Source organism: Alphaproteobacteria bacterium, assembly GCA_016722515.1.
GTDB lineage: Bacteria > Pseudomonadota > Alphaproteobacteria > Rickettsiales > JADKJE01 > JADKJE01.
In genome coordinates, this window is the sequence record JADKJE010000001.1 from 980,414 (window position 1) to 1,038,084 (window position 57,671).

Consider the following 57,671-nt stretch of genomic DNA (forward strand, 5'->3'; position numbering starts at 1 on the left):
TCCCGGCCAACCCTTATGAGGAACTTGATGCACGTTCATCATCTGCGCCCCCTCCTCCCAAAGATGCAGTCCGCGCTGTTTTTTCTTCGCAACACCATATCCCACTCCCTGTTTTAAAGAATGCGGTAACAGAATCAGCCTCTAACCATTCATCATCAAGCGGACATTTTATACCCATACCTGCCTTAAAACCTGTAGCACCGTTACGAGTAGGAAGGGCACGCGCCCCTTATAAACCAGTTATTGTGATCGATCCTGGGCATGGAGGCAAAGATCCTGGCGCACAGGGACGGAGTAAATCCTGGGAAAAGAATTTAACACTTACTTATGGTTTAAGCCTAAAAAAGGCACTGGAAAAAACCGGAAAATATCGCGTGGTGATGACCCGAAGTACTGACGTGTTTGTCACACTTGGCGATAGGGTTGCTATTGCGCATAAGGAACATGGCGATCTTTTCATAGCCCTTCATGCCGATTCTCATAATGATCCCCTTACTCATGGGCTTTCCGTTTACACCCTTTCGGAAAATGCTTCCGACCAGGAAGCCGCACGTCTTGCAAACAAGGCAAATAAGGATGATGCGATTTCTGGACTGGATCTTCCCGACCAAAATGAAGATGCAACCGACATATTGATCGATTTAATTCAACGTGACACCCAGAATAATTCTATCCATTTTGCCGAATTGATTACATCAGAGCTGAGCAAGCATATCAGCTTATTACGTAATGCCAATCGATCGGCCGGCTTCAGAGTCCTCAAAGCTCCTGATATTCCTTCGGTTCTCATTGAAATGGGTTATCTCTCAAACCGAAATGAGGAAATGTTATTAAAAACAGCAAAATACCGCTCGTTATTCATCGATTCGTTAACCACAGCCATTAATAAATATTTTGCAGAAGAACGTGAAAAACAGTAGTGTATCAAATAAGATCAACAGAGGGGTGTTATAATGCTGCGGTGGATTAAGTTTTTTATCCTGAGTATCTTTCTAGCCATTGTCGCTGGGGGGATCAGCATTGTTGGCGTCTTATTTTATTACACAAAAGACCTTCCAGATTATAATCAGCTCTCCAACTATCAACCTGCCATTGTCAGTCGGCTTTATGCAGCCGATGGAAAATTGATGGAAGAATATGCCAAAGAAAATAGACTCTATGTCTCCATCCATGCAATCCCACAGCAATTGATCCATGCGTTTCTTGCCGCTGAAGATAAAAACTTCTTTCAGCATAGCGGCATTGATATGTACAGTATCTTTCGCGCTGGCGTTACCAATATCATGAATTACGGGCGCGAAGGTCAAATGGTGGGAGGATCGACTATTACCCAGCAAGTCGTAAAGAATTTCCTCCTAAGCAATGAGCGAACACTGGAACGAAAAGTCAAAGAAGCTGTGCTGGCCGTCCGTATTACCCGCAGTTTCAGTAAAGAACAAATCCTTGAGCTCTATCTCAATCAAATTTACCTAGGAAACCGCTCTTATGGTGTTGCCGCAGCGGCACTTAATTATTTTAATAAATCCATCAATGAACTTACGCCCGAAGAAATGGCTTTGCTGGCATCGATGCCAAAAGCACCTTCAGAATTTAACCCCTATCGCAATTACAAGCGCGCTAAAGAAAGGCGAGACTGGGTTTTGTCGCGTATGCTTGATGAAAAATATATCACCAAAGAAGCCTATCAGGTTGCAATAGAAGCACCTATACGGTTACGCTCACGTGAACAACATGAAATCGTAAAAGCTGATTTTTATGCCGAAGAAGTCAGAAGACGCCTGTTAGAAAAATACGGTGAAAAAATTCTGTATGAAGGTGGGCTGTCGGTACATACCAATCTTGACCCCACTCTCCAGGAACAGGCAACCCAAGCGCTTATTAAAGGGATCATTTCTTTTGATCATCGCAAGGGGTGGCGTGGCCCACTTAAGCATATTCCTCTTAGTTCATCATGGGCACAGGAATTACAGCGTTATAATTACTCCATTAACAACGATTGGCAAATAGCGATTGTCCTGAGTGTTTCGCAAGCAGATGCAACCATTGGTTTTAAGGATAAGAAAACCGGGATCATTCCGCTTTCACAAATGACATGGGCAAGCCATGAAGCAAATCCTTCTGCGGCCTCCATTCTTCATCCAGGTGATATTATTGCGGTCTCCGCAGTCTTGCCTCACGCTACATCACCATCTACCCTTGCCTTAACTCCTCCGGTCTATACGCTACAACAAATTCCAGAAGTAAATGGAGCTGTGGTTGTGATGGATCCCCATACTGGTCAGGTAAAAGCGCTTGTCGGCGGGTTTAGTTCAAAAGACACGCAGTTTAATCGCGCTACACAGGCTATGCGACAACCTGGATCTGCTTTCAAACCATTTGTATATCTGGCAGCGATGGAAAAAGGATTTACTCCAGCAACGATTGTCGTTGATAGTCCGGTAGAATTAGATCAAGGTCCTGGCCTTCCGATGTGGCGCCCTAAAAATTATTCCGGTGAGTTTTTTGGCCCAACACCACTGCGTCGAGGGTTAGAGGCTTCCCGTAATGCCATGACTGTGCAATTGGCACAAATGTTAGGCGTGGACAGCATTGTTGAAATCAGCAAACGATTCGGCGTACTCGATAACCCAGCGGCTAATTATTCTATGGTATTAGGCGCTGCCGAAACAACCTTGCTTCGTATAACCAGCGGCTATGCGATGATCATCAATGGTGGCAAACGCGTTTCACCTATACTTGTTGAACGTATCCAGGATCGCAAAGGAGCGACTATTTTTCGCCGGGATAATCGCCTGTGCGATGAATGCTCCATTAAAGAAGTAAACCAATTAACAGGGGTATTCCCCCCTGTGCTTGCCGATGACCGCCAGCAAATTACCGATCCTCAATCTGCCTATCAGGTTATCTCCATGATGGAAGGTGTCGTAAAACGTGGCACAGCCATGGCAGCGTTGCGATTAGGTAAAACGGTGGGTGGGAAAACCGGTACAACAAATAATAGTTATGATACTTGGTTTATTGGTTTCACCCCTGATATTGTGGTTGGCACCTATATTGGCTATGATATTCCCAAAACGCTTGGAAAAAAGGAAACAGGCGCATCTGTATCCCTTCCTGTGTTCATTGATTTCATGGAACATTACCTTAAAGACAAATCAGATATTCCCTTTCGTATTCCAGAGGGAATCAGCCTGGTCCGCATTGACCGTTTAACAGGCCAAGTGCCAGGACCTGATACACCAGAGAGCAATATTATGTATGAAGCGTTCAAGTCCAAGAATAATCCTTTAGGAGAAAGCACCACACCGGTGAATGTAACTGGTCATGATAGTGACTCACCCGTTCCTTCTGATAATTCATTGCCGCACGATACAGAGGGAATTTATTAGCAGCATCAGGTCTTACTTCACAGGATTCTTGACGTGTTCTCCCCCAATTGGCCCACCAAAAGGTGGGTCTGTTAACGTATAAATGATAATCCTAGAAAGTGAAGAACCAGCAAACTCAATTGTTATTGATTGAGAAAATTTGATTTGGGTGTCCTGCGGAGATTGGGTATATTCCTGTCATATCTTACGATCCAAGAAGAACAAGAACGGTAGGGAGTGTTTAAACATCCATCGTAATGGTCATGGCCGGCTACCATCATCGAGGGTAGTAAGGTTTCCTGGTAGCTTGATCCTGTCTTTGGTTTGTTGGTAACTCACCCCAAAACTCATGCCAGAAAGTCCGCCAGTGAAACTGCTGTCCTTTTTATACACGTAGCTGGATTTATAACCGCGGTCGGCTTCTACGGCAATACCGATATTATCTTGGGCCTTGATGTTAATATCATTGCCAGCCGTTAGCGTAGAGCCACGCAAACTTTCCTGATCTTGCTTGAATCCTCAATCACACACTCCACCAGTTCAATTGGTTTCATGGTGGGTTCGTGATTTATAGGCAAAACAAACAGGCTTTGCATGTCCTAGCCATGTTATTGAATGGTATCAGGTAATTTTTTCTGCAGCGCGAGATCAATTGTCAGATCTTTTGCACGCTGCGGCGACATTTTAGCCAATATCGGCGCTGCTTTCGCTTCTTTCATTTTATCAACGACCTGCAATAAAATAGGCATATCCATTTGATCAAATATTTTAGCAGCATCTTTGGGTTTCATATTTTCATAAATTTTGACTAGGCTGCGAATCTTAGCATCCTCTTTTTCATTATATTGTTTTAATAGATCGTCAACCTGAGTTTTCAGTTGTTCCAACGTTTTAATACGTTGGTCAACCCTTTCTTCGGTACTGGCCAGCAATGTTTCTTTGAGTAATAAATTTTTCTCACGGTCTTCTAATTGCTTGCGCCGATCTGCCAGGCTTTGCAGCAGCTTGACATCAATGGTTGGTTGCTCTTGAGGAGCTTGCTGGCTTAAGGGCGAATTTATAGATGACGCACCATTGGATACCGCATTGGTTGATACCAACTGTGGTGACTTTTCCCCCCCCTCATTCAGGTTAGCATCCGTGGCTGAAGCAGCTGGTGTGGCTGCAGCGTCAGTCGGGGCTGCTTTTTTGATATCTTGTGTTGGCGCAGAATCTTCCGATACTTTTGCATGGAGCTCTGAAACCAGAAACTCCTGAGTAAAGAAGCCTGATCCCAACGAAACGTCGACGATCTTGGCAACCAACAACATGGCCGAAAATCCAATGACCAGCGGTAATAATCGTATGTTCTGAGGAATATGGCGGTTTTTCATTAAGCATCCTCTGATTGTGCTTGCTCGGTAATCGATCGTGACGATTGTCGTGCTTTGGCAATCTGCTGTAATAACGATTCGATAGCCACATGGCGTTGTTTTTGATGGTCATCTTCAACTGTTTTAATTTCAGAGATGGGAAGTATTGCCGATAAACCATTGCGTACAGGCGGAGTAACCGTGGCAGGCTTGGCTTGTTGTTGCGGTTGAACGATGGAACGCTCCAAACGGTCGGCCACACGCACAGCACTGGTAGTGACGATAGACAACTCATCAATAAGATGCTGGGCTTTATCAATAGACCTACGCAGTTCACTGGTATCGCGATCAATCGATTTTAGATCACGCAAAATCCGATCAGCCTCACCGATGACCCGATCAAAATTGCCCACAAATCCTTCCAGGGCTTTTTTACTGCCACGAATTGAAGCAATTTTTTTGTTGAGTTGCCAACAAAAAATAATGGTCCACACTAACAAGACCGAAATGATGAGATCTAGAATTAACATCCAATTGATTCCCTGAGTTTTTTGTCGATAATTTTATCAATCTGCACCGCCACATGATCATCCATGCGACCTAACTTACCATAAAAAACATTCACACCTTTACAGCGTATGGCAATATCGTCATCAACAGCATGATCCAGTACCAGTGTACTACCAACTTTGATATTAGCAACATCGGAAAGATTCACCATTTTACTGTGAAGTACAGCCTCCAGTTGCATTTTGGAGTGGCCTATTTCACGCTCCACATGCGCTTCCCATACCGTATCATTACCATATTTTTCGCCGATAAAGACCTGGGTCAATAAATCACGGATTGGTTCAAGCGTCACATGAGGAAATAATATTTCGATATTACCGCCACGCTCTTCCATATCCACCCGCAACTGTAATAATATCACAGCATCAGCCGGTCTTGCAATGGTTGCAAAGCGTGGATTGGTTTCTAACCGTTCAAATTTAAAAGTAGCCGGAGTTAGCGGGTCAAAGGCCGCACCAATATCAATAAGCAGCAATTCCGAAACATAACGCATGATCGATTGTTCAATCGTCGTATAAGGCCTGCCTTCAATTTTGATCGGTTGCGTTGATTTTCTGCCGCCAAACAAGACTTCCACCATCGAATAAACAAGCGCTGTATCAATGGTCATCAACCCCATATTATTCCACTCGATGGCCCTAAACATCGTCAGCAATGATGGCATCGGAATAGAATTAATATAATCACCAAAACGCATGGAGGTAATAGAAGCAATTTCAATCTCGACATTATCTGCCGTAAAATTTCTCATACTGGTCGACGCCATGCGAACAAAACGATCAAAGACCACCTCAAGCATTGGCAAGCGCTCATAGGTTAAAAGGGCTTTATCAAGCATTGCTTGAATGCCAACAACCTGTCCTTCCGTTTGACCTCCGGCATCAAGGCCTAATAAATGGTCAATCTCATCTTGACGCATTGCCCGAGTAGGCTGTGCATCCCCATCCATCATCCTCTCGATCGGAGCGATACCTTCTGATGTTGCTTGCTTGATCTGTTCTTCTCCCATCCCCCACCTCTCTTATTGAACAAAAAATTCTCGGAAAAGAATATCATTCACTTTAGCAGGATACACGATTTTATTTAATCTAAGCAAGAGCTCTTGACGTAAATGGTACATGCCAGCGGAACCTCTTAAATCTTCCTGACGTAATTCACGAAGATAAATTTGAAAAATATCACGAATCCTAAGCATATTGTCTTCGATAGCCGCAACTTGAGCATCATCAGGTAATTCAAGTGCAATTTTCATTTTCAAAAACGATTGTTGCTTATGGGCTGTATTCAAATTGACAATGAATTCATCCATATCGTAATAGAAAACATTTCCCGGACCAGCTTGAAGGCGGTCTGATGTTTTATCATTTTTACCCTTTTTATCACCATGATTCTCCGTAGCCGCTTTTTCATGTTTGGCCGAAGAAGAGTCTTCCTTTTTACTGCTAGAAAGCACACCGGAAAACAACACGCCCCCCACAGCACCACCTAACACAACCACAGCTGCAATCACTATTATAATAAGCTTTTTCTTACTCGAACCCGCCTGAGAATGCCCCTCTTTATCGCCAGCATTGCTTTCATCTAATTCTTTTTTATCTTCATGATCTGCCATTGCGTCCTCTTCTCACTTTATAACTAATTTTATATCACTACATATCTGCACCCGATTTATCTATCATAAAAAGAAATTCAAATTTTTCCTATCAAATTTTTAATGAACAACAATCAATCCGGTTTTTGCACTTTCTCACAGCGCATTATTTATCCAGACGCTTCCCATCTTGGCATGATTCTTGCTTGTTATCCTGTGATTGAAACAAATGTTAGATTGATATGGATAATACAAATTATATTGCTCTTTCTCGTGAATTAAGCCTGGCACGCAAGCAGGAGACCATTGCGAATAATATTGCTAACAGCAACACACTCGGTTACCGCGGTGAAAAAATGCTTTTTGATACCTATCTGATAAAGCAATCCAAGGGGGAAAAAATTGCCTTCAGTCATGATGTGGCTACCGTTATAGATCCTTCCATTGGCAGCTTTAAAACAACCGATCGTGACTTGGATGTTGCTATCAATGGTCCTGGATATTTTAAAGTAAGCACACCACAAGGCGTTCGATATACCCGTGTAGGAAGCTTCCAAATTGACCAAACCGGTGCCTTAGTCACGGGACAAGGTTATCGTGTTCTTGACCCCAATAATCAACCCATTACGTTCCAAGATGAAGATTCCCAATTCAAAATTTGTGAAGATGGCTTGATCAAAGTAGGAGAAGAAGAGCGAGGCCAAATTGGCATTGTTCATTTTAATGATGAACATTTAATGGAAAAAGCAGGCCATACACTTTATCGAACAGCCCAACCGGAATTACCCCAAGACGAAAACGTGCGTTTAACTCAGGGAGTACTTGAAGAATCCAATGTCATTCCGGTCAAGGAAATGACCAACATGCTCGAAACCACCCGCAGCGTTACAACACTCAGCAATTTAATTCGTTCTGCTGATGAAATGGAACGCGGTGCAGTTCAAAAATTATCACAATCACAATAGAAGAGGAAACACACGATGGCCATGAGATCACTTAGTATAGCAGCAACAGGACTACAAGCCCAGCAGCTCCATGTGGAGGTAATATCGAACAATATCGCCAACATTAACACGAACGGCTTTAAGCGGCAGGAAGTTGAATTCCAGGACTTGCTGTATCAAAATGTTCAGCGTGCGGGAACCAATACATCTGATTCTGGCACTGTTATTCCTGCAGGCATTCAATTGGGGCTTGGTGTAAATGCCGGATCAGTCTATCGTATTTTTCAGCAAGGGACCATGAACCTAACTGGTGGAAAATATGACGTCGCCATTCAAGGTCGCGGTTTCTTTAAAATTGAACTACCTACTGGCGATTTTGCCTATACACGTGCCGGATCGTTCCAACCCAATACCGATGGCGACCTCGTCACACCGGAAGGTTACAAACTATCGCCAGGCATTAACATACCTGGCGATACGGTCGATGTCACCATCAGCCCACAGGGTGAAGTATCTGTTTTACAGATGGGACAAAACGCCGCAACCAGTGCCGGTAAAATTGATTTTCAATCCTTCATCAACGAAGCAGGATTGGAAGGCATTGGTGACAACCTCTTCCGCGAAACAGCGGCATCTGGTCCTCCCATTGATATTACGGCTGGCGATGCAGGAGCAGGAACATTTTTGCAAGGCTATCTTGAAGCCTCTAACGTTGACCCGGTCACAGAGCTGACTAATCTTATTACCGCACAGCGAGGATACGAGTTTAATTCAAAAGTTATTTCGGCTTCCGATGATATGATGAAAACGATCAACGAAATTCGTAACTAAGTTGAATAAATTTGCTATACTGGCATATGGGGGATCTATGATTAAGGTATGTATTGTGGGATTATGGGGGATGATGCTTATGCTTTCCGAAGCCGCTTTGGCTGAAGGAAGCGAGCATCAGTCTCAGCTTGAAGAACAAATCTCAACGGCTATTGCCGATGAGATAGGTGCCGACCGCATTAGCATTCATCTTGATCATACCCCCGCCACTTTGTCTCAATCACTGGATCAACCAGTGCTTGCTGTGAATCATGTGGATCGTTCAAAACATACATTTGATATCACAATAACCTATCCTGCTGCCAGTGAATCCTCCTCCTTGCCGGCAGATCATTTGAAAGGTAGCTATGATACGTGGAAACAGGTGCCCTTGGTAAAAATACCGATTGAAAAAGGTCAAGTCATTCATGAAGAATCCCTCACCACTCAATGGGTAAAAACGTCAACGGTTCCTCACGACACTGCCACCCAAATGTCGCAGATAACCAATAGCGTTGCCAAACGCTCGCTTGCAGAAGGAAAATGGGTCCGCACCCGAGACATCGAACAACCAGTATTAGTCAAACGCAATGACCTGGTAACGATTCTCTATAAAACACAGAATCTCACTCTTCAATCACAGGCTATTGCACTTGAAGATGGATCAAAAGGCGATCGCATCCGTTTGAAAAACGCAGAAAGCAAAAAAGAATTCATGGGTATTGTTGATGACCAGCATACCGTCCTTATTCCAACATCAGGTTAAACCATGCAACGTTACCCCATTTTTTATTCCGTTCTATCATGTATGTCACTGATCTTTACCCTATCTGGCTGTCAAACTGCGCTGGACAGGCTTAACCATGTAGGCGATACCCCACAGATGCACCCCATCGAAAATGCATTTGCCGAAGGCGTTGATAAAAAGATCGAATGGCCAGAGGAAGATTTGCAGACTCCTCAACCCCGTATGGCCAATTCGCTATGGCAACATAATTCTCGCTATTTTTTCCAGGATCAGAAGGCCAGGCGGATTGGCGATATTTTAAAGGTGAAGGTAAAATTTAAAGATAAAGCTGAATTAAACAACCAAAGCACACGTAACCGCACCACCAAAGAAACCTTAGGAGCCCCCAATATTTTAGGGCTTGATAAAGGTCTTACCAAATTAATGCCCGGCAAACAGGATCTTACTTCCTTACTTGATATCAGTGGTTCTAATAATAATTTGGGCAATGGTGCCGTTAAACGCGGAGAAAATCTTGAGACCGAAATTGCCGCACTGGTAACCCAGATTTTGCCTAATGGCAATCTGGTAATTCGTGGCAAACAGGAAGTACGTATCAATTTTGAAGTTCGCGAAATCACCATTGATGGCATCGTCAGGCCTGATGATATCAGTTCTGAAAATTCAGTTGGTGCCGATCAAATTGCAGAAGCCCGTATTTCATACGGCGGACGCGGACAAATCACAGATGTCCAACAACCGCGATATGGTACGCAGCTGTTAGATATTATTGCACCTTTCTAAAAACTCTAGCACAATAAGAAGAATGATCGAGAGGGAGAACATTCATGCATCGTCGTTACGTAGAGCATCGAGAAAATTTTAAGACAGATTTCAAACGTCGTTTTTACGGAGTTGAGACTTATAAAATAACCATGTTATTTCTTGGAATTTTTGGGCTACTGACCGCACTTTATTTTTGGTTTGATCAAGGCAATCCGTTTCTCTTTTACACTAGTCTTTCAATTTTTGCAGGCCTTTACGTCGTGATTCTTTACTGGCAAATGCACATGAATGATATCATCATGGCAACCGAGTTCCAGTCGGCTTTATTTGCTAGTGCTTCACGCCTTAATGCCAATTTCAGCCTGATTGTACGCCAGGATGGAACTATCGTGTATGCCGATGAGGATTATTTTCAGTATTTTAATCAAGATCTGCATGACGGCCATACGGGTATTTCTGCACTAGTGGATAATCCAGCCGTTGAACAACCAACCAGAGAATTGATTATTAATGCTATCAATTCCGGTAAAGTCTCAGCACTTGAATGCCGATTAAGTATTGCTCTTACGCCACAAAAACCAAAAGAAATCACCGTTGAACCATTCACGCTTTTTGTCAAACCGATCACACGCCCTTCAGGATATTGTTTTATTGCTGGCCACCATCTTCCTAATCGCGTTGATAATACCACTGAAATTCTCGATGTGCTCGACACAGCCTGCCTGATACTGGATGCCGAGGGAGTCATTACCTACCATAATTCCTACTTACATATTTTATTGGGTTACCCCAACAACCATTCATTTTCAAAAACGCACCTGTTGGATTTTGCCAGTGATCCAGCCAGTATCAAGGATATTTTGTCTGCACCAGCATGGCATGGAACCTTGTCATTCCATAAAAAAAATGGTGAATTAGTCGAACGAAGTGTGCACAGCGTCAGACAAACAATAGACGATCATAAGGTTCGTATTTGTCTGGTGCTTTCTCCTGTTTATTTTTTACCTCCTAAAGCAGAAATACTTGCTCCGGCAACGACCGCAACGGTCGCGTCTCCTTCCTATACTGCGGATACTTCAACGATTGAAGAATGTGTAAAATCTTTTCCCATTGCCAGTATTATCATCGATGAAGATGGCTCCCTTATCTGTTCAAACAAAAGCTTCCGTGATTTATTAAAATTGGATGAATCACAAACGACCCCCATAAAAATTCAGGATATTGCACATCTCAATACACGCCACCTGGTGGATTCGTTGTTGGCAGGCCATGCCCAACCTTTCCCTTTAGAATTACATTTTATGTCAGGAGGCATTATTCCTACTTTTGCTTACGCAAATCAGATCAGTGGCCATTCGCAAGAACATCGTTCACGTAAATATATTCTTTTCTTTATTGATATTTCCGATCGTAAAGAGCTGGAACAACGCATGAATCAAACCCAGAAAATGCAGGCTATTGGCCAGCTTGCCGGAGGCATTGCCCACGATTTTAACAATTTGCTGACAGCTATGCTTGGTTTTTGTGATTTGTTACTGCAAAAGCATCCTGCTGGTGACCCATCGTTTGTTGAAATCATGCAAATCAAACAAAACTCTACGCGCGCCGCTAACCTCGTGCAGCAGCTTTTGGCATTTTCACGCAGGCAGACACTTCGTCCAACGGTCATGGATATCACGGATGTTCTAGGTGAACTTACGAATTTGCTACGCCGTTTAATTGGTGAAAACATAGAATTAAAAATGCACCATGAACGAAATATTTGGTTAGCAAAAGTAGATCAAAGCCAGCTTGAACAAGTCATTATTAACCTGGCAGTTAATGCCAGGGATGCGATGAATGATGGTGGAAAACTTGAGATCACTACACAAAATGTGACCATCGGCAAAGAATTTTTGATTACTCCAGACATGGTGATGCCTACGGCAGATGACAAAGCTATCGCAGGTGAATTTGTGCTGGTGCAAATCAAAGATACCGGTCATGGTATCCCATCAGATATTATCACTAAAATTTTTGAACCCTTCTTCTCTACCAAAGAAGTTGGATCAGGAACCGGACTAGGACTGGCTACTGTTTACGGCATTATCAAGCAAACTGACGGACATATTATTGTCCAAAGTTCACCTGGCAATGGCACTATTTTTAGCCTTTTGTTCAAAAGACATATAGCCGAAGCAGGAGACGAGCAAGGTGATAAACAGGAAACCTCAGGAGCTACCAATCTAGGTACCAGCACATTAAATAATGACCTCACCGGTGAAGGCATTATTTTACTGGTGGAAGATGAAGCTGCAGTACGCGCATTTGCAGCACGTGCTTTATCCAATAAAGGCTACACAGTTTTAGAAGCTGGAACGGGGGAAGCTGCGCTTTCCATCGTTGAAAAACGTGGCAAAGATATCCAGATTATTATTTCCGATGTCGTCATGCCGGGTCTCAATGGCCCTGCCATGGTTGAGCGAGCCAAACGGATATTCCCGCATCTCAAGATTATTTTCATCTCCGGTTATGCTGAGGAAGGATTGGTAGGATCGTTCCAAATCCGCAAAAAATATCACTTCCTGCCCAAGCCATTCACGCTTAAACAATTAGCATCTAAAGTAAAAGAAGTATCCTTGGAGAAGGAAGACACATCCGAAGCGTAAGATGCATGATTTATCGAGTCCCTTTCCACCCCAGATTCATGCTAAAGAATCAAGCTACTCCCCGTGGACAGAGATGAGATTTTGCTATCCAAGAAGATTCTAGTCGTGGCTTTCCATTATAACAAATGATGCGCCAGCAAATAATGTTTAATCATCAACAAATCCTGCCATGCCTCACGTTTTTGGGATGGCTGTCTTAATAAATAAGAGGGATGGAAGAGTATGGCGGTTTTGATGGGTTTTTCCAGGTAAGGATTAGAGTATTCATAAAATTTCCCCCGCAATTTAGTAATGCCCTGCGGCGTATTAAGTAACGTTTTGGTTGCAACACTTCCCGATAAAATAAGCAATGACGGCTTAACCAGGGCAATGTGTTTTTGCACAAATGGCTCACATATCGACAATTCATCAGCCGATGGATTGCGATTGCCAGGAGGTCGCCAAAAAAGAGTGTTACTGATATAAATATTGGTTTTACGGCTCAGTCCAATTGATTCAAGCATTTTATCAAGCAACTTACCACTGACACCACAAAAAGGAATGCCTTGCTGATCCTCATCGGCACCAGGCGCTTCGCCCACGAGCATAATTTTAGCGCTTGGCACTCCATCTGAAAAGACTGTGTTAGTCGCTGTTTTTTTGAGGCTGCATCCGTCAAATGCAAGAAGGGAGGCTTTTAACTCATCAATGCTTGAGGCTTTTTCTACCAGGTCAGTGGCCAGCTTGCGCGACGCAGACGGGCCATCCGTAAAGGGCGATACGGCTGCTGCAGACGGGTATATCAATGGCGCTGGAGTAGGTGCTGGCTGACGTTCCTTGGTAGTATCAGCTTGCGAATCAAGAACATGTGTAAGGGCGGCCGCAAGCGTCTGCACGACAGGAGCCTGCACCACCGGTGGTATAAACACAGGTTTTGGATTAAATAAAGGCACAGGGATGTCAGCGATGACTTCATCCACCCCCATTGCCTGATACCATGAAACTAATCGTGCGCTGTCCATCGCTGTAGTATGCGTGAATCTGGGCAGGAATGCAATCGCGAAAAGAAATCCCTCTGCACGGAGTGAAGAGGATTAAACCTCACGACCCTTGACTATTCCCGATGAACTGGCGCGATCTTCTTGGAGTTGCTGACTATGAGGTCCCACCCCTATTTTCTGGGCAATAAGATAGTTCCTGGTCGCGTTCCCATCTCGAGGAACATAGGAAAGTGCAGCGTTTATATAGTCATTGATGATCAATTGCCCCTTTAACCAGCCTTTAATTTCACCAAGCGCGCTGTCTATTCCCGCCTGATCCCGGCGTGATGCCGCATTATTTAAACGCTCTGCGTGTTCTTCTATTTCTGAAATTGTGCGTAAAACCATAACATATCTCCTTTAAAACAACCAAGGGACTGTATGGTATAGCTGAAAAATAATCAATAACTCTATGGCTTGGAATGCTCTTTCTTGCCTTCAATCTTATCCAACCTCAGCTTGATGAAATAATTCATAAAATTAACTTCACCTTGATCAAGGTTTTTCTCATTATCCAAAAGACGCTTGATAACCACCAGAGCTTCTTGGTCTTCATTCAGTTCTGCATGGATAAAGGCCGGAAATTGTTTAACCCAAATTGGAACACCAGGGGCATCGGTTTTGGCAAGTTTATAGGCCAGTTTGAGCGCCAGCTCTTTATCACCAAGTGTATGGTTGGCCAAATAGCAGGCTTGATACATCCACCACCATTTATGGTTGATATCGTGATCTGCATGTTTTTCAAGGTAATTGACAATATAACGTACATCATCTTTCTGCTGGGTGGCTGAAAAATAATAGCTGGCAAGTGAAGGAATCAGGTTTGAACGGCTATCGAGCGTATCCAACAGCAAAAACCACCGGTAGAGTTTAGAAAAATCATATTGATTAAACGCACTGAACCGGCCAAAGGTATCTCCCGCATTCTGGATCATAAACGCCAATTCATAAAAATAAAATTGCTCATCGCCAAAGGCCAGTGCTTTTGCTGCACGCTCCCCAGGAGGATTGGGAACAATTTCCATCTCCGGCTTTATTCCCTTGGTGTTATACCAAAACGTAATCTGGCTGGCGAGGCACAGGATCAAAAGGAAATCACTGAAATAGAAGCACCTGTGTTTCATTAAAATTGCTTCCGTTTAAAATCAAAAATTGCGACCCCCAGCAAGAATGGGATATAGACCGCGGCTTGAATAATAAACAATATCAAATCATGCGTAGCATGCGCACTGATACCGTAAATGAGCCATTCACTTTTGCCAAAAAAATCAAGCCTGGGTAAAAACATCGATGTAGCCATCACCACATATTCGGATAAATGATCAACGATAATGCTTGGCTGATAATAATGAGGTATTTTGGTAGTGGCCATGAAATAGCCCATCATGCGGCTGACCACATAAAAACCAAGTGATAACAAGACAGGGCTGACTGCACTTTGCAGGATTAAGCTGGTGACCAAGGCAAATGCCACCATTAACGTACCTTCCACCACAATACTGAGCCCCCACAACATAAGGCTTTGCACATTGGCTGGAGCAATAAAGGCCATAACGGCAATCACCGGAATAGTTACCAACAACGTGAGCACCACAAAACCCAACCAGTATTCGATCACAAATTGGAATCGCGAAATAGGTCGGGATAATTGCACTTCGATTTCTTTATTTTCAAAGGCGCGCCGAACATGAAAACAAACGAATACGATTAAGCCAGTCACCAGGATAAAGCGTGAACTAAAAGCGGCATAGGAAACCACCATGGCACGCGTTTCAATCATAGAGGTATTTCCAAGAAAATAAGAAATACCAATAGCGACGAGGATAACGATAAACAATCCGATGAATAATAAATCACGGGTGGCAGTAATAAGAGTATATTTCATGAGTGGGCGCATACACAATTCCTATGATGCTTTAGATGTAAGAAGCCGCCCCAAGGGGCGGCTTCTTTATTACATATTAGAATACAAGCGGACGAGGATCGTGGGTAAAGGTATTATAAAGATGTTCATCGGCTTTATTGATTTTTGTTACACCAGGCACGACAGTGGCTTTAATGAAAATCACCGTTTCAACCATGTTGGTTCCTCTCAAGCTGGTTTTGAAGAAATTGCCAACATAGGGTATTGAAGAAAGAACCGGCACACCTCTGTCATTATTATCGCCGCGTTCTTCCATCAAACCACCGATAACCATAATTTCGCCACTTTGGATTTTAAGGATCGAATCCATCTCCCTTACGTCAATGATAGGAATCTCACTTGAAACATCATTCAACCCATTAAGTTCCGCTTGGTATTTGACACCAGGATCGGAAATCGTACCGATAATTCTTGTCAATGTAGGACGGATATTCATATAGATTTCGTTTGACTCAAGATTGATTGAAGGTAAAAGATTCAAGATAACTCCCACCGGAACCGTATTGAGTGTGCTTTTAACAGTACCGTTATTGCTCACCAAAGTAGACGTTGTTCCCGTTGCAGCCGTCGTCGTGTTATTGCTTATTTCAACCGTAAAATAGGGCTGATTTTGGGCAAAGGTTAATACGGCCTGTTGGTTATTGATAGCATGAAGGCGCGGACTAGAAAGCGTACGCGTTGCCCCAAATTCATCAACCAGGCTTACCAGTGCATCGAGTGAATAATTACCCGATTTAAGCACTTTATGGATACTGAATGCATCAGTGCCGCTACCAAGGTTCGACGAAAACGCAGCATTAGCCAGCGTTTTACTCGACGATGCAAGCGTCCAGTCAATACCCGTACGATATTCATCTTTCAATGACACTTCCACGATCTTAGCTTCAATGAGCACTTGAGCTGAAACCGTCTGCATCAGCTTATTCAAATAATTTTGAACATTCTTATGCTGTTTAGCGGTTGCAACCACACTGATAATACCGGCCTGTTGATTCATAGAAAACGAAGTAGCAACATTCTCTTGCTGACCATTGCCGCCTTGCTGGTTTCTTCCACCTTGGGCTTGCTGAGCTCCATTGGGTTGTTTTTTCTGTTTTTCTTCTTCTTCAGGATCACGCAGGCTTGATTCTGTTTTATCCCTGAGGATAACCGTTATCGTGTTATTGATATCTTTCCATAAATCACCTTTATAATTAGCCGTGATTGAGCTGGATGAACCAGACGTAACGCCTCCGCCACCACCGCTGCTTGATCCACCGCCGCCGCTTGCACCACCACTTGAACCGCCACCACCGCCGGATCCACCACCACCTGAAGAGCCGCCACCACCCGAAGAGCCGCCGCCACTGCTACTGCCGCCACTTCCACCACTACCAAGCACGGAAGTATTTACGTTAATGTTGGAATCGTTTGAACGAATGAGATTAAGAAAATCCACATGGTAATTCACAAGATAAGGAAGATCGCGGACGATACGCAAAATACCATCTTTATATTCGTATCTTAAATTAGCCAGGTAGGCAATACGCTCAAGGATTTCATGGACAGGCTTATTGTTAAAACGCAACAGTAAGCCACCCTTAATATTGGGGTCGATTTCCATATCAACATCCGCTAAGCGCGATATTTCAAGTAGCACATCTTTTAAAGAGGTATCTTCCGTTACCGAAAGCGAAATACGCTTATCTGCCACTTCGTCAGGCAATGTCGGAGGAATAATAATAGAAGAAAAATCAGGCGAAGAAGCATCGCCTTTCTCACCTTTTTCTATTTCTGCTCCAAAACCGCTTTTAGGTGGAATCAATTTATTATAATATTCCGTACGGGTATAATCCAACGCCTTATCAATATCGGAAGTTGAGCCTTTATCTGCGGTTGAACGGATATCTTCGCCTGGAGCAAGACCGGCTTCACGCGTGCGGTTATACTGATAATTAGCACTATGCTCTTTAATATAAGCACACGACCCTGTCAGAAACAAGACACCCACGGTGAAGGTTGTGACCGATACTACATGGAGTACGTTTGCGACCAGTGGTATGAGGCGATTGGTTAAAGGCATGGAAATATCCCCGTCAAAGAAATTATTTACCTAACCATAAGCACGAACGGTAAATATTCGGTTAATCAGATGGGGGAAAGACGATGAACGCTGCACCTAAGGTAAAAACAAGCGCTTAAAGCGGTGCCAAATCGGTTGCTGTGGCGTTATAAGAGGCATTTCCTTTAGGAGGCGGTGGCATCGAAGAAGAATTACTCGTCCACAATAAATCTGTAATCATCACGGGTTGCTTCAGGCGGTAATGATAAACCGGTAGATTTTCCATCACCCGCTGGACATAATTTCGTGTTTCTTTAAAGGGGATCAATTCTACCCAATCAATGACATCATAGATAGATAATGCTTTTCGTGGATCACCATAAATATTAATCCATTGATCCACATTACCAGGACCAGCATTATAAGACGCAATAGCTAATACATAGGATTGTTTATAACGGCTCATCAGGTCTTTAACAAAAGCGTGGCCGAGTGTTAAATTATAATGGTAATCGTGATAAAGTCGATACGGGTCGTAAGCAACATTCAGTTTTTTGGCCAGGTGTTTGGCGGTATCTGGCATAATCTGCATCATACCGGTTGCACCCGCAGTGCTACGGCTGTTTTGCTCAAACATACTCTCCTGGCGAATAATACTGTGAATCAAAGCATTACCGGCGGGAGGCAATTTTAAATCGGTGATAATAGGATAGGTATAATCGGGAATAAGCACGCCAAGATTAAGTGCTTCTTTACCGGTAAATAAAGAAAGGTTAGCCCTGTTAAAATCCATTCCAGCTTTGCTGATCAACACCATTTCACCTGGTGTTTTAGCCTGAACAATCGCCGCTTGCAAGAACGTGCGGCTTAATTCCACTTCACCGATACTGGTTAAAATATTAGCGGCTTTTGCCAGCTCATTACGCTGATAAAGGGAGATATCGCTTTTTTCAACTTTTGGTTTTTCTGGCAGTAAAAATCCTTCATTCGTACCAAGCTCAGATAACGCCAACTGACCATAAAAACTGGTGATATAGGCAGATGCGGTTTTAAACCACTGTACCGAAATATCGTTATTGCCATTTTCCTTGGCTGCCCGTCCAGACCAATAGGCCCCCCGTGCCAAACTGCTCGTGGTCTCCACGCCGTGATAAAGCTTAAAGAAATGACGATACGCAAGGGCTGGATTATGCAGGAATCGTAAGGCAATCCATCCGGCAAGCCATTCCCGTTCGGCAAATACCGTACCTTCAACAAGATCATGATTTTGAGCAATATCATAGGCTTCCTGGAATTTCTGGTATTTGATCATGGTACGAATATGATCACTGGCAATATTCCACCATTTTTCAGGGTGAGGCAAGTTTTTGGGAGCCGATCTTAACAGTGAAATAACACCTTGGGGATTATTACGTTTATCACGCCACTGTATACGGTCAAACAGCAGGCCTGGATCATTACGTAAGCGGGTGGGAACGCTATTGATTAACGAATCACCGCCATGGCGTTTTGTTAATAATTCAATCCGCACCCGAAATAATTTTTGATAATCATACGGCACCTTAGGAATCATGCGCTTTGCTTGAGTAACCTTTTGTGCCCATAATAAATTATCGGCCCGCTTAACATGTTCTTTTGCGGTGAAAAGATTGCCATAATTATTGAGGAATGTGTCTTCTTCTATTGGGCCGAAATCGCCTTCCATCCAGGCATCTTTCAACAAATCAATGGCACGTTGTTTTAAAGCGGGATCTTGATTTTTTTGATTATAGAGTTTTTCGCCATAACGTCGTTTACCAATAGCGGTAATAGGTGGATATTTTTCAAACCATTCTAAAATTTCTGCCTCACTTAATTGATTGCCCATGGCTTCTTCGGCATGTCGTAGCAAAATATTTTTGCGGGGAAAATTAGGGTTATTTTCAATGAATGATTTAATTTCCTGAAAAATAACAGGTACGTTGGTTGTCGTAAAATAGCGCCAGCTGACAATTTTGCGAATCGTGATGTCCTGACACTGGGCTGCATACGATCTGGCTGATGTCCATTGGCCATTATCCCCAGCATCCAGTGCTAATTTTGCACAATCCATATCTTTGCGCGAAATATTCCACGACGCATGCGCAGATGAACAAACCCCAAAAGAGATGATAAGGAGAACAACAACTAGGAAATATGGAGTACGATACATGGATGAAGGCGTTTGTTTATAGCTTATGAATCTTGATCGTACATGAAAATAGGTGTTTTTAGAACTTTATTTTGATGGTAAATGCCATTTCGCTAAACGGCTCTATCGTATACGGTTGCTTCCAACATTAGTGGAACCATCCGCTCGGAGGGAAAAAGCCAATAATTGGTCTATAGCTATAGTTTTCCATTTTCCTTAAGCACATCCCCCACCAAAAACAACGACCCGCAAATCAAAATACGTGATGGTTCTTTTATCTTATCAACCAAATAATGAATCGCCTCATCCAGGGACTCGCGGCTTTGCGCTTCTAGTCCAACACTTCCAGCCGCCTGTGTAATCATATCAGCAGGCTGGGAATTAGGTTCGGATTTAACGCAGAACCCGCACACTCCGGTTACTTTACCTACCATCGGCGCAAAAAAACCGCTGCTATCCTTACCCTTCGTCATGCCGGTAATGAGGCATGTGGGTTTATCGTTATTATCACTGATCCAGCGCGCCAATACCTCTGCGCCACCGGGATTATGCCCACCATCCATCCATAATTCCCAATCCTGCGGCAATGACGCCACTAAACGACCAGACGTAATACGCTGTAAACGCCCCGGCCAATGAGCCGTTTGCAATCCCTGAACACGCTGCTGGTCATTGATATCAAAACGTATTGCCCGCCGGCTTGCTGCAATCGCACATCCTGCATTGAGATATTGATGGACGCCCGCCAGTGATAGCTGAGGAAACAACAACTCATATCCAGCTTCCACATATCGCAGACCATCAGGTGCCTGGGTAACCATCCAGTGTTTGCCATATTCCCATAATGGAGCACCACATTCATTGGCTCGCTGTCGGATCACCTCCATCACTTCAGGGAGCTGCTGACTGACGATGCACGGTGCTCCAGGTTTAATAATACCGGCTTTTTCAAAGGCAATTTCCTCGATGGTATTTCCTAAATAATCCATATGATCCATTGAAATGGGAGTAATGATCGTGCAATCAGGTTGAGGGAATAAATTGGTAGCATCCATCCTGCCGCCCAATCCCGTTTCAAGAATACACACATGCGCATCATGTCTGGAAAACGCCACAAAAGCAGCTGCCGTCGTTCCTTCAAATACAGTCGGATGAATCTCTGCTTCTTCACAGGCAAGCCGGCACAATTCAATCACCTCAAATAACTCGGCATCGCTAATGGTACGATCGCCAAAATCTATCCTTTCATTAAACTCAACTAGATGAGGCGAGGTATAGGTCTGCACTTTTAAACCAGCTGCCTTAAGAATCGCTTTCAAAAAGGCAACCGTTGAACCTTTACCGTTGGTCCCAGCCACATGGATAATAGGAGCCATGCCCAGATGTGGATTGCCAAGCACCTCCATCAGGGCTTTGATACGAATCAAGTCCAGGTCAATAGGACGTTTACCGAGCACTTGCGGCCAATGAGGCATATAAACCATATCGCTTCCTTTTTAGTAGAAACTCCGGGGGAAACCATGTATAATTCCACAAAGTTCTTAATAGAGATTATTCAGAATTAACGCCAGCTTTCAAGTGAATTTAAAGAGAAATGAGTAAATCAGCCACGCCTAGCAAACCAAAACCTAAACCGAAAAAGCAACCTTCGCGTAACAAAAAGGTGCTTATGTTCCTTCTTAAATGGGGCTTTGTGGTTGGTGTTTGGGGTGTTATTGTGCTGTTAGCCATGGGTGCCTGGTTTGCAACCGACCTCCCTGATGTACGTAAGTTGACCGAAGATTTTAAAACCCCAACCATTACCGTCTTGGCCGAAGATAACAGCGTGATTGCGCGTTTGGGTAACGTATACGGTAAATATCTCACCATTAAAGACATGCCTAAAAACCTGGTGAATGCCGTTGTGGCAACTGAGGATCGCCGCTTCTTCCATCATTTTGGAATCGATTTATGGGGATTGCTGAGGGCGAGCGTCGTCAATTTCAAAGAACATCGCATTGTTCAAGGTGGCAGTACGATCACCCAGCAATTGGCCAAAATCACCTTTTTATCGCCAGAACGTACCTTCCGCCGAAAAATGCAGGAAATGATGCTGGCATTATGGCTTGAATATAATTTCTCAAAAGACGAAATCTTTACCATCTATATGAACCGTGTCTATCTGGGCGGCGGAACCTATGGGGTTGATGCCGCTTCAGAATTTTATTTCCATAAGCCTGCACGTAAAATGAACCTCTACGAATGCGCGATGATTGCTGGCTTATTAAAGCCCCTTCACGTTATGCTCCCCATATTAATCCAGACCTTGCCGAAAGCCGTACCCACCAGGTTTTGTTAAATATGATGGATGCTGATTTCATTAACCAAAAAGAACTGGCTAAAGCTGAAACTAAAGCACAAACCACCATCAGCACCAGCAACAGCATTCTGCAAACGCCTTATTTTGCCGACTGGATCAACGAACAATTGCCTAATTATATTGGCCATGTCGAAAATAACATTACCATCTATACCACCCTTGATCCTAAGCTGCAAAAATATGCCGAAGCCTCCATGTCTAATTTGATGGATAAAGATGCGCAGCGTATGAAAGCGTCGCAAGGTGCCATGATCGTCATGACCCCCGATGGACAGATAAAAGCCATGATCGGTGGCCGCGATTATCAAAAAAGCCAGTATAACCGTGCAACCAAAGCACTGCGCCAACCAGGCTCTCTCTTTAAAGTCTTTGTGTATCTTTCGGCGGTAGAAAATGGTCTCAATCCAAACGATATCTTTATAGATGAACCCATTACCATTGGCAAATGGACACCAGAAAATTTTGAACGTGACTATATCGGCGAAGTCACTGCTAAACAGGCCTTTGCCAAATCAATCAACACCGTAGCCGTACGTCTTGGTGCTCAAGTAGGCTGGCAGCATATTGTGAATACAGCCAAAAATTTAGGCATTACCTCCCCACTACAGCTCAATCCCAGTATTGCCTTAGGCAGTAATGAGGTGACCATTTTGGAAATGGTTCAGGCCTTCGCCCACTTCCCTAATGGCGGACGTCAGGTTGAAGCCTATGGCATCAAAAAAATTGTCAACCATAAGAAAAAAGTTATCTATAAACACCCTGAACCACAACGGCCTTATCTTATTGAGCAAAATGCACTTTATAAAATGAACGAGCTCATGGAGGCTGTTGTTCAACAAGGCACGGGAACCAATGCTAATATCGGCCGTCCGGCTGCTGGCAAAACGGGTACGAGTACCGACTTCCGCGATGCCTGGTTTATCGGCTTTACACCACAATTGGTTGCAGGTGTATGGGTAGGCAATGACAATAACTCACCCATGGCTAAAACCACCGGTGGTTCACTACCTGCACGGATATGGCGCTCATTCATGCAGCAGGCGATGGCCGGTAAGCCAGCCCTGGATATCCCGACCTCCTACAGCGAAACCCATACCGAAACAGATGGAACACAAGGATCAGCTGAGGGCAAAGAGAACAATAACCCTAATTTTGTGAATGATATTTTCAACGCATTGGGCATTCATTAAAGCGGGGAATTCATCGTTTTGTCTTTGGCATGGCGGCAGCTTGCTGGGTCTCAGCAACTCACATAAGAGATGGGTTAACCTTTTTTTAAGCGCACATCCCTAGAATGGGCGCATCTGTGCTGCACATCATTTGCTTGATCCATGAAAGATTTTGTTAAACAAATCGCCTCAAAGGCCGCATTATTTTACCTGCCGCCACTGTTGGTGTTTGTGGTTGGGATGTATCTTACCTGGTGTTCTATCTATTATATTAATGCTTATCATCGTTTTGAAAAAGGCACCTTATTTGCCAACGATGCCTCACTGCGCGTTGACAAAGTGAAGGAAGCCGTTTTAAATCATGTGGCCGTTATCAGCCAGTTTCGTAATTATTTCATTTCGGCAAACTCAATCGACCACCAGGAGTTTTCGAGTTTTGCTGCGCCTATTTTAGAAAAATACCCAGGCATTAAACGTATTGAATGGATCCCCAGGGTCTTAGACCATGAACGCCCCATTTATGAAGCCGAATCTCCATTTACTGAACGCGATACCAGTGGAAAATTATCCCACGCCAATTCACGCAAAGAATATTTTCCTATCTATTATGTTGAGCCTATGGAATGGGAACAAGAAGTGGCCGGGTATGATTTAGGCTCGGATGCCAATTTACGCAAAGCTTTATTTCTAATCGCCAAAACCGGAAAGAATTTTGCGGTTCCGGTTGTACCCATGCAAACCTCTAAAGAATTAAAACTAAAAACACCTGCCAATACGCTTTCTTCTGAACTTCATATATTTGCACCGATTTATCTTAATCAAGATGAAGAGCGGGAAAGCCAATTTATCGAAACCAACGAAGGACCTGCCATTATCCTGGTTCAAGGATTTGTACGCGTGGTGCTTGACGTTAAACAAATCGTCAATTCTACCCTCTTTCCACTTTATCCAAGGCATATTGATATTTCGATCGAAGATCTTGCCGCAAACAAGCCCAGCAGCTTAGTCTATTATTACAGCAGACAATCGTCTACACCTGTACCTGATATCGCTCAATTATATCAAGACAGCAAACAGATGCTCTATGCTGATATCATTCATGTACTCGGAAGGACCTGGCAAATTACCTGTATCTCTTATGACCCAGTCTATTCCCCCCATACCAGACGTCACGACTGGTTTGTTTTAAGTGTTGGCGTGGGATTAACACTTTCGGTTTGCGCTTATTTATGTCTTTTGACTCACGCTTATCGGAAAAAATTAACCCGCCCTTAATCTTTCACACTTAGGATACCAGGAGTTAATCTGTATTAACCCATTAGTATCGTGTTATGCCATCACTATTACCCGAACTCGAATTACCGTTCAAAGATTCCCCTCCTCATAAAAACTATAAGGGCACGGTATTAACCGTTGATGACGAAGACCTCAACTTAGATATTCTCTCGACCATCCTGGAACATCATCAATATCGTGTTTTACAAGCACGAGATGCGAAATCGGCATGGGCACTGCTGCAGCAATATCAAGATGAGATTGATGTTATCGTGCTTGACCGCTTGATGCCGGATGTGACGGGTCTTGAATTTATTGACTGGATGAAAAAGACTTCAAAATTTAATCATATCCCCGTCATCATGCAAACAGCCTTGTCCAGCGAGAAAGAGATTCTCGAAGGCATTAGCGCCGGTGTCTATTATTACCTGGTAAAACCTTTTACTCGCGAAATGTTGTTGTCACTGGTCCAGTCTGCGCAAAAGGACCGAAAACATTATGATAAATTACGCACGCAAATTTCGCAGCATGTCAATGCCCTGCATTTAATGCAGGAGTGCCATTTCCAAGCACAGACACTGGCCGAAACAGAAGCCTTGTCATCATTGATCGCCCCTATTTTCCGCAATGCTGAAGATGCCGTTTTGGGCTTGTCAGAATTAATGATCAATGCCATTGAACATGGCAATTTAGGAATTGGCTATCACGAAAAAACCATTCTTAATCAGCAATCACGCTGGGAAGATGAAGTTCACAAACGCCTAGAACTCCCCCAACATAAACATAAAAAAATAAAGGTGTCTGCCTATCAGTTACAGGATATGGTCGAGGTTCATATCCGTGATGAGGGCGAAGGCTTTGATTGGCAGGCCTACCTTGAAATCAGCCCCGAACGCATCACCGACAACCACGGCCGCGGCATCCCTATCGCCCGTAACATCTGTTTTGACCAAGTGGAATATTTGGGAAAAGGGAACCATGTGGTCTGCAGATCGGCGAAGCTGGGGATTAAATAACGGCCTTACCTATTTAATATCTCGATAATAACCTATTTATCCAAACCTCCTGGCACTGTCATAACCCAACCCAATCCCCACGCTCGAAAGTTTATTTTCTTCCGACATCGTAGCCAGCGGAAAGGTTTGGTTTATCACGTCTTTCAACAGGGGAACCTCGGTGGTACCTCCGGTTAAAATCACCATTTGAATCTGCTTGGCATCGGTTTGTGCCAGTTTTAAACATTCGGCAATCGACACTGAAATTTTATCCAGATGTTTTATAATCGCACCATTAAATTCGTCGCGGGTAATATCCAGCCCCAGCGCATCCTCAATAAAGTTCAAATTGATATTTTCGGTCATGCGCAGGGTCAATTGCACTTTCGCCTCTTCCACACACGATAATAAGCGATGCCCAAGCTCTTGTTCAATCATGGTCAGAAATCGGCCAAACTTGTCTTTGTCATGCGACGTCTTGTGGATTTCTCGAACCTGCGAACGCACCCGTGGCACATAGAGAAAATTAACTTTCGACCATTCAGACATGTCGTGAAATGGCCCCACCGGCACGCTTAAATTTTTATCGCCATACGTACTTTGATATCCCATCAGTGGCATAAAGGACGTAAGGCACAGATCTTTATCGAGGTCATTTCCGCCTACGCGAACACCGGTATTCGCCAGGATATCCTGGGTACGATCTATTTTATGAAGTGAATCGGGTGATAAACTGATCACCGTAAAATCCGACGTTCCCCCACCAATATCCACCACCAGAGCCAATTGTTCTTTGGTAAGCGTGCGTTCATGCGCAAAGGCAGCGGCAATGGGTTCATATTGAAATTCAACATGTTTAAAACCCACGGCTTTGGCAATAGCCTCTAACTCACCCTGTGCTTTAAAATTGGCATCTGGATTATGGTCGATAAAATTTACCGGCCTGCCCATAACCACATGGTCTAAGGATGCCTGGCAATGTGCTTCGGTGTTGGTCTTAAGATGACGGATAAAATCGCCAATAATGGCATCAAATGTCAAAAATCGTCCATTGACATGCGTGCCATTGCCCATCAACGACGTACCCAAAATCCGCTTAAGTCCCCGCATAAACCGCCCATCATCGCCATCGGCATAGGCTTTGATAGCCTGCCGGCCAAACAGAGGAATATTCTTTTCGGCCTTAAAAAAAATGGCACTGGGCAAGGTGGTGCTTTGGCCTTCTACTGGAGCCAGCGTGACGGAACCACTCGTCGCTACTGCGATAGCAGAATTTGAAGTTCCAAAATCAATACCGCAATACATAGAAATCCCTCATGTTCACTACACAATATATAAATGGAAGCTGGAGAGTATAACAGATTTGTGCGTTAAATACAGGAGTACATGAGGCCTTCCTAAAAAAATGTCAGGGTGTTGTACTTCACACTTGAATGGGGTGTTGGTGTAGAGGTGAATGCGTTACATCATAATACAGCAATGTTTAGGTGAGCGCGGCATTCCTTCATCCGAATCTGACCTCTCCTTTTTTCTCTGATCGCGCCGATCCTTTTCTTTGTTAGCATATGTATCTCCAAGATCGACCTTAAACTTATCAGCAAAGGAAGTCGTATGAGGTGAAAATTTGCGGGGGGAGTTGTTATCCGTGGAAGAGACTCCATTTGTGAACGTTTCTTCTTGAATCACTTTTTTATCTAATGCTATTGAAGCGGTAAAGGGGGGATGTTTTTTATCGAGTTGACCCTCTATACAAGGCACTATTAACCGGTTATCACGCTTTTTCATCGCATCAAAGAGACTGATGATCTGAGGATGATTGGCCAATAATAAGTCCATTTTTGATGTGGCCAATCCATCATTAACTAAAATATCAATTTCAATAAAATTGCCATAATTAAATTCGATCATTTGATCAATGATGGTAGAGGCCTGTACTTCATTCATGCCAGCCAAAAGAATTAATAAAACATTTAAACTAATGGGAATTTGTTTTGGGATAAAAAAATTAACAAGGTCTAAATGATGAATTAAAGCATAATGTAACATCGAAGACTCTGTTCCATTATTATGTTTATATTTTTGAGAAAGATTAATGCCTCGTGCCTCAAGCATTTCCAGTAATTTAATTTTTTGTGCAGTGGAAATCTTGCTATTGGAAACTATCGTACTGACAAAAAGACAGGGTGATACTTGTTCTTGCAGGAATGGAAGTCCATAATTGTTACTTTCTTCTGCTGCCAGCCTGTCTAATAAAATTAAAACATCTGGAATGTTAGGTAGTATTTGAGATAATATTTCAATACCATGTGGGGTTTTGCAAAGCTGAATAAGAAAGTCTTTTTGGTTATCATGAGATAAAGAAAGGAACCTTCCCTCCAAATCTTCTAATGGGTAGGCTGATGGAACCAATCTTACGAAGTTATTTTGAATAGGTAACAGATTTTGATACATATCAGCGCTTAGTTGTGGGCTTAACCGTTCAGCTAGCGGTGTTGGTGGCGTTGGCTGACTGATATCAAAAATCTCTATTCCTTGTTCTTCAGTTACGGTAATAATACTATCCGCAAGTTCCCGCATATTGGCATAATCCGTTTCCATTAAACCCCAATCCCGGATTAATTGATGTGCCATTAAATGTTTAACCAACAGTGTTTCTTGCTTAACGATGTCTTGAAATATGTCCCATAGAGGTGGGATGGATTGGAGATGTTGATCGGTTCTTTGTTGCGTCACTGCCTCGTGAATGCGCACAAATAATTCTTTTTTCATGTCAATTTCATCATCATATCTTGTTCCCAAACTAAAATCTTTACCAAATGAAGATTTTCCAATAACACAATCAATAACACTTTCTATGATTTCTTTTTGTTGATCAGTTATAGCATTTTGATTAGTCTCAAGCCATTCGGTAACAGCGTTTTTAGTGGCATGAAAATCAAGCTCTACATGCTGATTACCACAATATTGTGCATAAAAACAATCAAGCAAATGGCCGCCTTCATGTACCATCCCACTGATAATCTTTTTATTTGAGACATAGAATTCGCTTTCAAATGAAATAGTTAGGTTCATATTATAAGAAACACCCCCTAGTTTAATCCACTGAGGAGCTCTTCTCGTTGGATAAACCCCATACGCATTTCCCAGTATCGGTGATAGGGTGGACACATTCGAGCCATGACAAATCAATGCTTGTGCAAAATTGAGTTCCCCTAACAAGGTTAGGGCATGTAAGCGCGGACGCAGTTTTTCTATCTCAGAATAAAGTATTGAAATGTCAGACGCAATCGTTAGCTTATCGTCCTGATTGCTTGCAAAGATCATCGGGAGACGCCCTGATTTGATAGAGCCGTCAAAACCTAATTCAGCGATGCCGTTCTCTTCTGTCTTGAGCTGTTGAACGATGTTATGATGCATGGCATTGAAATATTCATCTACTTTCTTGCCAGCGAATTCTAATACATCTTTTCGATTAAAATTCACAGCATTAATGATGGCCTTACGATCGACTAATGCTTTTAGAATAGAGATTTTATCAGCCTTAGCTGCCAAATGAATGGCCTGGTTTCCTTCTTTATCCAGAGCGATACGCAGTGCTTGATCGGAAAATGTAGCCAGGAAATCGACATCTTCATTGTTAATGGCTGAAATGAGCTCTTGAGGATTCGGTAATATCTGTTGATACTGATTTTTGATATAAGTGATAAAGGCTGGTTTTTTTAAAAGATGCGCTTTCAGTAACACGCTTTCATTCCAAGAATCACATAATGATAAATCAGCGCCAGCTTCGACAAGAGCTTTTAATTTATTTAAATCCTCGCCTATAACCGCAACATGGATGGGCCGCAATCCATGTTCGTTCAGATAATTTAAGTCTAGTTTTAGGTTTTTTGCTACAAGCAGTGTTTTTAAGATATCGATAGATGGAGAAAGGAGCGCAATTTCAACTAATTGATTGATACATTGATTCGTATGCGTAAAACCTTTCTGGATTAAACATTCAACCACAGGCAAAGCCGATAGGTTAACAGCCCATTCCAAGTAAGAATAGGTGCCTGTTTGGCTCGTCTGACAAAGTGTAGGATTTACTTTACCTGAATCCAGGATATCCTCCAGGATAGCTATACAATAACGCCCATATACTTTATTTGTGCATTCCATCATTAAACTAAATGCTATAGTTTCAAAGCTTATTCCTTCATGGGAATAGGATTGGTTAATATCATCACATTGATTTATAAGCGCCTTGATAACAGAACGCATAATTTCAAAATTAGGGGAGGTAATTGGGTGCGATTTAATTTTAGAAAGTATATCATCAAAGAGAATAGGAAATTGTTCGGGTGCAATAGCCCCCCCCTGCCTCAGCAAAATTTCGACTGCGCCCCACCTTAATTCAGTTGAGGCAAAAGGCAAATAGCTATTCGGCGCATTGTTTGATCTATGAATGATCATGGATGAAAGTTCATTGGCTACATCTAAATTCTGCCGTATAAGGAAGGTAATTGAACTCTGGATTAAGAGTTTATCTGGATTTTCTAAAGTCTTTTCTAATAAATGCTTGTCCGAATCGCTAACACTTCCGTTTTCAATAATCCCGGTTAGAATATCCCGTAAGGATTTTACGAATGGCTGCTGTTCCTGAGTGACAGGAGTAGCGATTGAAGTAGGGGACACTCCAAGCTTGCCCCCAGGATTTCTTGCCCCTGCAGGGACAGCAACCATGGGAGCTGAATTGAAAGAAGCAATTAATGCTTTGACACTAGAAAGTGAAGAAGATGCGTCCTTTGACATGACATTCCATTTCTTGGATTAACAAATAATTATTATAATAAACAACGATTTATTTGGATCAACATAAAAGGTGATATTATTCAGATAAAGATACAAAGTATCCCAAGATAGTGGAGCGCAAAGGCGAATCCCCTGAACCATATCCTGAATGGGAAGAAGCTTCCTAAATCACCGTTCCATCGTTCTTGCAATAGTCATCATGTTTTGCGCCCCGGTGTTACTATCAAGGGGTGATAAAAAGATAAAACTTCTCCCAACGCCTCATACTGTTCTTTATACTTCTTCAGGTTATCTGTTTTAAGTTTCTGAATGTTTTTCAATTTCCATTGGATAGCAGGGAATTGTTCAAAACCAGCAAAACCATATCGTTCCCATTCAGGTTCTTTAAATTTGAAACTTAAGAAAAATGAACGATCATTATCGGAAAGGGCCTAAATTTTATGGAAGAGATTTTGTTTATAAACGAGGACTCTAAAATTCTTGCATAGCGGTTCCTATTCAAGATTCTTGAGTCCACGTTTAGGGAAAAAATGTCAAACATAAAATCTTATATCTTCATGTATGAGGAGCCCCCCCTAAAAAACCAAGTATGGGGGTCATGGTATCAACTTAATGCCATTGCCACTTGCGCTGGGGTGAAAACTTTTCCTTTCTACAAAATTACCTCTGTATCTTTGATACATTTGGATCATTCTTACTCTGAAAAGCTTCATTTATAATACTAACGAATTTTCCTACCTTATTATATAAATAGCATTTTGATTCTATCGTGAGAGGTTTATTTATACTTGACTTGTTTACTGGCTCAAAAACAATGTTCCTTGAGTGCTTTAACAAATGGGTATTTAGGTTTTTTCCTTCTTTTCCATTAAATGACTGATCACATGAGACATACTGTGGTAAATCTGCTTGGGCAGTTTTTAAAAATTCAGGAGGTAGATTTGTGACATTGCCTTCATCATCACTTATAATACGGTCGTGTACAACACCATGACTAAGCGCATTTTTAAGAAATAGAATCGCATCTAGACTACAGGAAACAAAATCATCTTGCCTGATTATGTTGCCTTTTACAAACTGAATTTTATTAAATAATTCATAGACCTCAGGAGCCGTATCCTTCATTTCATAAACAATTCCCATAATTTTTTCATGGTAATGATTATCATTTCCAGCGGAATTCGAAAAAAGCAATTTTATACTACCTTCTTTTACACTTAGTATACATGATACCGGATGCGCATTTGCAATATTTGTTACTGGAAAAGTAAGACCAACCTGCAACGACTTATCAGTTTTAGAAAATTTATATATTTTGTTTATAAAATCTTCGCTACTCAAGCAGTGGCAAATATTTATATTATACTTTTTATTATAATATTCTACTAATATGAGCAAAGATGCATCATTCATAATTAAAGAATGAACATTTTTAGACTCGAAACATTCAGCGTATAGCCCTGATACTTCGAAATAAGGGAGCTGGATGCTCACTTTTTGAATGATAGGGTCATTTGATTCTATGTCACATATTACAAATAACTTTCTAATTTGAAAAATTAGATCATCAATATTGCTATTATAGATAATTGATAGGGGAATATCGATGGCTTGAAAAAAAGTCTTTTCATAATAAGTAGATAAAACATTTTTTAATTGCATTGCTTGAAGAGAATTTCCTCCAAGCTGTAAAAATGTACGGTTAAATATTTCGGGATTAGCATCACCAAACATATTCTTCCAACTTTTTTCAATTAAATCACCTATAGTTTCGAGAGAATTATAATGATCATCATTTTTAACTAGGCCACTTGGTGTTTTTGATAAATATTTCTGAGGAATAGCTTCTTTTAATGCGTTTCGGTTCACTTTTCCATTTGCCAAACAAGGTATATCAGATATGGGTATTACATCTGATACCATCATTCCGGATAATTCTCCAAGCAAATAATCATTCGTTATTTCAATATTCTCTTTATTGTGATACAGAGCAATGAGCTTTTTATCAATCCCCGTTCCTACGGCAATGACAAAGCATCGTGTTTTTAATTTTTCAGTTAATAAATCTTCAATTCCTTTAATATTTACACGTTTACCCCTAATTTTTTCATGCCAGGTAGCGCGCCCTATAAACTGTAAGTCTTCTGCTGATTTACTCTTTTCAACAATGTCGCCAGTTTTATAATAGGTTTTTCCTTCTTTTATAGTAAACGATTTTTTATTCTCTTTATCATTATTATGATAACCCGGAGATACTCCTGGTCCTGAAATAAGTAACTCGCCTCCTTCAGGATAGTTGCCTGATCCGTCAATAAGATAGTCGAGCCCTTCAGTAATTGCCCCCAAAGGAAAAGAGGTGAATCGATGGAGATCCGTTTCTGTGGTAATGGTATAGGAAGAAACCCAGGAACACTCAGTGGCACCATATCCATTAATGAGCTCACAATGAGGGCTAGCTATTTTTTGAAATAATTTAGCATGCTCTAATGTCGTTTCTTCTCCGCCGATAGTAATAACTCTAAGATATGGAGGAAAACTTCCAGATGCATCCTCAAATATTAATGAAAACATTGAAGGGATAGAACTAAAAATAGTTACTTTATTATCATTAATACTACTAAGAATAGCGTTCCTGTCTAGTAAAGATTCATGCAGCACAAGTGTAGCACCATTTAATAAAGCTCCATATATATCAACGATAGCTTGATCATGAGCAAAAGTGGCTAATTGAAATAAACTATCTGTAGCGCCTATTTTTAGGTCTCGGGTATAACGCTCTATTTGATGAACAATATTTTCTTGTGTCTGAATAACCCCCTTAGGGTTGTTACCTGTTGAGCCTGATGTATATAATAGGTAAGCAGGGCTCGGAGCTGTGGTAGTATAGTTTATGTTATTATTGCTGTAGTGGGATAAATCAATTTCTGGTATCTTTATCTGCTCTAAATCTTTTAAAGATTGGGAGGTCTTCTCAGAATCACAGTATAAAACCATTGAAATATTAGAGTCCTTAATGATAAAATTAGTTCTTTTTTCTGGATCTTTATCATTAAGAACAACGAATGTGCTATTAATTTTAAGAATAGCTAATTGACCGATTAACATATTAAACTTATCTGTGCCGCTAATACCTATGACATGATTACTTTGATTCTTATCATTAAGCAGCCGTGCTAGTTTATTTGCACGTTCGTTTAGCTCTTTATAGCTTATTGGGGTATGATTGTGTATTACAGCTGTTTTTTCAGAAAACGATTCTGCTGTATCCTCAAATTTTCTGACCAAGGCAAGATTGGTCTTATCTGCTTTAAGTTTCATAATATAATAATTATTTATTTAATTTAAATTATATTATAGCAAAAACCACATATCGTCAATATACACATAACCCAAGACAATAAATCAGCACTATACTACGTGCGGCACTTCGCCTTTCTTGAAAAAACTTATGATGATTTCAGGTGTATTCTACGTTTCTCGTAGATACGATCTAATATTGCTTTTGCACTCTCGACTTTGGAACTTTTTTCGCCCCTACCCCTCCTCCCCCTTACACACGGCCTTCAGTGCCTTTGTGGAGCAAACATTTCCCATTAGCAAACATGGCCTTAGTCCCATTCAAAACCGTGGAATGGGGGATGAAACAAGCGGACTGCCATCTCCCTCTTGAGCAATTGCATGAACTTTTGGAACGGATCACGACTGTTAAAATCATGAGCCGCAGAGAAACATATGCCATGAATACTGATATGCCTAAGGAGATACCACCGATCTATCGCTGTCTCGAACTAACGGTACCAGAGCGATTTCGCCATTCATAAATAATAAACGCAGAGCCTCAAGCTCGTTGGGCGGTCTTGATTTTATTGGCTTTTTATCAATAAAGCTTCACAATCACGAAAAACAACATGCTGATTCTTTCCCATAACCAATCTCCCTCCTTATAAACCAAACCCAACTCACATTGGTTAACGGACGGTAACTATCAAACCTCATGGTTAAAAGGCGGTTACAGCGCATTTGTCTGCAACACTTCGTAAAAGTGCATAGTTATTTTCGGCTGTTTAATGGGGAAAAATTGGGGGAAACCGCTTCACCACCTCCGGGACCACTTTCTTTAACTCATTGAATTACAATGAAAAAAAAAGTGGTGACCCCTACGGGAATCGAACCCGTGTTACCACCGTGAAAGGGCTGTAAAGTTGACTTGTGTGGACTTCACGATACAGCCACAATCAATTGATCTATATGGATAATATCTATTATTGTTTTCTGTTGTGCACCAAAATTTTTCCATGTATAGTACCGAAATATTACCGAAACAAAAAGGTATCATATGGCACGCACGGTACGGGATACGAAACTGGAAAGCAGGGCTGCTCGATTGAAGCTTGAGGTAAACCTTGAGCCCTACTGGAAGGGGATCGACCAGGGATTGCATATCGGATATTATAAAGGCTCAACCGGCTCAACATGGATTGCGCGATACCGAAAAGAAAACAAAAAATATGTTAAGACAACCCTTGGTGTCACTGACGATGTGATTGACGCTGATGGCTTGAAAATACTTTCTTTCTCTCAAGCCCAAGAAAAATCCAGGGAATGGTTTAATAAGCAATCACGCATTGATGCTGGGATCGATAACTCCTATGGAAAGAAATACACCGTTGCTAACGCCCTTGATGACTATCTTGCTTGGTTTAAACATGAACGAAAATCCTATAGCTATACTGCCGGTACAATTGAAACTCAGATCAAGCCAGAATTAGGGAATATTGAGCTAACCAAAATAACCCCTAAGGCCATAACAACCTGGAGGAACAAACTTGCCATTACCCCTCCCCGATTGCGTAGCCGTAAAGGGGAAGTCGTCAACTATGATAAAATGGGTGATGATCCTGATTCTCTCAGACGCAGAAAATCAACCGTCAACCGCATCCTAACCATCTTAAAGGCCGCCCTCAATCATGCTTTCCGTGAAGGTTATGTAGCGAGTGATGAAGCATGGCGTAAGGTTAAGCCTTTCCATAATGTTGACAGTCCAACCATACGTTATCTGAACAAAGATGAATGCATTCGCTTAATTAACGCCTGTGACCCTGATTTTAGAAGCATGGTGACCGCTGCCCTGTTCACCGGTTGTCGTTATGGTGAATTAACCCGACTTACCAGCAATGATTTCCACAGTGATAGCGGTACACTATTGGTACGGGAAAGCAAAAGCGGTAAACCCCGTAGAGTGGTGCTAACGCAGGAAGGCCAGCGTTTCTTTCAACAGCACACCAATGGAAAGAAAGGTGAAGACTTTATTTTCCTGAGAGAGAACGACCAAGAACCATGGGGCAAATCCCATCAGGCAAGACGCTTAAACGAAGCGTGTAAACATGCCCATATTAAACCAGCTATTTCATTCCATATCTTACGTCATTCTCACGCAAGCCAATTAGCCATGCAGGGTGTATCAATGGCAATTATAGCTACCCAGTTAGGCCATTCTGATACTCGCGTGTGTGAACGCCATTACGCCCATCTTTGCCCTGATTACGTGGCCGATACTATACGGGCTAAGTTGCCTGAACTGGGGATTGTACACCAAAACAATGTCGTTAACTTGAAACGAGGTATCAAATGAGTACTGATCTGGCTAGCTCAGACAATCGAGGAGTAAATAGCTATCTTGCAGATGCTTTGAATCTGATTGCTTCTGGCTCTTTAAATTTAGAAGAATTTACCACATTCCTAATTAAAGATAATAATAAGCTGCTATATGAAATATACAGCCACCGTTGGCCTGGTTCTGAATATACGCTTGATAGCTCCAGCGAGTTTCGAGAGGATGCGCGAAATGTAATTTTGGCTGGGTACCGAACGATATATCACATGTTACCAGGTATTGCCCCCACCATGATAGTAGATGAGATGATTGATCGAGGAAACCTGGAAGAAAAAATATATGCACCTCTGTATCCTAGAGACCAGTTAGAGAAAAAACTATCTGACCATCTTTTAAGCAACCTATGCGACAACCTTCCGATTAGCCAAGAAGAAAAAATGCTCTGGAAAAACAAAAGAAAGCATCATCTCCGGAATTTGATTAGAGGAGCTCACAAAGCAGCCCCTCAAAAAGTAAAGGAACCTAATATCCGTGATAAGCTACTTTCATTAAAGCGAGCAATATTTCAATTATCTAAGACATTAGAAAACACCTTGCTTCCACTTGACAGTGACATTAATTTCTTTTTTTCTCACAAAGCAGATGAACAACTTGCTTGTGCCCAACTGCTTTCCACCTGTGCTGAAGAAATAGCTACTAAAGACGGTGGATACCCATGGATATATTCACCTACCAACATTAAAGTCGATGATAATGAGAATTATAAATATTTTGGAGGTATAATCCGACTAAAAAATATGCCTGATCTTAAATGGTTAGATTCGTGCGTGGATATGGCTTTAGTTAAGAATGACCAAAAAATTAAAAAACCAAAAGATGGACATAGTAGAGTAGGAAAAGGTGTAGACAAAACAGCAGAACATTTTGTTGTTAACTTATGTAACCTTTACTACACAATAACTGGAAAAGAACCAAAAGTGAGCCGTTCGGGAAGCGACAATGTTTATAAGGGCGAAGTGCTACGTTTTATCCCACCTATCCTAGAAGGATTTAAAATAGATCGGGCTGAAAGTTGGATATTTAATATTATCAATTCTTGGATTGAAGGTAAAAAACCAACTTTACCTGCTCCCCTGTGGATAGAAAATCCTATAAATACGAACCCTGCAGGTTTATGACTTCTCTTCAGACTCATAAAACTGTCCTCTAAGCATTCGCTTGTTCACGAACGCGCTGGTAAGCTCCTACTTGTATCTCAACCAATGTAGGAGTTTTAACATGAATACAGCTAAACTAACCCTAACCATCCCCGAATTTTGCCAACAGGCAAATATCAGTCGCTCCCTTTTTTATAAATCAATATCAGAAGGATGGGCACCAACTACCATTAAGGCCGGACGAAGAACACTTATACCAACTCAGTCTGCTCATGATTGGATAGAAAAGCTCATCGAACGCTCTGCTAAAGGAGGCATGTAATGAGGCCTCCAATTAATACAAAAAACCCCCGTGTTGCCTGCCAGCAAAACCACGGGGATAGAATAGTTCGTATATCAAGTCTTAATCTGGATAACAGAAGAAGTCAACAGCCGCTTGAACCGGATGGCTGGCAACCTTTACATAAACTCATTCATCAAGTTCTTCGCAACATACCAGTAAATGGAGGCACTCATGGACAATAGCCAATTGTTTAAAGAAGCCATGTTGCGAAATGGGGTTATTTGTCATGATCCCATTATTGCTGATGGAAAATTTCATAAATTCTTTCATTCAGGGATACGTAAAAAATCAAGAAGTGCCTGGTATATATTTCATGGCAATTATGGGTCTTATGGAGATTTTTCCCAAGCTATAGAAAAGGGATGGAGCATCGATAATGGTGAGGTAGTAACTCAATCTGAGCGCAAAATACGGAAAGAACAAGACGCGTTAAGGGCTGAGGGAATTCTTAAGACATATGAAGAAACCTCAAAGAAAACTGCTAAAATATGGTTTAAGTTGTCGGAGACAGGAGGATCATCTTATCTTCAAAGAAAGAAGGTTGATGCCTTTGGAATTCGATTCTCAAGAAATCAAATCATTATTCCAGTCAGGGATATTGATGGAAAAATATGGAGCTTTCAGCGCATTTTTAATAATGGTGATAAGCGATTTTTTGCAGGCGGAAAGAAGCAATGTTGCTTCCATGTGATTGGTACACTTGAAGATGGCAAGCCATTCTTTTGTGTAGAAGGTTACGCAACCGGTGCATCGGTATATATGGCAACAGGCATAACAACCGTCATTGCCTTTGATGCTGGAAACTTGGAGCCTGTTATTAAAGCCATTAAGAATAAATATTCTCAATCCCCTATCACTATTGCCGCGGATAATGACCAATGGAAAGAGCGTAATACCGGAAAAGAAAAAGCAGAAGAAGCGGCTGCCAAACATGGATGTATGATTGTCCTCCCGCAATTTCCGGACACCGTAAAAAGGGATAAGCCTACAGACTTTAACGACCTGCATTGTCTGGTTGGATCGGATGAAGTAAGAAAGCAACTTACTCATACACCTCCTCCACCACCTACCAAAGAGCCAGCTACAGCCATGCCCCGTGGCTTCTTCATGCGCAAAGACGGACTATACTATCAACAGAATGAAGATACATCCTATTGGATATGCTCTCCTTTGTATGTCAAAGCACATGTCAGAGAAGAAACTGGTGAGAACTGGGGCAAGTTGCTTGAATGGAAAGACCCTGACGGCACCACTCACAAATGGACAATGCCACTTAGCATGTTGGCGGGTGAAAGCGTTGATTTACGCGCTCAACTTATGCATCTTGGATTAAACGTCTCTACCAGCACCTCTAACCGTAACCGCCTGAATGAATACATCCAAACGGCCAACCCAACTATGCGGGCAAAATGCACTTCCCGTATTGGTTGGCATGGAGCTTCTCGGTTTGTGTTGCCGGATAGAGTGTTTCCCGATACTGAACCCTTATATCTGCAAAGCGATAGTCACAATTTTCGTACCTTCAAAACAAAGGGCACACTTGAATCATGGCAGCAAGCAGTGGCTATTCCATCAAGAGGCAATAGCCGGTTGGTATTTGGTCTATCATGCGCTTTCGCAGCACCGCTGCTTCATATCACAGGTTCAGAAAGCGGCGGTTTTAACCTGAAAGGTAAAAGTTCTTCAGGTAAGAGCACTTCACTGGTAGTGGCTGGAAGTGTGTGGGGCGGTGGTAGCAATAATGGGTTTATTCAAAGCTGGCGTTCTACCAGCAATGCCCTTGAAGCCGTGGCAGAAGCTCATAATGATTGCCTGTTATGCCTGGATGAATTAGGCCAAATTGATGGAAGGGAAGCAGGGGAAGTATCCTACATGCTGACCAACGGTACCGGTAAGAACCGCTCAAAATCTAGGGGTGGGCTACGCAAAGCCCATGAGTGGCGTTTGTTGTTCTTATCTACGGGTGAGATATCCTTATCCGATAAGATCAATGAGGGTGGCAAACGTGTTCAAGCCGGTATGCAAGTGCGGTTGGTAGACATACCCGCCGATATCGCCAGTGAGCATGGAATCTTTGACACGCTGAATGGTTTTGCCTCTGGTGATGCGTTATCCTCCCATTTAAAGGAAGCTGCTACTCACCACTATGGCACCGCAATTAGGGAATTTCTAACGCATATTGTTGCCCATAAAGATAAACTTGTTGAACAACTAAATGGAGCAAGGAAAGCTTTCCAAATAGCGTTTGTTCCTGACAATGCAGACGGTCAAGTCAGCCGTGTTGCTGGCCGCTTTGCCTTGGTTGCTACAGCAGGTGAGCTTGCCATCCAAATTGGTGTGTTACCTTATAATCAAGGTGAAGTCATACAAGCGGTAGGAACTTGCTTTAAAGCATGGCTGGATGATAGGGGGTCTGTTGCGTCCTTAGAATCAGAACAAGGTATTGCCCATATTCGTGCATTCTTTGAAAGCAATGCCGCCAGTCGCTTTGCGACGATGGAAGATATTTTTAACAAGGAAAACCGCATTATCAACCAGGCAGGATTCAAACGTAAGAACCACGAAGGACATTACGAATTCTTCGTCTACCCCCAAGTGTTCCAAAAGGAAATCTGTAAGGGCATGGATCATAAAGCAATGTGTCATGAGCTGGTTAAATTGAAGATGCTTGTTCCAGGTGATGGGAATCGATTTGTGAAGAATCAGCGGCTTCCAGAAGTCGGGGTAAAGAAAATGTACTGTTTCACTTCCAGCATGATGGCTGATGCCGATATGGAGGTCACCGCATGATCGATAATTTTGCAGATATTTTCCTATCGCACTTACCTGCTTCCCCCAATTCACGGGTAACAGGGGTAACGCGGGTAACAGAACCCGTTAAACCTAATCATTTCAATCGTTGCAGTGATTCGGAATCGTTACCCATTCCCCAAAGTCAATGTGGAACACGAGTAACAAACCCCACCTATTCTGTTACCCATGTTACTCATGATGAAAACGATATGGGTAACGGCAGCACACTCATAGAACCCTTTAAAAACAAGGCTTCAAAAGATGTGTTACCCATGTTACACACGTTACCCATCAAGAAGAAGGAACAGGTAAAAGAGCTTAGCTACTTATCGATAGACATAGAGGAAAGAGCGGCTTTTATCGAATATGAGGCCAACATACCAAGAGAATGGGCAGAAGCCTTCGCCCGCTTAGAGTATATGGAAGCGCCCCCTTCTATTCCGCGTCAACGCTGGCAAAAGATTACCAATAACACGGGCATCTTACTTGATAAACATGTACATGACCTTACCAAACATCGATGGACGGTTATTGATATCTTTGGTGTGCATCGCACTTGCACCGATAAGCGCTGTGAGCAAATGGGCTTACTCTATCTGTTGGGAGATGAAGCGTTCTATGAAATCAAAGATTCGTCTATTACCATTCGCACCTTTACTGGAGCACTTCAGATATTTCAAAAGCAGTCTCTATTTGAAAACGAGCAAACATTAATCTGGAATATTCATGAACACGGAGGAAATGACCATGACTAAAAAGACATCTTTTATGGCAAATTCAACCTTGCCAAACACCTTGTCATCTACCTTAGCATCTATCCCTAAAAACTTACCAAAACTTACCCCAAAGCAACTTTGTTTTTGTCATGAGTATATGGTTGATTTAAACGGCACAAAGGCCGCAATGCGGGCAGGTTACAGCCGAAAGACGGCCAATGAGCAGGCCGCACGGTTGTTAGCAAATGTTAGCATTGTGGGAATTATCGATATTTTGATCATTGAGCGCATCGAACGGATTCAAATTACCTCAGATGATGTAATGCGCCGACTTGATGATTTATACCACCGCGCACATGAGGCTAAAAAATTTAACGTAGCTATCGCTGCCCTGACAGCCATTGGAAAACATATCGGATACTTCCCGCCCGAAAAATAAGGTTCACACAATTCAGAAATCACCGTCTCATTAACAATAACTCATAAAGGAATAACAAATGGCAAAACATAAAAGACTTGGGGCACGCCCTAAATACCTACACCCTGATTATCCGTTAACGATAGAACAGATATGCAATACCATCATGGATGAAATGAAAACTGGCAGCACAAGAAATCAGGTTGCTACCAAATTAGGAATTGCACGCTCCACATTTGAAGAATGGGCAAAACGTCCAGAATTCGAATCGACTATTCAAAAAGCAGAAACCGCCTCGGTGGCTTATTGGGATGCTGTTTCCAAACAGGCTGCCTTAGGTGAGATAAATGCCAATCCTGCAGTCTTGATTTTTAACCTCAAAAATCGAGCAGGATATGTTGATAAGCAGGAAATTAAACATGAAAACAATCCAGGATTGGCTGCACTCCTACAAGATGCTGTCAATCGTGTACGTGATAATTAACCAAAATGATAATAGGAGAAAATTTTATGACCTCAAACAATCTCGTTTCCATTAAGAAGCCTAACGGTAGGCCACTCGCTTATGTGGCTCCCATTGCAGATAAAATCATTCAACGGATGATTAACGGGGAATGCCTCCTGAAAATCTGTCAGGATCATAACATGCCTTCCAGGACTACTGTTTATAAATGGATTAAAGAAAACATAGAAGGGTTTTCAGACAGGTACGCATACGCGCGCGAGCTGATGGCAGATTTCTATGCAGAAGAAATCCTTGAAATTGCGGATGGAGACCCCAATAACGACAGTCCTGAAAAGATAATGCGCGACAAATTAAGGATAGATGCATTAAAAAGGTATGTCGCAAAAATCGCACCAAGAAAATATGGGGAACGCCAGACGATAGAGCATGAAGGTGAGGTATTGATTGCTCATAGAATCTTAGAGGCAAGGAAGCGGTTTGCTGAGCCAATTCAGCCACTGTGTATTTCAGAAGAGTGAAATCATTTTTGATACAAAGATTATGAAACTAGGTGGACAAAACGATATGAAGGATATGATGGGTTGGGTATCATTATGGAACTATGCTTATTTTAAACTTTTTAGGTTTTGTCCATCCTCGGATATAGAGCTTTATTGACACTTCTTTGTATCCACCTTCTATACCAGAAGGTATCTCAAATTGGCAGGGCAATTCACTCTCAGAATTTGTAATATTCTTTTCTATGCCTTTCTTATCTAGTTGTACATCTTCTTTGTTGAATATTTCATAACGATCAAGATATTTATCCTTACCTGTATTTATAATATAGAATTGCCCCCTTTGAAATTTCTTGTTACGTACATCTTCTGGAGTTTTTGCCGCTACCAGAGCATTGAAATATCGAGTCTTAGGAGGCTCAAGGCGTTGATGCTTGATCTGTATTGAGCAATACCTTTCTCTAACACGTGTGGTCGCCCATATAATAGCAGTTACCACAGTTGGTATTCCAATTCCCAATGCAGTGAAAATCCCCAAATACTCTGAAAAAATCTTCAACATAAAAATCCCCCCCTTTATTCATAAATGAAAACAATTAACCTCCAATTAACTCATGGTTAAATACATTGATTCTTAACCAATCTTAGCATACCCTAAACTTAGAGCTGAACACTCTTGCATAAGCGGTTGCCGCACCCGAAAGTCAATGCGGTTTTTTTGTGCCCTGCACATTTTGTGTCGGGAGAGGGCGAAATATAATACCCGCAAGGGAAATACGCCCGCAGCACTTATGCGCTGTGTTCAACTCCCGATACCAGTAATTCTGCTGTTATCGCTCATGCATTGAACAAAAGCATAAGGAGGCCATATGGCTAATAATACACAATCTCAAAACCAAACCATCCCCCCTACTCACCTATTCAAATTTAGAGGCATTCATCTTACCTTCTATGAAATTGATAACAAACCTTGGATTACCGCAAGGCAATTAAGCAAAGCACTGGGTTGCTTCAATCACAATAGAACAGAAAAACTGTACCATCAATTTAAGTCCTTTTTCGATGCATCTATGACTAAAATGGTCAAGGCACAAGCAATTGGATTAGAGGGTAAAGAGGCGCTTCTATTCTCAGAACAGGGAGCTATTAACATTGCTATGATAGCACGTACAGATGCTTCTAACTTCTTTCTGCACTGGATATCCCAAACATTACGAAGTTTTAAAGATAAACAAGGTTATGAATTCCAACCACTCAATCCTAAATACCAAGTCAGTGCTTCCTTGTTTAAAGCTATTCATGAAGTGCTAGAAATGATCATCGTCCGACTGGATACAGTTACCGGAATTGAACTAAACCACCAACACTCCAGGTGGTTACGCGATAAACTGGTGGATGAAGCAAAACGGGAAATACGCGTCCTTTCGCATGGGTTATATGCAAAGCAGTATCCAGGAGTTTATGAGACACCATACACTCAGGACGCCGATGTCTCTGCAAAAAAGTTTCAGAAAATTGAAGACCAAATCATATTGGTTTAAGAAGCAGAACACCTAAGAAAAGTAGCCACCGAATCACTGCTTGGCGGTTACTTTTCTTATTAATTCACTCCTTAACATGTTCAATAGGCATTGATTCTAAGGCGTTGCAAGGCAAGGATACTTAATAATGAGGAGTGCCTCGCTAGTGAGACGGGAGTGTTTAAATAACTGTGTCACTTGATAGCAAGTTAAGCAGAAAGCTGTTATGCATCGTGTAGTGAGCGTAGCGAACGTAACGATGCATAACAGCGACTGAACCTAACTTTTATTAAAGGACACCTCTATGTCAAAAAGAAAACCAATACCATCATTATCTGCATCAGAACAAGAGATACTTGCTTTACTTCAATCAGGCAAAGGTCTCCAAGAAGCCTTGGCCCCTATGGTCAAACGCGTCATGGAAGCTGCTCTTGAAGGGGAGTTAGCTGCCCACCTTGAATCCGAAGAGAATAGCCCAGGTAACAGACGCAATGGCCATACAAAGAAACGTATCAAAAGCAGTTCTGGGGCTTTTGATCTCATTACTCCCAGAGACCGTGACGGCTCGTTTGAGCCCCAGCTTGTGAAGAAACGACAGACGGTTCTTACTGATGACCTCGATCAGAAAATACTCAACCTCTATGCTAATGGCATGAGTTATTCTGATATACGCTCTAATCTTGAGGAAATCTACCAGGTGGAAATATCGTCCGCTGCTATCACTCAAATTACTGACCGGTTGCTCCCAGAATTGGACGAATGGCGCCATCGCCCACTCGAATCCGTCTACCCTCTGCTATACCTTGATGCTGTCCATTTTAAGGTTCGAGAAGAGGGAAAAGTTGTCCCTAAGGCGATCTATTCTCTACTAGGGGTAACTTCAGAAGGAAAAAAGGATATCCTGGGATTATACATCAATGACACCGAAGGTGCCCACTTCTGGGCTGGTGTACTTGCTAGCCTTAAAGAGAGGGGTGTCAAAGATATCTTAATTGCATGCGTCGATGGTTTAACCGGCTTCCAAGAAGCCATCCACTCCCTATTCCCCAAAACAGAAGTGCAGCTCTGTATTATCCATCAAATCCGCAACTCTATGCGCTATATTGCAACCAAGGATCAGAAGGTATTTATGAGCGACCTTAAGCGCATCTACCAGGCGACATCTAAAGAGCAAGCTGAATACGCACTCAGCGAACTCGATGAAAAATGGGGTAAAAAATATCCCGTTGTCCTGCGCTCTTGGCAAAATAATTGGGACGCATTATCCAACTTCTTCAAATATGATAACCATATCCGAAAAATCATCTACACCACAAATGCTGTAGAGGGATTACATCGGATGATACGCAAATATACCAAAACTAAAGCTGCTTTTACTTCTGAAAATGCATTGCTCAAATTGGTCTATTGTGCCTATCAGAAGATTCTGCTAAAGTGGACCATGCCAGTCGCTAATTGGGCTATTATCGTTTCTCAGCTCAATTGCCACTTTAATGGCAGAATCAAGCTTAACATTGCTTGACACAGTTTAATGAACAGTCTCAGTGAGACTAATTTAGAACTGGGCATTCCAGATGTTTTTACAAATTTACGTAATATCTTTCGAAGTGATCAAAATGTCAGTAACATTCTCTTCATTATTGGTCATGATACCTGATTCTCTATACTTCTCATTTGCGATCCTATGAAGCTGTTCTTTGTTAAGCCTAAAGGCTTCCTCATAACCACTACCATCAAAGCTAACTGTCAATGGCGAACCCCTTAGCTTATTCAATTCTCTCAATGCCTCCTCAGATACTTGAAAAAGCACATGTCTATCTCCATCATCGGCATGGAAACATACTGATCGAGAACTAGGAATATATCTGCCATCATCATGTGTTTCCAAGAAGCTAAGTGTCATATGAATTTCTCCTCTGCATTCTTTCATGCTCATAACTTTAGCATGACACATTTTTCTTAATATATGGTAAATTGGTTCCCTCAATTGGGATCAAGCTAACCGATTAGGTAAGCTTTCTGTGCACTAAAGTGTATGAAAGTTCTCCCACGGATAATACCGAAATATTACCGAAACCGCTCCTACCCCCAGGGGGATAAGGCACCAACTCATTGAATTGTAAGGAGAAAGATGGTGACCCCTACGGGAATCGAACCCGTGTTACCACCGTGAAAGGGTGATGTCCTAACCGCTAGACGAAGGGGTCACATAAAAAGGCGATAGGGAGATAGACTTTTACAGCAAATCTTCTCACTAATCAAGAGGCTTTTTATTCCTTTTTCGTCTCAGGACCACTCTTTTTGTCGAAGGATGCTCTAAAAACTGCTTCAGCATCGCCTCCACCTGGTGCGCGGTGTTGGCTTTAGTCGAGGCTGTATCGATAACATAGGTGGCCCGTTTTATCTTTTCGGATTCCGATAATTGTTGGGTACGGATCGATTTAAATTTCTCTGGTGTCATGCCCTTGCGGCGCATGGCCCGTTCTTCCTGAATAGCGGTTGGACAGGTTACGACCACAATCTGGTCATAGGCCCCGGGGGTGTTTTTTTCAAGCAATAAGGGAATATCGAGAACCACGAGAGACTGATGGGTACGACGTGCCCATTGCAGGAACCGTTTTTTTTCAAGTTGCACCAAGGGGTGCACAATCCGCTCAATTTTGCGCAATAAGGTAGGATCTTTAAGGATCGCCTGGCTAACAATAGCACGGTCAATCGCCCCATCGCACAATGATGTCGGTACTAAGGCCGCCACAAACGCTACCGCCTTTCCTCCTTTAGCATAGAGCTGGTGCACGGTTTTATCGGCATCAAACACCGGGATATGCTTGTGCTGCAGCAACTCCACTACCGTGCTTTTACCAACCGCTATGGAACCCGTTAATCCAATGATCTGCATGTGTGTTCCCACGTATCATCCCACTTGCCTTGATGAACCCATTCTAGCGTGATTAGCAAACTAACTTCCAGAAAAATCTCACGCCACTACCGGCAATTTAAGTTCCTGGCCAATGGAAAGTTTATGGGGATTGACTTTTAAAGCGCCGTTTGCATCCAGGAGCGCTTGCTGTGTAAGCCGCAAATGTGCCGCAATAGAACCCAGCGTATCACCGGGTCTGACTGAATAAAAACCGTGCCGGTCAAAGGATCCGTAAGCAATTAAATTAGCCGCCAGCTTGCTGCGCGAAGCAATCACCTTCGGTGAGTTTTTGACAATATCGTCAGCCACTTTAAAAAAGTGTCCCTGCCGCCATTCATTCTGCAATTCCTGGGTCAAAGCGCCAATGCCACGTACATAAAGCCATTGCAGCAACCCTCCCCGTTTGGCCCAACCCAACGTGTCCCAGGCATTGGTTAAACGGGAACTTACCTGTGCAGCCAATTCGCGCACATGCGACTCAACCAGGACCCTTGCCTGCTGGCGGGTGATTGTTATGCCGATGGGAGTAAGGTCGCGGATATTTTTTTTACCAGCCGTTAGATCCGCAGCGCAGGCAAGCAACACATTAAGCCCTGCTTGATTCAACAACGGCATCCCTGCCTCACCAAAACGGAGGTTAATATCCGAACGTATCTGCCAGATTGCCGGATTTTTCTGTGCCAGAATAATCAAAGCAAACCCATGGCCGAGGGTAGGAATACCATACATATCATATGCCGTTTTTGTTTCAAATCCTTCAAAACTGATCAACAGATCAATTAAATCATTCCAACTCGAAAGTGTAGCATTAGTCATAGTCCCTCAATCCCTTGTTGTCGTGTAATGAAGATGCTATCAGCTGTTAGATGATAAAGGCAAGGTCGAATGTGATGGAGGATAAGGTACGGTAATATGGGCGATGGGAGCACTCTCTAAGGAGGGCATGAACCATCGAAATAACAAGCTGACTTAATCTTATTATCACATAAGAATCACAATTAACGAGTATAGTATCCGTAACGTTTTGATTAATTTCAGGATATCAACAATGAAAAACACTCAATACAACCCAAAACAATTAGCTCACTTTAACCGTATTCCTGCACCAGGCAAGGCATTTGACTATGTCATACTGGTAGGACCTGATAATCCTGGGGCAGCTGCTCATGAATTAAGCCTTAAATTTTTTATAAAACTTCTCGAAGAACATCCAGATACTTCTTACTGTGTCATGGGAAATGGCCATAACAAAGTTTCACAACAAGAACTATCCACGCATTTAAAAAGTAAAATTAATTCCAACACGTTTATGTTTCTATTGGCACACGGAGATGCCGTTGACTCCACTATTCATACCTGTGATTTTTTAGAAGAGGATAATCAAACACTTTCTCTCGTAAACAGTTTGCGTAATTTAGCTGAACCTGAACACGTATCTTCCACTCGACCACTTCAATTGGGTATCACGTCATGCTTTGGAGGAACTTTATTAAAACAGTCAGAAACCATTCCTACCGATATTGCCTTGATTATTTATAGTGATGCCGATTATATCACGCGCGAAAATGAACGCATAGAATTTGCCATTAGCGATTTGCGCAATAATATTTGGAAAGAATCAGCGATCTCTATTGCATCCTGCCTTGAATCAATCAGTTTCTATTTAAAACCCTCCTCGCATCCTACTCAACCGATCCATTACCGTTCACAGCCAGTTTCACGGTATCTTGCTAATAACAACGATATAGAACAATTTTTCCGGAACAATATCAAAGGGTTTTTGGAGACATGCAAGAACCATCCATGGTTTGCAATACTACCAAAAGAAACGTATAACGATATAGAAGACAACATCCGCTCAGCCACGTCATCAGTAAAGGCTACGGAATCACATTATTTTGATTTAATAAAAATTTATGCCGATAGAAGTATCGTAGAAGGGGTCATTGGCACAGCTGAGTCGGCTAAATTATCTGAAAGAAAACAAGCCTCGAATAAGGAATCGCGGACCAATCTATGGAAGTTCTTTTCACGAACAAACCGAACCAAATCACCAGATCTGATTGAACTTTATTCCCAATATAATTATGTAAGATATGCACTGCACACAGCCATTGTACAACGAAAAAGTCACGCATTTTACCCCTTTGCTGAAAAGATACTGGCCGTACAGGAAACACTAAAATCGTCTTCAAAGAAGGAGTTAGAGAAGGCTGAGAAACAATCGACGTATCGCCAAAAACAGATTGACGGCTGGATAACAACAAACCATGTGTCCACAGCCATAGGGTTTAGCCCTGATTTTGCCACGGATTTAATTAATTATGGCTTTCCACTTACCGAAATCGATGCCGAGGGAAATAACTGCCTGCATACGGCAGTTATTTGTCGTCAAACAGCACTCATGGAGCTTATTCTTCAACACGCTCCTGCACTTGCATTGGTCGCAAATAAAAACGGTGACTTACCCCTGGATATTGCTGTTATTATTGGCTATTTGGATGGAACTAAAACGCTTTTGGGGTTAAGCCAGGACCCAAAAAAAATAAAAAATTGTGCAAACAGTGCACGCCGTTTCAGCGAATCCTGCCGCTTGAATCAATTCTTTTCCCTATTGCGCAAGGATGACGTTAAACAACTCCAACCTAAAGCAAGATTGCTTTATTACGCCTGGAATGGAGATCAAAAAGCCTATGAAAAACTGTTAGAGGAATACCCGCGTCTAGATAATTACAAGGCTGGTGAAATAACCCCTTTGCATTTGGCCGTTATTCAACGTAACCATGATATGGTCGGCTTCTTGCAAGCCCACCACCCTTTACAGCAGACAATAGGTGATGGATTAAGCTTTCTTCCGCTTTTCTATTGTTTGCAACATACGGATACAGCAATGTTTGGGTCATTATTGGCCTCCTATCCTGGAAATATCTGGGAGATTAACCAACGCCAAGAGAACAATAACCTCTTTTTTTCTTTGGCAAAACAAAGGGATCCACGGTTCCTTGAGGTCTATTTCCAATCTCCCGAATGCCTAAAAAGAATATTTGAAACCGACACCGTTTCAGGTATCAAACAGATCGAACTACTTGCGCTTTTCGGTCATAGCGCGGTTTTAAGATCCCTGTTTTCATCCATGAACGAAGCACAGATTGAACAATTACAGCACACTCAGCCATCTTTGCATTTACCTCTACTGTATGCAACGTGGAAAGGGGATAAAGCACAGGTTGAAACAGCACTCACGAACAGTCCAGCCATTAAGTCAACGCAGAAACTTCTGCTGCATCTAGCTGTGTTGACTCAAAATGATGCAATGGTCGCGTTGTTGCGTAAGGAAACAACCTTCCATACCATCCATGATGCCCAGGGATATACGCCACTTCATACTGCAATCACATTGGGCGATGTGCGCCGCATAACCAATCTGGTAAGAAATGGTTCAGACCCTAATGCACAAACAACAGATGGAAAACCGCCTCTGCATTTGGCTATCGATCACTTAATGGAGACAAGATGCAAACAAATGGTGAGCAAACTGCTAGAAAATGGTGCCCATCCCGATCAAACGTATAATGGAATAAGTGCTGCTGAATACGCACAATCAAATGGCAAAGCTGATGTCGCCGGTATCCTCTTGAAATCAATTCAGGAACGAGATGCCAACAACCATCAACAAAGTGGCGATCCTTCTTCTAAATTTAGGACTCTCTCTCGTGCTGGCACACCAATTTGAAGCACATCGATAGACTTATTATAGTAAGCAGATTGCTCCACCTTATTCAAAGACATTAGGCAAGAACGTTATGATCAATGTGCGGTGACGTACATCAAGGTGTTAGACCGGATATGTCATGAAGCAGTCCATTTCTGATTAATTTTGTCGAGTGGTTGCTTTTGTTATTAAGCCGTCAACGAAAGATATTTTTAAGGATGATTTCCAGATTTTGGACACACCTGCCCCTTACCCCCATTATTTGCAAGTGCCGGTGAGAAGCACAGACATTTTCGATTATTCCGTTGCCAGTCGTTTTGCAATGAGCATGCCCATGATATTACGTGGACAGATCCTCAAAATTAAACTCCGGTGCACGTTGCGGTGCCACAAGTCCAATATGATGGAACGCTTTGGGCGTCAGCATTCTACCACGTGGCGTGCGCTGCAGAAAGCCAATCTGTAATAAATAAGGCTCAATCGTATCTTCAATCGTATCGCGCTGTTCAGATAACCCAGCGGCGATGGTTTCGGCCCCTACTGGCCCACCTTGATAATTTTCAGCAATAAAGCGTAAATAACGATGGTCGGCGCTGTCAAGGCCCGCCGCATCGACTTCTAATAAACGTAATCCTTTATCAGCCATGTGTGCGGTAATGGTGGCTTGGTCTTCAACGGCGGCAAAATCGCGCAGCCGACGCAGCAAACGAATGGCAATACGTGGCGTACCGCGTGAGCGTTTGGCAATTTCCAATGCGCCATCTTCACTGATGGGGCAGTTCAGTTTAGCGGCACCACGTTTAACAATGATGCAGAGCTCATCTGTATTATAAAATTCCATCCGCAGCGGTATGCCAAAACGGTCGCGCAGTGGATTGCTGATTAAGCCAAGGCGTGTAGTTGCCCCCACCAAGGTGAATGGAGGCAAATCAATTCGCACCGTCCGTGCCCCCGGCCCCTCGCCGATAATCAAATCGAGCGTAAAATCTTCCATCGCCGGGTAGAGCACTTCTTCAATGGCGGCATGTAAGCGGTGGATTTCATCGATGAATAACACATCATTAGGTTGGAGGTTGGTCAACAACGCTGCTAAATCGCCTGCTTTGGTAAGCAATGGCCCAGAGGTAGTTTTGAAATTCACCCCCATTTCACGGGCGATAATATGCGCCAGTGTGGTTTTACCTAAACCTGGAGGTCCATAAAACAATACATGGTCGAGCGGCTCTTCCCGGCTGCGCGCGGCTTTGATAAAAATTTCCAGATTTTGCCGCGACTGTGCCTGGCCGATAAAATCCACCAGCATCTGCGGACGCAACGCCCGATCCACCCGATCATCCACTTGCGCTGCTGGTGCAATTAAACGTTCTTCCTGTTCACGCATTGACTAATTCCTTTAATCCTAAACGTATCACATCCGACAACGACAAAGCGTGAGTGTCACTATCCACCAGCACACGCTGAATGGCTAAGTAAGCCTCCTGTCTGCCATAACCCAAATTGGTAAGCGCCGATAACGCATCGCGTGAAATAGCGGCAACGGTATTTGCCATGGATTCTGCTGGCAAGGCTGATGCAGCAGCTTCTGCTCCTCTTTTACCGGTTTTACTGGTTTTAGAGGGCGCTGTTGAGGAAGCGATTCCCACGGCTGTTCCAACTGCGGCTGATGGTGATGGGCCAGATACGGCAGCAAAGCCACCCTCAGTAGCCACCATCGCTTTATTTTTAAGTTCAGTAACAATCCGTTCTGCCAGTTTTGGCCCCACACCGCTTGCACGGGTAAAGGGTGTTTTATCCTGCGTAAGCAAGGCATGGGTAATATCATCGGCAGTCAGCACACCTAAAAGTGCCAGGGCCGTTCGGCTGCCGACACCTTGCACTGTCGTTAAAACCCGAAACCATTCACGCTCGCGCTGATCAATAAATCCATAGAGGTGAATATGGTCTTCGCGCACATGGGTTTCAATCCATAAAATCACTTCGCCATTGTGTGGCACGCGGCGTAACGTGTTGGCCGAACAGAAGGCGACATAGCCCACCCCCCCCACATCAATGACCACCGAATCTTCGCCTACTGAATCTATAAGCCCACGTAATTTACCAATCATACCGACTCCCATTTACGATGTGTGTTGCCAATATGCGCATGGCATACAGCAACCGCTAATGCATCTGCCGCATCTTCGCTATCGAAGGTTGCCTGCGGCAATAATTGTTTGACCATCATCATCACCTGCGACTTTTCAGCGCGTCCTACGCCGACCACCGATTTCTTTACCGTGGTCGCCGCATATTCCGCCACTGGCAAACCCGCCTTTGCTGCTGTGAGCATTAAAACCCCACGGGCATGGCCGAGTTTTAAGGATGATAAGGCATTTTTATTGACGAAGGTTTCTTCAAGCGCACTTTCATGCGGCTGATAGGTAAGGATAATCGTTTGCAGCTGCTCGTGCAAGTACTGTAAACGCTGAGCAAGCGGCTCTTTAGCATTGGTACGGATTGCCCCACAACCAATATAGCGTAAACGTTGACCGATCGATTCGATCACTCCCCAGCCACTCGTGCCAAGCCCTGGATCAATACCTAAGATAATCATATCAACCCTGCCGCTTGGAGAATGTTATGGCGAAGCTGCGGTGTTACCTCCGGCTTCACCCCAAACCAGCGTTCAAATCCGCCCACAGCCTGGTGGAGCAACATGCCAAGCCCATCGACGACCGGATTACCGCGCAAACGCGCCTGTTTGAGGAGATTCGTTTCAAGCGGTTTATAAACGATATCATACACAATGGCCGTAGCAGACAATGCCCCAATGTCGATGTCCAACGGGTCTTTACCCTGCATTCCAAGAGACGAGGTATTGACCAGCAAACCAGCACCAGACAATAGATCGTGACGTTGTTCCCATGGGGCAACCGTAATGGGTTCACCTAAATCCATCTGGATTTTTTCAGCATTGGCAAGGGTTCTATTCACCAGCACAATGTCTGCAACTCCCGCATCCTGCAGCGCCACACATATCGCACGCGCGGCACCACCGGCTCCAATCACCACCGCTTTATTGCCAACCCACGGCTGGGTAGAAACCGATGACTGCAAATGCGCCATAAACCCATAAGCATCGGTATTGGTAGCTCTAATTTTTCCGTTATCAAATACCAGGGTATTTGCCGCCCCAATGCGCTTAGCCAGAGAATCGATTTCATGCGCAAATAACATTACGCTTTCCTTGTGCGGAATCGTTACATTCATACCCCGCATGTTACTCATATGCGCGAAGCCCTTGACGACCTGTTCTAAATGTTCAGGCTTTGCTTCGATTGGAATATAAGCACCGCTGATGTGATACTGTTCTAACCAATAATTATGGATACAAGGCGATAAAGAATGAGCGATAGGATGACCGATCACTCCTGCGATTAATGCTTGGCCTGTTATCGTCATGCGGTGCCTCCGTTTGTGGTAATAGGGGAGAATATGATTAACCATAAAATGCCCTTAAATGCCTGTTTTAGACATCTTAGAGGGTTACATGAGGATAGCCTTGGATTGGATGGTTGTCATGTGTTAATAACTATAGCCTCTCCAAACAATCACCAGCCCTCTTATAATCCATTACCGACACCTCGCCTACCTGGTACATCTTTCCCCCACTATAAACCAAAATTCCCTTAGGGATGCGTCCAGAATCGACCACCAACTTTCAATCGTTACGCTGGATATCCCCGCATCCGTTTCCTCAACGACACTGCATTTTGGACAATCTTTCAATTGAAATTTAAAACTGTCAAAAACACTCTACAGACCTTATATCATAAAGCCTGCAGCGCTAGACAAACATTGAAATAAGACTTATTTTCTTACTCTATACCGCCCTGTTGCTCCAGCAATGTCGCCACGTCCGCATGCTTATGTCGCTTAGCATCCGTTAGGGGTGTGCCGTCCCAACGATCCCGTGGATTAATTTCTACATCTTTCTTAAGCAAATACGCCACCGTCTCCAACTGGCCTTCAGCAGCAGCAAGATGAAGGGCGGTACGGCCATCATAATCGCCTTTATTTAAATCAATGCCATAGGCAATCAATCGCCTGATTTCATTGATATCACCCTGGCTTGCCGCCCAGATAAGGGAGAACGTAGTATCGATGGCAAATTCGCTTCGCGTGCGGCGCGGATCTATTTTATCGGTATGACCTGAAATACCATCATAATTATGAAAGTTAAAGAGTTTGACCAGTTCTTTGCTGAATTCAATACCGCGCACCGAGTTACCCATTTCATCTAACCGCGGCGACCATACTGTGATACCGGCAACGCCTGGGACCACAATCATCAATGCGCCCGAAACTCCGGATTTAGCCGGCAAACCTACGGTAAACGCATATTCCCCAGAAAAATCATACATACCGCAGGAATACATCAGGGATAAACAATCCTTCACCGTATTGCTGTTGAGGATTTTTCGACCGGAAGATGGCGACACACCAGCATGGGCCAGCGTGGCTGCCACATGTGCCTGAGAACGCGCAGTAAGTTCGATAGAACAGCATTGAAAATAAAAATCCAGCGTATCCTGGATACTCACCCCGGCAGGGAATGATTTTTTCTCACGCATAAAATAGGCAAGGGCAAAATTTCGATCCGCCGTATCTTTCTCAGAGAGATACACCGAATTATTAAAACCTGGGGTAATACCGCCAGTTAACGAAGTCCACATCGACATCACATGATCAAAACGATCGCTAAGGGGCTCATCATTTTTAATAAGCGAACACGCCAAGATAGCGCCAGCATTAATCAGCGGATTATGCGGCAACCCCTTGTTATTTAATGAAATAGCATTGAAGCTTTGGCCACTTGGTTCGCGCCCAATATGCTGGTGCACTTTATCTTCGCCGTTAAGCTCCAGCGCAATACAGTAATTGACTGGTTTACAGGTGGATTGAACGCAATACGGAATATCGGCTTCTTCAGTGCAGAAAACCTGCCCGTCAATGGTGCATACAGCAACAGCAAAATGTTCGGGATTCACTTTCGCCAATTGCGGAATATAGGAAGCCACAACACCGTTTTTATTGGCGCTTACTTTCGTGAAAATTGCTTTAATCTGATTGGTAAAGGCTTTGAAATCAGGAATAATCAAATTACGTTTGATGGTTCGTTCAATCAACGAAATATTCGGCCGCACAATGTCTCGCAGACGCTCAATATCAATGGCCTCACCATCACTCAACAAAGCTAATGCCTGGGTGGTTTCTTTAATACGCGGGTCCGACTCAAGAATTCCCTGCTCTTTAAGGGCATTCAGCAATTGATGCTTATGGATAGTACCTTTTCCGTGCTCATCCAAGACATTAAAAATGGCCTGGTAAAGCTCTTCACCCTGCACCACTTCGACTGGTTCGATTTGAGCCTGTTTGTTTTTAATTTTTGCTGTCATGATTGTTTGATCCATTCATTCTTAGGAGATTGTGCTTCTTTTCTGTTTATATTTGGTAAAAAAATGACCAACTCGTGAGTCATCCTACGATGACACCATCACCTTGAATATAGATCGTAGCTAGCCAACGACCGTTGGTCAAGTAGGAAAACCGTTCGTGTATTAACACATGGTACATGACTATTTACATTTTTATCGAATCATTGCCCTTGAAGCAGATCTGCTCTTTATTTTTAGTGTAACAACCTAGGTTTATTATGCTCAGGCTGCGATATTGCCTGGCTCAGTAATCTGCACCAATTGTGATTTACGCTGTTTCTGGCTTTCAGATTTAAGCTGGCCACATGCCGCTAAAATATCTCGACCACGCGGACGACGTACAGGAGCAGAAATGCCTGCATCAAACATCCTATCGGAAAATTGCTCAATCCTATCCCAGTCGGAGCATTCATAGTGACTACCAGGCCAGGGATTGAACGGAATTAAATTCACTTTGGCAGGAATACCTTGTAACAAACGCGCTAATTCTTGCGCATCGGCGTTACTATCATTAATACCTTTAAGCATCACATATTCAAACATAATACGACGGGCATTAGTGGCTCTTGGATACTGGCGACACGCTTCTAGAAGTTCTGCAATCGGATAGCGCTTATTGATCGGCACTAATACATCACGCAAATCATCCCTCACCGCATGGAGTGAAATAGCGAGGTTCACTTTGACCGTTTTACCTAGCTCATAAATCATCGGCACCACCCCTGAGGTGGATACCGTCACCCGCCGCGACGAAAAAGCCAATCCATCCGCATCCAGCATGATATGAATGGCTTCAATCACATTATCCATATTAAGCAGTGGTTCACCCATGCCCATAAATACAATATTAGAGACCATTTTTTTATCACCTGATGGCCAGTCACCGAGAGTATCGCGGGCAACCATCACCTGGGCAATAATCTCAGCAGCCGTTAAATTTCGCACCAAAGGCTGAGTACCCGTATGACAAAACGAACAGGTAAGCGTGCAGCCCACCTGTGAAGAAATACATAATGTACCGCGCTCACCCTCAGGAATAAACACCGTTTCTGCTTCATTGCCATCTGTAAATTTAAGCAGCCATTTTTGCGTCCCATCACTGGAAATTTGGTGCAGAGTCTTCCCCGGTCGTTGCAGGGTATAACGCTCCTTCATAGCCTCACTTAACACTTTAGACACGTTTTGCATCGCATCAAATTCTTTAGCACCATGACAATACACCCAATGCCACAACTGCTTAGCCCGAAAGGGTTTCTCACCGACATCCGCTACAGCGGTATATAGTTGATCCTTGGTTAGGCCAATCAGGCTGGGAAGAGAGGACAAAGGGAATCCATTTAATTTTCTTTATAAGTCAGTGCATTATAGCTTACTACGGGAACGATATCAATCATTGCGCGTCTTTAGCAAAACTCGCGCATTTTCAACTAACCTTCCATCATTTTATGTTGTTGAATTATACAGAATATATACAGCCTCATGCTGCTTCTATACGC

General features: G+C 42.8%; 47 protein-coding genes and 1 tRNA gene (1 of these 48 cut by a window edge). 22 read left to right on the forward strand and 26 right to left on the reverse strand.

Annotated elements, in window-relative coordinates; all coding sequences use genetic code 11:
* Together IPP74_04515 and IPP74_04520 are read left to right on the forward strand one after the other, a co-directional pair.
* Positions 1–920: the 3' portion of an N-acetylmuramoyl-L-alanine amidase gene (locus IPP74_04515; GenBank protein MBL0318541.1), read on the forward strand. 592 nt of this gene lie to the left of the window's left edge; only the last 920 of its 1,512 coding nucleotides appear in the window; the start codon falls outside the window, past its left edge; its stop codon occupies positions 918–920.
* A gap of 36 nt (positions 921–956) precedes the next feature.
* Positions 957–3,389 carry a penicillin-binding protein 1A gene (locus tag IPP74_04520; protein ID MBL0318542.1) on the forward strand — a complete coding sequence of 811 codons (2,433 nt, stop codon included), beginning with the start codon at positions 957–959 and terminating at the stop codon, positions 3,387–3,389.
* Between the two features lie 240 nt (positions 3,390–3,629).
* Here IPP74_04520 and IPP74_04525 read toward each other — a convergent pair whose 3' ends face one another.
* The 5 genes from IPP74_04525 to IPP74_04545 form a co-directional block, all read right to left on the reverse strand.
* Complete coding sequence (locus tag IPP74_04525; protein ID MBL0318543.1) at positions 3,630–3,863, reverse strand: hypothetical protein; 234 nt, start codon at positions 3,861–3,863, stop codon at positions 3,630–3,632.
* A gap of 113 nt (positions 3,864–3,976) precedes the next feature.
* Positions 3,977–4,741 (reverse strand): hypothetical protein, encoded by a 765-nt coding sequence (locus IPP74_04530; GenBank protein MBL0318544.1) that lies wholly within the window; start codon positions 4,739–4,741, stop codon positions 3,977–3,979.
* Entirely contained in the window at positions 4,741–5,250 is a 510-nt protein-coding gene (locus IPP74_04535) for a hypothetical protein (GenBank protein MBL0318545.1), read from the reverse strand. The genes IPP74_04530 and IPP74_04535 overlap by 1 nt, the downstream gene beginning before the upstream one ends.
* Positions 5,244–6,299 carry a flagellar motor switch protein FliM gene (gene fliM / locus IPP74_04540; protein ID MBL0318546.1) on the reverse strand — a complete coding sequence of 352 codons (1,056 nt, stop codon included), beginning with the start codon at positions 6,297–6,299 and terminating at the stop codon, positions 5,244–5,246. Before fliM ends, IPP74_04535 begins: the two co-directional genes overlap by 7 nt.
* 12 nt (positions 6,300–6,311) lie before the next feature.
* Positions 6,312–6,902, reverse strand: a complete 591-nt coding sequence (locus tag IPP74_04545; protein MBL0318547.1) for a flagellar basal body-associated FliL family protein — start codon at positions 6,900–6,902, stop codon at positions 6,312–6,314.
* Positions 6,903–7,123: 221 nt separating this feature from the next.
* Here IPP74_04545 and flgF point away from each other — a divergent pair, with 221 nt between their 5' ends.
* The 5 genes from flgF (at position 7,124) to IPP74_04570 (ending at position 12,796) form a co-directional block, all read left to right on the forward strand.
* Entirely contained in the window at positions 7,124–7,846 is a 723-nt protein-coding gene (gene flgF / locus IPP74_04550) for a flagellar basal-body rod protein FlgF (GenBank protein MBL0318548.1), read from the forward strand.
* Between the two features lie 21 nt (positions 7,847–7,867).
* Positions 7,868–8,656 (forward strand): flagellar basal-body rod protein FlgG, encoded by a 789-nt coding sequence (flgG, locus tag IPP74_04555; protein ID MBL0318549.1) that lies wholly within the window; start codon positions 7,868–7,870, stop codon positions 8,654–8,656.
* A 37-nt stretch (positions 8,657–8,693) separates the two neighbouring features.
* Positions 8,694–9,401 carry a flagellar basal body P-ring formation protein FlgA gene (flgA, locus tag IPP74_04560; GenBank protein ID MBL0318550.1) on the forward strand — a complete coding sequence of 236 codons (708 nt, stop codon included), beginning with the start codon at positions 8,694–8,696 and terminating at the stop codon, positions 9,399–9,401.
* A gap of 42 nt (positions 9,402–9,443) precedes the next feature.
* On the forward strand, positions 9,444–10,166 hold the full coding sequence (locus IPP74_04565) for a flagellar basal body L-ring protein FlgH (protein ID MBL0318551.1): 723 nt from the start codon (positions 9,444–9,446) through the stop codon (positions 10,164–10,166).
* Between the two features lie 1,283 nt (positions 10,167–11,449).
* Entirely contained in the window at positions 11,450–12,796 is a 1,347-nt protein-coding gene (locus IPP74_04570; protein MBL0318552.1) for a response regulator, read from the forward strand.
* A 116-nt stretch (positions 12,797–12,912) separates the two neighbouring features.
* On the opposite strand, the gene IPP74_04575 is transcribed toward IPP74_04570, so the two are convergent.
* From IPP74_04575 to IPP74_04605, 7 genes are all read right to left on the reverse strand, one after another.
* Positions 12,913–13,761 (reverse strand): uracil-DNA glycosylase, encoded by an 849-nt coding sequence (locus IPP74_04575; protein MBL0318553.1) that lies wholly within the window; start codon positions 13,759–13,761, stop codon positions 12,913–12,915.
* 108 nt (positions 13,762–13,869) lie between these two features.
* Complete coding sequence (locus IPP74_04580) at positions 13,870–14,163, reverse strand: hypothetical protein (protein MBL0318554.1); 294 nt, start codon at positions 14,161–14,163, stop codon at positions 13,870–13,872.
* A gap of 62 nt (positions 14,164–14,225) precedes the next feature.
* On the reverse strand, positions 14,226–14,939 hold the full coding sequence (locus IPP74_04585; protein MBL0318555.1) for a hypothetical protein: 714 nt from the start codon (positions 14,937–14,939) through the stop codon (positions 14,226–14,228).
* Complete coding sequence (locus IPP74_04590; protein MBL0318556.1) at positions 14,939–15,712, reverse strand: hypothetical protein; 774 nt, start codon at positions 15,710–15,712, stop codon at positions 14,939–14,941. The genes IPP74_04585 and IPP74_04590 overlap by 1 nt, the downstream gene beginning before the upstream one ends.
* A gap of 64 nt (positions 15,713–15,776) precedes the next feature.
* Entirely contained in the window at positions 15,777–17,801 is a 2,025-nt protein-coding gene (locus tag IPP74_04595; GenBank protein ID MBL0318557.1) for a hypothetical protein, read from the reverse strand.
* A 115-nt stretch (positions 17,802–17,916) separates the two neighbouring features.
* A complete protein-coding gene (locus IPP74_04600) occupies positions 17,917–19,971 on the reverse strand; it encodes a lytic transglycosylase domain-containing protein (GenBank protein MBL0318558.1) in 2,055 nt (684 codons plus the stop codon).
* 176 nt (positions 19,972–20,147) lie between these two features.
* Positions 20,148–21,434, reverse strand: a complete 1,287-nt coding sequence (locus IPP74_04605; protein MBL0318559.1) for a bifunctional folylpolyglutamate synthase/dihydrofolate synthase — start codon at positions 21,432–21,434, stop codon at positions 20,148–20,150.
* A gap of 110 nt (positions 21,435–21,544) precedes the next feature.
* On the opposite strand from IPP74_04605, the gene IPP74_04610 reads away from it, so the two are divergent.
* The 4 genes from IPP74_04610 to IPP74_04625 all read left to right on the forward strand — a co-directional run bounded on the left by IPP74_04610 (position 21,545) and on the right by IPP74_04625 (position 25,769).
* A complete protein-coding gene (locus tag IPP74_04610) occupies positions 21,545–22,288 on the forward strand; it encodes a transglycosylase domain-containing protein (protein ID MBL0318560.1) in 744 nt (247 codons plus the stop codon).
* Positions 22,192–23,499 carry a hypothetical protein gene (locus tag IPP74_04615; protein MBL0318561.1) on the forward strand — a complete coding sequence of 436 codons (1,308 nt, stop codon included), beginning with the start codon at positions 22,192–22,194 and terminating at the stop codon, positions 23,497–23,499. Before IPP74_04610 ends, IPP74_04615 begins: the two co-directional genes overlap by 97 nt.
* Positions 23,500–23,640: 141 nt before the next feature.
* The gene (locus IPP74_04620; protein ID MBL0318562.1) at positions 23,641–24,753 is read left to right on the forward strand and encodes a CHASE domain-containing protein; all 1,113 of its coding nucleotides are present in this window, start codon (positions 23,641–23,643) and stop codon (positions 24,751–24,753) included.
* Positions 24,754–24,809: 56 nt separating this feature from the next.
* Positions 24,810–25,769, forward strand: a complete 960-nt coding sequence (locus IPP74_04625; GenBank protein ID MBL0318563.1) for a response regulator — start codon at positions 24,810–24,812, stop codon at positions 25,767–25,769.
* 36 nt (positions 25,770–25,805) lie between these two features.
* Here IPP74_04625 and IPP74_04630 read toward each other — a convergent pair whose 3' ends face one another.
* The 3 genes from IPP74_04630 to IPP74_04640 form a co-directional block, all read right to left on the reverse strand.
* A complete protein-coding gene (locus IPP74_04630) occupies positions 25,806–27,053 on the reverse strand; it encodes an Hsp70 family protein (GenBank protein MBL0318564.1) in 1,248 nt (415 codons plus the stop codon).
* Between the two features lie 156 nt (positions 27,054–27,209).
* Complete coding sequence (locus IPP74_04635; protein MBL0318565.1) at positions 27,210–30,542, reverse strand: hypothetical protein; 3,333 nt, start codon at positions 30,540–30,542, stop codon at positions 27,210–27,212.
* Positions 30,543–31,202: 660 nt separating this feature from the next.
* The gene (locus tag IPP74_04640) at positions 31,203–33,860 is read right to left on the reverse strand and encodes an AMP-binding protein (protein MBL0318566.1); all 2,658 of its coding nucleotides are present in this window, start codon (positions 33,858–33,860) and stop codon (positions 31,203–31,205) included.
* 1,018 nt (positions 33,861–34,878) lie between these two features.
* Here IPP74_04640 and IPP74_04645 point away from each other — a divergent pair.
* From IPP74_04645 to IPP74_04680, 8 genes are all read left to right on the forward strand, one after another.
* Positions 34,879–36,174 carry a site-specific integrase gene (locus IPP74_04645; GenBank protein MBL0318567.1) on the forward strand — a complete coding sequence of 432 codons (1,296 nt, stop codon included), beginning with the start codon at positions 34,879–34,881 and terminating at the stop codon, positions 36,172–36,174.
* Positions 36,171–37,334: a hypothetical protein gene (locus IPP74_04650; protein ID MBL0318568.1), complete on the forward strand. Its 1,164-nt coding sequence runs from the start codon at positions 36,171–36,173 to the stop codon at positions 37,332–37,334. The genes IPP74_04645 and IPP74_04650 overlap by 4 nt, the downstream gene beginning before the upstream one ends.
* Before the next feature lie 100 nt (positions 37,335–37,434).
* A complete protein-coding gene (locus IPP74_04655) occupies positions 37,435–37,635 on the forward strand; it encodes a transcriptional regulator (GenBank protein MBL0318569.1) in 201 nt (66 codons plus the stop codon).
* Positions 37,636–37,827: 192 nt separating this feature from the next.
* On the forward strand, positions 37,828–40,446 hold the full coding sequence (locus IPP74_04660) for a DUF927 domain-containing protein (protein ID MBL0318570.1): 2,619 nt from the start codon (positions 37,828–37,830) through the stop codon (positions 40,444–40,446).
* Positions 40,443–41,204: a hypothetical protein gene (locus IPP74_04665; protein ID MBL0318571.1), complete on the forward strand. Its 762-nt coding sequence runs from the start codon at positions 40,443–40,445 to the stop codon at positions 41,202–41,204. The genes IPP74_04660 and IPP74_04665 overlap by 4 nt, the downstream gene beginning before the upstream one ends.
* 13 nt (positions 41,205–41,217) lie before the next feature.
* Positions 41,218–41,604: a terminase small subunit gene (locus tag IPP74_04670; protein MBL0318572.1), complete on the forward strand. Its 387-nt coding sequence runs from the start codon at positions 41,218–41,220 to the stop codon at positions 41,602–41,604.
* A gap of 58 nt (positions 41,605–41,662) precedes the next feature.
* Positions 41,663–42,067, forward strand: coding sequence for a hypothetical protein (locus IPP74_04675; protein ID MBL0318573.1), 405 nt, complete (start codon positions 41,663–41,665; stop codon positions 42,065–42,067).
* A gap of 26 nt (positions 42,068–42,093) precedes the next feature.
* A complete protein-coding gene (locus IPP74_04680; GenBank protein ID MBL0318574.1) occupies positions 42,094–42,567 on the forward strand; it encodes a terminase small subunit in 474 nt (157 codons plus the stop codon).
* Between the two features lie 73 nt (positions 42,568–42,640).
* On the opposite strand, the gene IPP74_04685 is transcribed toward IPP74_04680, so the two are convergent.
* Positions 42,641–43,108 (reverse strand): hypothetical protein, encoded by a 468-nt coding sequence (locus tag IPP74_04685; GenBank protein MBL0318575.1) that lies wholly within the window; start codon positions 43,106–43,108, stop codon positions 42,641–42,643.
* 307 nt (positions 43,109–43,415) lie between these two features.
* Here IPP74_04685 and IPP74_04690 point away from each other — a divergent pair, with 307 nt between their 5' ends.
* Complete coding sequence (locus tag IPP74_04690) at positions 43,416–44,087, forward strand: hypothetical protein (GenBank protein MBL0318576.1); 672 nt, start codon at positions 43,416–43,418, stop codon at positions 44,085–44,087.
* 283 nt (positions 44,088–44,370) lie between these two features.
* Entirely contained in the window at positions 44,371–45,588 is a 1,218-nt protein-coding gene (locus IPP74_04695) for an IS256 family transposase (GenBank protein MBL0318577.1), read from the forward strand.
* Between the two features lie 66 nt (positions 45,589–45,654).
* Here IPP74_04695 and IPP74_04700 read toward each other — a convergent pair whose 3' ends face one another.
* From IPP74_04700 to IPP74_04715, 4 genes are all read right to left on the reverse strand, one after another.
* Complete coding sequence (locus tag IPP74_04700; GenBank protein MBL0318578.1) at positions 45,655–45,969, reverse strand: DUF1488 family protein; 315 nt, start codon at positions 45,967–45,969, stop codon at positions 45,655–45,657.
* A 229-nt stretch (positions 45,970–46,198) separates the two neighbouring features.
* Positions 46,199–46,273, reverse strand: a tRNA-Glu gene (locus tag IPP74_04705).
* Positions 46,274–46,320: 47 nt separating this feature from the next.
* The gene (locus tag IPP74_04710) at positions 46,321–46,965 is read right to left on the reverse strand and encodes a dephospho-CoA kinase (protein ID MBL0318579.1); all 645 of its coding nucleotides are present in this window, start codon (positions 46,963–46,965) and stop codon (positions 46,321–46,323) included.
* Positions 46,966–47,043: 78 nt separating this feature from the next.
* On the reverse strand, positions 47,044–47,802 hold the full coding sequence (locus tag IPP74_04715; GenBank protein MBL0318580.1) for a LysM peptidoglycan-binding domain-containing protein: 759 nt from the start codon (positions 47,800–47,802) through the stop codon (positions 47,044–47,046).
* A gap of 232 nt (positions 47,803–48,034) precedes the next feature.
* On the opposite strand from IPP74_04715, the gene IPP74_04720 reads away from it, so the two are divergent.
* Complete coding sequence (locus tag IPP74_04720; protein ID MBL0318581.1) at positions 48,035–50,719, forward strand: ankyrin repeat domain-containing protein; 2,685 nt, start codon at positions 48,035–48,037, stop codon at positions 50,717–50,719.
* A gap of 319 nt (positions 50,720–51,038) precedes the next feature.
* On the opposite strand, the gene ruvB is transcribed toward IPP74_04720, so the two are convergent.
* From ruvB to rlmN, 6 genes are all read right to left on the reverse strand, one after another.
* Entirely contained in the window at positions 51,039–52,079 is a 1,041-nt protein-coding gene (ruvB, locus tag IPP74_04725; protein MBL0318582.1) for a Holliday junction branch migration DNA helicase RuvB, read from the reverse strand.
* On the reverse strand, positions 52,072–52,803 hold the full coding sequence (gene ruvA / locus IPP74_04730; GenBank protein ID MBL0318583.1) for a Holliday junction branch migration protein RuvA: 732 nt from the start codon (positions 52,801–52,803) through the stop codon (positions 52,072–52,074). Before ruvA ends, ruvB begins: the two co-directional genes overlap by 8 nt.
* On the reverse strand, positions 52,800–53,291 hold the full coding sequence (gene ruvC / locus IPP74_04735) for a crossover junction endodeoxyribonuclease RuvC (protein MBL0318584.1): 492 nt from the start codon (positions 53,289–53,291) through the stop codon (positions 52,800–52,802). Before ruvC ends, ruvA begins: the two co-directional genes overlap by 4 nt.
* Positions 53,288–54,139 (reverse strand): shikimate dehydrogenase, encoded by an 852-nt coding sequence (locus tag IPP74_04740; GenBank protein ID MBL0318585.1) that lies wholly within the window; start codon positions 54,137–54,139, stop codon positions 53,288–53,290. Before IPP74_04740 ends, ruvC begins: the two co-directional genes overlap by 4 nt.
* A gap of 416 nt (positions 54,140–54,555) precedes the next feature.
* Positions 54,556–56,136, reverse strand: a complete 1,581-nt coding sequence (gene glsA / locus IPP74_04745; protein MBL0318586.1) for a glutaminase A — start codon at positions 56,134–56,136, stop codon at positions 54,556–54,558.
* Positions 56,137–56,397: 261 nt separating this feature from the next.
* The gene (gene rlmN / locus IPP74_04750; protein ID MBL0318587.1) at positions 56,398–57,501 is read right to left on the reverse strand and encodes a 23S rRNA (adenine(2503)-C(2))-methyltransferase RlmN; all 1,104 of its coding nucleotides are present in this window, start codon (positions 57,499–57,501) and stop codon (positions 56,398–56,400) included.
* Between the last annotated feature and the right edge of the window lie 170 nt (positions 57,502–57,671).

What these genes read in the sequence shown, in the direction of transcription:
- IPP74_04530 (MBL0318544.1), bottom strand. Translation starts at nt 4,741, where the DNA reads ATGAAAAACCGCCATATTCCTCAGAACATACGATTATTACCGCTGGTC.
- IPP74_04535 (MBL0318545.1), bottom strand. Translation starts at nt 5,250, where the DNA reads ATGTTAATTCTAGATCTCATCATTTCGGTCTTGTTAGTGTGGACCATT.
- fliM (MBL0318546.1), bottom strand. Translation starts at nt 6,299, where the DNA reads ATGGGAGAAGAACAGATCAAGCAAGCAACATCAGAAGGTATCGCTCCG.
- IPP74_04545 (MBL0318547.1), bottom strand. Translation starts at nt 6,902, where the DNA reads ATGGCAGATCATGAAGATAAAAAAGAATTAGATGAAAGCAATGCTGGC.
- flgF (MBL0318548.1), top strand. Translation starts at nt 7,124, where the DNA reads ATGGATAATACAAATTATATTGCTCTTTCTCGTGAATTAAGCCTGGCA.
- flgG (MBL0318549.1), top strand. Translation starts at nt 7,868, where the DNA reads ATGAGATCACTTAGTATAGCAGCAACAGGACTACAAGCCCAGCAGCTC.
- flgA (MBL0318550.1), top strand. Translation starts at nt 8,694, where the DNA reads ATGATTAAGGTATGTATTGTGGGATTATGGGGGATGATGCTTATGCTT.
- IPP74_04565 (MBL0318551.1), top strand. Translation starts at nt 9,444, where the DNA reads ATGTCACTGATCTTTACCCTATCTGGCTGTCAAACTGCGCTGGACAGG.
- IPP74_04570 (MBL0318552.1), top strand. Translation starts at nt 11,450, where the DNA reads ATGTCAGGAGGCATTATTCCTACTTTTGCTTACGCAAATCAGATCAGT.
- IPP74_04575 (MBL0318553.1), bottom strand. Translation starts at nt 13,761, where the DNA reads ATGGGGGTGGATGAAGTCATCGCTGACATCCCTGTGCCTTTATTTAAT.
- IPP74_04580 (MBL0318554.1), bottom strand. Translation starts at nt 14,163, where the DNA reads ATGGTTTTACGCACAATTTCAGAAATAGAAGAACACGCAGAGCGTTTA.
- IPP74_04585 (MBL0318555.1), bottom strand. Translation starts at nt 14,939, where the DNA reads ATGAAACACAGGTGCTTCTATTTCAGTGATTTCCTTTTGATCCTGTGC.
- IPP74_04590 (MBL0318556.1), bottom strand. Translation starts at nt 15,712, where the DNA reads ATGCGCCCACTCATGAAATATACTCTTATTACTGCCACCCGTGATTTA.
- IPP74_04595 (MBL0318557.1), bottom strand. Translation starts at nt 17,801, where the DNA reads ATGCCTTTAACCAATCGCCTCATACCACTGGTCGCAAACGTACTCCAT.
- IPP74_04600 (MBL0318558.1), bottom strand. Translation starts at nt 19,971, where the DNA reads ATGTATCGTACTCCATATTTCCTAGTTGTTGTTCTCCTTATCATCTCT.
- IPP74_04605 (MBL0318559.1), bottom strand. Translation starts at nt 21,434, where the DNA reads ATGGTTTATATGCCTCATTGGCCGCAAGTGCTCGGTAAACGTCCTATT.
- IPP74_04610 (MBL0318560.1), top strand. Translation starts at nt 21,545, where the DNA reads ATGAGTAAATCAGCCACGCCTAGCAAACCAAAACCTAAACCGAAAAAG.
- IPP74_04615 (MBL0318561.1), top strand. Translation starts at nt 22,192, where the DNA reads ATGCGCGATGATTGCTGGCTTATTAAAGCCCCTTCACGTTATGCTCCC.
- IPP74_04620 (MBL0318562.1), top strand. Translation starts at nt 23,641, where the DNA reads ATGAAAGATTTTGTTAAACAAATCGCCTCAAAGGCCGCATTATTTTAC.
- IPP74_04625 (MBL0318563.1), top strand. Translation starts at nt 24,810, where the DNA reads ATGCCATCACTATTACCCGAACTCGAATTACCGTTCAAAGATTCCCCT.
- IPP74_04630 (MBL0318564.1), bottom strand. Translation starts at nt 27,053, where the DNA reads ATGTATTGCGGTATTGATTTTGGAACTTCAAATTCTGCTATCGCAGTA.
- IPP74_04635 (MBL0318565.1), bottom strand. Translation starts at nt 30,542, where the DNA reads ATGTCAAAGGACGCATCTTCTTCACTTTCTAGTGTCAAAGCATTAATT.
- IPP74_04640 (MBL0318566.1), bottom strand. Translation starts at nt 33,860, where the DNA reads ATGAAACTTAAAGCAGATAAGACCAATCTTGCCTTGGTCAGAAAATTT.
- IPP74_04645 (MBL0318567.1), top strand. Translation starts at nt 34,879, where the DNA reads ATGGCACGCACGGTACGGGATACGAAACTGGAAAGCAGGGCTGCTCGA.
- IPP74_04650 (MBL0318568.1), top strand. Translation starts at nt 36,171, where the DNA reads ATGAGTACTGATCTGGCTAGCTCAGACAATCGAGGAGTAAATAGCTAT.
- IPP74_04655 (MBL0318569.1), top strand. Translation starts at nt 37,435, where the DNA reads ATGAATACAGCTAAACTAACCCTAACCATCCCCGAATTTTGCCAACAG.
- IPP74_04660 (MBL0318570.1), top strand. Translation starts at nt 37,828, where the DNA reads ATGGACAATAGCCAATTGTTTAAAGAAGCCATGTTGCGAAATGGGGTT.
- IPP74_04665 (MBL0318571.1), top strand. Translation starts at nt 40,443, where the DNA reads ATGATCGATAATTTTGCAGATATTTTCCTATCGCACTTACCTGCTTCC.
- IPP74_04670 (MBL0318572.1), top strand. Translation starts at nt 41,218, where the DNA reads ATGGCAAATTCAACCTTGCCAAACACCTTGTCATCTACCTTAGCATCT.
- IPP74_04675 (MBL0318573.1), top strand. Translation starts at nt 41,663, where the DNA reads ATGGCAAAACATAAAAGACTTGGGGCACGCCCTAAATACCTACACCCT.
- IPP74_04680 (MBL0318574.1), top strand. Translation starts at nt 42,094, where the DNA reads ATGACCTCAAACAATCTCGTTTCCATTAAGAAGCCTAACGGTAGGCCA.
- IPP74_04685 (MBL0318575.1), bottom strand. Translation starts at nt 43,108, where the DNA reads ATGTTGAAGATTTTTTCAGAGTATTTGGGGATTTTCACTGCATTGGGA.
- IPP74_04690 (MBL0318576.1), top strand. Translation starts at nt 43,416, where the DNA reads ATGGCTAATAATACACAATCTCAAAACCAAACCATCCCCCCTACTCAC.
- IPP74_04695 (MBL0318577.1), top strand. Translation starts at nt 44,371, where the DNA reads ATGTCAAAAAGAAAACCAATACCATCATTATCTGCATCAGAACAAGAG.
- IPP74_04700 (MBL0318578.1), bottom strand. Translation starts at nt 45,969, where the DNA reads ATGACACTTAGCTTCTTGGAAACACATGATGATGGCAGATATATTCCT.
- IPP74_04710 (MBL0318579.1), bottom strand. Translation starts at nt 46,965, where the DNA reads ATGCAGATCATTGGATTAACGGGTTCCATAGCGGTTGGTAAAAGCACG.
- IPP74_04715 (MBL0318580.1), bottom strand. Translation starts at nt 47,802, where the DNA reads ATGACTAATGCTACACTTTCGAGTTGGAATGATTTAATTGATCTGTTG.
- IPP74_04720 (MBL0318581.1), top strand. Translation starts at nt 48,035, where the DNA reads ATGAAAAACACTCAATACAACCCAAAACAATTAGCTCACTTTAACCGT.
- ruvB (MBL0318582.1), bottom strand. Translation starts at nt 52,079, where the DNA reads ATGCGTGAACAGGAAGAACGTTTAATTGCACCAGCAGCGCAAGTGGAT.
- ruvA (MBL0318583.1), bottom strand. Translation starts at nt 52,803, where the DNA reads ATGATTGGTAAATTACGTGGGCTTATAGATTCAGTAGGCGAAGATTCG.
- ruvC (MBL0318584.1), bottom strand. Translation starts at nt 53,291, where the DNA reads ATGATTATCTTAGGTATTGATCCAGGGCTTGGCACGAGTGGCTGGGGA.
- IPP74_04740 (MBL0318585.1), bottom strand. Translation starts at nt 54,139, where the DNA reads ATGACGATAACAGGCCAAGCATTAATCGCAGGAGTGATCGGTCATCCT.
- glsA (MBL0318586.1), bottom strand. Translation starts at nt 56,136, where the DNA reads ATGACAGCAAAAATTAAAAACAAACAGGCTCAAATCGAACCAGTCGAA.